This is a genomic window from Acinetobacter legionensis, from assembly GCF_048552295.1.
Taxonomy (GTDB): domain Bacteria; phylum Pseudomonadota; class Gammaproteobacteria; order Pseudomonadales; family Moraxellaceae; genus Acinetobacter.
The window spans coordinates 1-57671 of the sequence record NZ_JBIMCW010000003.1; the positions used below are offsets into that span (position 1 = coordinate 1).

The 57671-nt window shown below is 38.4% G+C and carries 52 protein-coding genes (1 of these 52 running past the window's edge); 34 read left to right on the forward strand and 18 right to left on the reverse strand.

All coding sequences use genetic code 11. From position 1 onward, the window contains the following. The first annotated feature begins 330 nt into the window (after window positions 1-330). Both ACG916_RS03130 and ACG916_RS03135 read left to right on the forward strand, forming a co-directional pair. Entirely contained in the window at window positions 331-744 is a 414-nt protein-coding gene (locus tag ACG916_RS03130) for an ADP-ribosylation/crystallin J1 (RefSeq protein WP_419328086.1), read from the forward strand. 8 nt (window positions 745-752) lie between these two features. Next, a complete protein-coding gene (locus ACG916_RS03135) occupies window positions 753-1379 on the forward strand; it encodes an FMN-binding negative transcriptional regulator (protein ID WP_419328085.1) in 627 nt (208 codons plus the stop codon). A 501-nt stretch (window positions 1380-1880) separates the two neighbouring features. Here ACG916_RS03135 and ACG916_RS03140 read toward each other — a convergent pair. The 5 genes from ACG916_RS03140 to ACG916_RS03160 form a co-directional block, all read right to left on the reverse strand. After that, complete coding sequence (locus tag ACG916_RS03140; RefSeq protein ID WP_336953389.1) at window positions 1881-3662, reverse strand: acyl-CoA dehydrogenase C-terminal domain-containing protein; 1782 nt, start codon at window positions 3660-3662, stop codon at window positions 1881-1883. Between the two features lie 192 nt (window positions 3663-3854). Then, entirely contained in the window at window positions 3855-5657 is a 1803-nt protein-coding gene (locus tag ACG916_RS03145) for an acyl-CoA dehydrogenase C-terminal domain-containing protein (RefSeq protein WP_336953453.1), read from the reverse strand. 337 nt (window positions 5658-5994) lie between these two features. Next, on the reverse strand, window positions 5995-6513 hold the full coding sequence (locus ACG916_RS03150; protein WP_419328084.1) for a hypothetical protein: 519 nt from the start codon (window positions 6511-6513) through the stop codon (window positions 5995-5997). A gap of 238 nt (window positions 6514-6751) precedes the next feature. Further along, window positions 6752-8398, reverse strand: coding sequence for an acyl-CoA synthetase (locus ACG916_RS03155; protein WP_419328083.1), 1647 nt, complete (start codon window positions 8396-8398; stop codon window positions 6752-6754). A 234-nt stretch (window positions 8399-8632) separates the two neighbouring features. Then, window positions 8633-9688, reverse strand: coding sequence for an AraC family transcriptional regulator (locus ACG916_RS03160; protein ID WP_336953386.1), 1056 nt, complete (start codon window positions 9686-9688; stop codon window positions 8633-8635). Between the two features lie 122 nt (window positions 9689-9810). Between ACG916_RS03160 and ACG916_RS03165 the strand changes: the two genes are divergently transcribed. The 10 genes from ACG916_RS03165 to ACG916_RS03210 all read left to right on the forward strand — a co-directional run bounded on the left by ACG916_RS03165 (window position 9811) and on the right by ACG916_RS03210 (window position 19289). Further along, on the forward strand, window positions 9811-11565 hold the full coding sequence (locus tag ACG916_RS03165) for a neutral/alkaline non-lysosomal ceramidase N-terminal domain-containing protein (RefSeq protein ID WP_419328082.1): 1755 nt from the start codon (window positions 9811-9813) through the stop codon (window positions 11563-11565). Window positions 11566-11577: 12 nt separating this feature from the next. Continuing rightward, window positions 11578-12891 carry a D-arabinono-1,4-lactone oxidase gene (locus ACG916_RS03170; RefSeq protein ID WP_419328081.1) on the forward strand — a complete coding sequence of 438 codons (1314 nt, stop codon included), beginning with the start codon at window positions 11578-11580 and terminating at the stop codon, window positions 12889-12891. Between the two features lie 52 nt (window positions 12892-12943). After that, on the forward strand, window positions 12944-14104 hold the full coding sequence (locus ACG916_RS03175) for an alanine racemase (RefSeq protein ID WP_419328080.1): 1161 nt from the start codon (window positions 12944-12946) through the stop codon (window positions 14102-14104). 219 nt (window positions 14105-14323) lie between these two features. Continuing rightward, window positions 14324-16246, forward strand: a complete 1923-nt coding sequence (gene thrS / locus ACG916_RS03180) for a threonine--tRNA ligase (protein WP_336953382.1) — start codon at window positions 14324-14326, stop codon at window positions 16244-16246. A 5-nt stretch (window positions 16247-16251) separates the two neighbouring features. Next, complete coding sequence (gene infC, locus ACG916_RS03185; RefSeq protein ID WP_336953452.1) at window positions 16252-16803, forward strand: translation initiation factor IF-3; 552 nt, start codon at window positions 16252-16254, stop codon at window positions 16801-16803. A gap of 88 nt (window positions 16804-16891) precedes the next feature. After that, on the forward strand, window positions 16892-17224 hold the full coding sequence (locus tag ACG916_RS03190; RefSeq protein ID WP_336953381.1) for a DUF7709 family protein: 333 nt from the start codon (window positions 16892-16894) through the stop codon (window positions 17222-17224). A gap of 180 nt (window positions 17225-17404) precedes the next feature. Further along, complete coding sequence (locus ACG916_RS03195) at window positions 17405-18022, forward strand: glutathione S-transferase N-terminal domain-containing protein (RefSeq protein WP_336953380.1); 618 nt, start codon at window positions 17405-17407, stop codon at window positions 18020-18022. Between the two features lie 89 nt (window positions 18023-18111). After that, on the forward strand, window positions 18112-18399 hold the full coding sequence (locus ACG916_RS03200; RefSeq protein ID WP_336953379.1) for a hypothetical protein: 288 nt from the start codon (window positions 18112-18114) through the stop codon (window positions 18397-18399). A gap of 37 nt (window positions 18400-18436) precedes the next feature. Beyond that, the gene (locus ACG916_RS03205; RefSeq protein WP_419328079.1) at window positions 18437-18859 is read left to right on the forward strand and encodes a hypothetical protein; all 423 of its coding nucleotides are present in this window, start codon (window positions 18437-18439) and stop codon (window positions 18857-18859) included. A 4-nt stretch (window positions 18860-18863) separates the two neighbouring features. After that, the gene (locus ACG916_RS03210; protein WP_419328078.1) at window positions 18864-19289 is read left to right on the forward strand and encodes a YqaA family protein; all 426 of its coding nucleotides are present in this window, start codon (window positions 18864-18866) and stop codon (window positions 19287-19289) included. A gap of 98 nt (window positions 19290-19387) precedes the next feature. Here the strand turns inward: ACG916_RS03210 and ACG916_RS03215 are convergent, their stop codons facing one another. Together ACG916_RS03215 and ACG916_RS03220 are read right to left on the reverse strand one after the other, a co-directional pair. Then, window positions 19388-20143 carry an energy transducer TonB family protein gene (locus tag ACG916_RS03215; protein ID WP_419328077.1) on the reverse strand — a complete coding sequence of 252 codons (756 nt, stop codon included), beginning with the start codon at window positions 20141-20143 and terminating at the stop codon, window positions 19388-19390. A gap of 137 nt (window positions 20144-20280) precedes the next feature. Then, window positions 20281-21531, reverse strand: coding sequence for an MFS transporter (locus ACG916_RS03220; RefSeq protein WP_419328076.1), 1251 nt, complete (start codon window positions 21529-21531; stop codon window positions 20281-20283). Window positions 21532-21755: 224 nt separating this feature from the next. On the opposite strand from ACG916_RS03220, the gene rpmI reads away from it, so the two are divergent. From rpmI to ybiA, 7 genes are all read left to right on the forward strand, one after another. Further along, window positions 21756-21950, forward strand: a complete 195-nt coding sequence (gene rpmI, locus ACG916_RS03225) for a 50S ribosomal protein L35 (protein ID WP_002054552.1) — start codon at window positions 21756-21758, stop codon at window positions 21948-21950. A gap of 11 nt (window positions 21951-21961) precedes the next feature. Continuing rightward, the gene (rplT, locus tag ACG916_RS03230; RefSeq protein WP_004723060.1) at window positions 21962-22321 is read left to right on the forward strand and encodes a 50S ribosomal protein L20; all 360 of its coding nucleotides are present in this window, start codon (window positions 21962-21964) and stop codon (window positions 22319-22321) included. A 226-nt stretch (window positions 22322-22547) separates the two neighbouring features. Next, window positions 22548-22925, forward strand: coding sequence for a hypothetical protein (locus tag ACG916_RS03235; protein WP_419328075.1), 378 nt, complete (start codon window positions 22548-22550; stop codon window positions 22923-22925). A gap of 135 nt (window positions 22926-23060) precedes the next feature. Beyond that, complete coding sequence (locus tag ACG916_RS03240; protein ID WP_336953373.1) at window positions 23061-23258, forward strand: hypothetical protein; 198 nt, start codon at window positions 23061-23063, stop codon at window positions 23256-23258. 97 nt (window positions 23259-23355) lie between these two features. Continuing rightward, window positions 23356-23886 carry a P-loop NTPase family protein gene (locus ACG916_RS03245; protein WP_419330041.1) on the forward strand — a complete coding sequence of 177 codons (531 nt, stop codon included), beginning with the start codon at window positions 23356-23358 and terminating at the stop codon, window positions 23884-23886. 308 nt (window positions 23887-24194) lie between these two features. After that, window positions 24195-24695, forward strand: coding sequence for a GNAT family N-acetyltransferase (locus ACG916_RS03250; RefSeq protein ID WP_419328074.1), 501 nt, complete (start codon window positions 24195-24197; stop codon window positions 24693-24695). After that, window positions 24692-25240 (forward strand): riboflavin biosynthesis intermediates N-glycosidase, encoded by a 549-nt coding sequence (ybiA, locus tag ACG916_RS03255; RefSeq protein ID WP_419328073.1) that lies wholly within the window; start codon window positions 24692-24694, stop codon window positions 25238-25240. Before ACG916_RS03250 ends, ybiA begins: the two co-directional genes overlap by 4 nt. Before the next feature lie 44 nt (window positions 25241-25284). Here ybiA and ACG916_RS03260 read toward each other — a convergent pair whose 3' ends face one another. After that, on the reverse strand, window positions 25285-26313 hold the full coding sequence (locus tag ACG916_RS03260; RefSeq protein ID WP_419328072.1) for a hypothetical protein: 1029 nt from the start codon (window positions 26311-26313) through the stop codon (window positions 25285-25287). A gap of 217 nt (window positions 26314-26530) precedes the next feature. Here ACG916_RS03260 and pheS point away from each other — a divergent pair, with 217 nt between their 5' ends. The 3 genes from pheS to ACG916_RS03275 all read left to right on the forward strand — a co-directional run bounded on the left by pheS (window position 26531) and on the right by ACG916_RS03275 (window position 30317). After that, window positions 26531-27511 (forward strand): phenylalanine--tRNA ligase subunit alpha, encoded by a 981-nt coding sequence (gene pheS / locus ACG916_RS03265; protein WP_419328071.1) that lies wholly within the window; start codon window positions 26531-26533, stop codon window positions 27509-27511. 131 nt (window positions 27512-27642) lie between these two features. After that, a complete protein-coding gene (gene pheT / locus ACG916_RS03270) occupies window positions 27643-30024 on the forward strand; it encodes a phenylalanine--tRNA ligase subunit beta (RefSeq protein WP_419328070.1) in 2382 nt (793 codons plus the stop codon). Beyond that, a complete protein-coding gene (locus tag ACG916_RS03275) occupies window positions 30021-30317 on the forward strand; it encodes an integration host factor subunit alpha (RefSeq protein WP_004723042.1) in 297 nt (98 codons plus the stop codon). Before pheT ends, ACG916_RS03275 begins: the two co-directional genes overlap by 4 nt. A 551-nt stretch (window positions 30318-30868) precedes the next feature. Here ACG916_RS03275 and ACG916_RS03280 read toward each other — a convergent pair. From ACG916_RS03280 to trxA, 3 genes are all read right to left on the reverse strand, one after another. Next, on the reverse strand, window positions 30869-31129 hold the full coding sequence (locus ACG916_RS03280) for a hypothetical protein (protein WP_419328069.1): 261 nt from the start codon (window positions 31127-31129) through the stop codon (window positions 30869-30871). Window positions 31130-31509: 380 nt separating this feature from the next. After that, window positions 31510-32778 (reverse strand): transcription termination factor Rho, encoded by a 1269-nt coding sequence (gene rho / locus ACG916_RS03285; RefSeq protein WP_336953367.1) that lies wholly within the window; start codon window positions 32776-32778, stop codon window positions 31510-31512. A 344-nt stretch (window positions 32779-33122) separates the two neighbouring features. After that, complete coding sequence (trxA, locus tag ACG916_RS03290) at window positions 33123-33449, reverse strand: thioredoxin (protein ID WP_004723035.1); 327 nt, start codon at window positions 33447-33449, stop codon at window positions 33123-33125. Between the two features lie 291 nt (window positions 33450-33740). Here trxA and ppx point away from each other — a divergent pair, with 291 nt between their 5' ends. The 5 genes from ppx to ACG916_RS03315 all read left to right on the forward strand — a co-directional run bounded on the left by ppx (window position 33741) and on the right by ACG916_RS03315 (window position 38928). Beyond that, on the forward strand, window positions 33741-35261 hold the full coding sequence (gene ppx, locus ACG916_RS03295) for an exopolyphosphatase (protein WP_419328068.1): 1521 nt from the start codon (window positions 33741-33743) through the stop codon (window positions 35259-35261). A gap of 102 nt (window positions 35262-35363) precedes the next feature. After that, window positions 35364-36188 (forward strand): acetyl-CoA carboxylase carboxyltransferase subunit alpha, encoded by an 825-nt coding sequence (locus ACG916_RS03300; RefSeq protein ID WP_336953365.1) that lies wholly within the window; start codon window positions 35364-35366, stop codon window positions 36186-36188. Next, complete coding sequence (gene tilS / locus ACG916_RS03305; protein ID WP_419328067.1) at window positions 36125-37486, forward strand: tRNA lysidine(34) synthetase TilS; 1362 nt, start codon at window positions 36125-36127, stop codon at window positions 37484-37486. The genes ACG916_RS03300 and tilS overlap by 64 nt, the downstream gene beginning before the upstream one ends. Window positions 37487-37501: 15 nt before the next feature. Then, a complete protein-coding gene (gene proC / locus ACG916_RS03310; RefSeq protein ID WP_419328066.1) occupies window positions 37502-38332 on the forward strand; it encodes a pyrroline-5-carboxylate reductase in 831 nt (276 codons plus the stop codon). A gap of 26 nt (window positions 38333-38358) precedes the next feature. Then, window positions 38359-38928 carry a YggT family protein gene (locus ACG916_RS03315; protein ID WP_004723028.1) on the forward strand — a complete coding sequence of 190 codons (570 nt, stop codon included), beginning with the start codon at window positions 38359-38361 and terminating at the stop codon, window positions 38926-38928. A 137-nt stretch (window positions 38929-39065) separates the two neighbouring features. Here the strand turns inward: ACG916_RS03315 and polA are convergent, their stop codons facing one another. Further along, window positions 39066-41828 (reverse strand): DNA polymerase I, encoded by a 2763-nt coding sequence (polA, locus tag ACG916_RS03320; protein ID WP_336953362.1) that lies wholly within the window; start codon window positions 41826-41828, stop codon window positions 39066-39068. A gap of 162 nt (window positions 41829-41990) precedes the next feature. Here polA and ACG916_RS03325 point away from each other — a divergent pair, with 162 nt between their 5' ends. After that, window positions 41991-44708 (forward strand): DUF2339 domain-containing protein, encoded by a 2718-nt coding sequence (locus ACG916_RS03325; protein ID WP_419328065.1) that lies wholly within the window; start codon window positions 41991-41993, stop codon window positions 44706-44708. Between the two features lie 102 nt (window positions 44709-44810). Here the strand turns inward: ACG916_RS03325 and ACG916_RS03330 are convergent, their stop codons facing one another. Both ACG916_RS03330 and ACG916_RS03335 read right to left on the reverse strand, forming a co-directional pair. Beyond that, complete coding sequence (locus ACG916_RS03330) at window positions 44811-45986, reverse strand: thiolase family protein (protein WP_419328064.1); 1176 nt, start codon at window positions 45984-45986, stop codon at window positions 44811-44813. A 116-nt stretch (window positions 45987-46102) separates the two neighbouring features. Continuing rightward, on the reverse strand, window positions 46103-46525 hold the full coding sequence (locus tag ACG916_RS03335; protein ID WP_419328063.1) for a GspH/FimT family protein: 423 nt from the start codon (window positions 46523-46525) through the stop codon (window positions 46103-46105). A 484-nt stretch (window positions 46526-47009) separates the two neighbouring features. On the opposite strand from ACG916_RS03335, the gene omp38 reads away from it, so the two are divergent. The 3 genes from omp38 to ACG916_RS03350 all read left to right on the forward strand — a co-directional run bounded on the left by omp38 (window position 47010) and on the right by ACG916_RS03350 (window position 49220). Then, complete coding sequence (omp38, locus tag ACG916_RS03340; protein ID WP_419279811.1) at window positions 47010-48041, forward strand: outer membrane protein Omp38; 1032 nt, start codon at window positions 47010-47012, stop codon at window positions 48039-48041. A gap of 117 nt (window positions 48042-48158) precedes the next feature. Then, complete coding sequence (locus ACG916_RS03345) at window positions 48159-48614, forward strand: OmpA family protein (RefSeq protein WP_336953358.1); 456 nt, start codon at window positions 48159-48161, stop codon at window positions 48612-48614. Between the two features lie 75 nt (window positions 48615-48689). After that, complete coding sequence (locus ACG916_RS03350; RefSeq protein ID WP_336953357.1) at window positions 48690-49220, forward strand: cysteine peptidase family C39 domain-containing protein; 531 nt, start codon at window positions 48690-48692, stop codon at window positions 49218-49220. 75 nt (window positions 49221-49295) lie between these two features. On the opposite strand, the gene ACG916_RS03355 is transcribed toward ACG916_RS03350, so the two are convergent. From ACG916_RS03355 to ACG916_RS03370, 4 genes are all read right to left on the reverse strand, one after another. Then, entirely contained in the window at window positions 49296-50501 is a 1206-nt protein-coding gene (locus ACG916_RS03355) for an RtcB family protein (RefSeq protein ID WP_336953356.1), read from the reverse strand. A 394-nt stretch (window positions 50502-50895) separates the two neighbouring features. After that, complete coding sequence (locus ACG916_RS03360) at window positions 50896-52362, reverse strand: amino acid permease (protein WP_419328062.1); 1467 nt, start codon at window positions 52360-52362, stop codon at window positions 50896-50898. A gap of 2 nt (window positions 52363-52364) precedes the next feature. Further along, window positions 52365-53396 carry a methyltransferase gene (locus ACG916_RS03365; protein WP_336953354.1) on the reverse strand — a complete coding sequence of 344 codons (1032 nt, stop codon included), beginning with the start codon at window positions 53394-53396 and terminating at the stop codon, window positions 52365-52367. Between the two features lie 69 nt (window positions 53397-53465). Next, window positions 53466-54839 (reverse strand): uracil-xanthine permease family protein, encoded by a 1374-nt coding sequence (locus tag ACG916_RS03370; protein ID WP_419328061.1) that lies wholly within the window; start codon window positions 54837-54839, stop codon window positions 53466-53468. A 174-nt stretch (window positions 54840-55013) separates the two neighbouring features. Between ACG916_RS03370 and typA the strand changes: the two genes are divergently transcribed. From typA to ACG916_RS03385, 3 genes are all read left to right on the forward strand, one after another. Beyond that, window positions 55014-56849, forward strand: coding sequence for a translational GTPase TypA (typA, locus tag ACG916_RS03375; RefSeq protein WP_336953352.1), 1836 nt, complete (start codon window positions 55014-55016; stop codon window positions 56847-56849). A 192-nt stretch (window positions 56850-57041) separates the two neighbouring features. After that, entirely contained in the window at window positions 57042-57473 is a 432-nt protein-coding gene (mscL, locus tag ACG916_RS03380; protein WP_004723003.1) for a large conductance mechanosensitive channel protein MscL, read from the forward strand. Between the two features lie 141 nt (window positions 57474-57614). After that, a protein-coding gene (locus ACG916_RS03385; protein ID WP_336953351.1) for a hypothetical protein crosses the window boundary here: on the forward strand, window positions 57615-57671 show its 5' portion. It continues 582 nt past the right edge of the window; the window shows 57 of its 639 coding nt (coding positions 1-57); it begins with the start codon at window positions 57615-57617; its stop codon lies beyond the right edge, outside the window.

The following is a 57671-nucleotide window of genomic DNA, read 5'->3' on the forward strand; positions in this document are numbered from 1 at the left end:
TGACCAGCTACCACAACAAAATAAGGTAGCTTAACTAGAGCAGAGTATCACTTATAAATAAGCTTTTAGTTGTTCAAACATGTGGGACCACCTCTATATTGCCCAATTTATCGAGGAGGTTTTCTATTTTTTCTATACGTGGATCTTTATTCATAACATCCTCCATTTGCGTGTGTTCTTTATCATTAAACACTATGCAAATTTCATGCACATGAAAAGTGAAGTAAAATGTTTATGGCGAATAAATAACAACTATTTAATTAAGAAATTGATCATTTCACCTGATTAGTCTATAGATAGATTATTTTCAATACAATTAAAGGAATAACAATGTATTTGTACCGACCAATTGGACTTTTTGAATATCAATTGATTGAAAAGAGTGGCTTTAAAAATTTCCCACCAAGATTGTATTGGCAACCTATTTTCTATCCTGTTTTAAATCAGAAGTATGCTGAAAAAATTGCTTTAGATTGGAATACCATAGATCAAGCAAGTGGTTATATTGGCTATGTCACACGGTTTGAATTGAATGATGAGTATCTGGCTCAGTTTGAAGTACATACGGTTGGTGATGATTTTTGTCAGGAGTTATGGATCCCAGCTGAGCGACTAGACGAGTTTAATCAGCAAATTATAGGGGAAATTGAAGTGGTTAATATTTTTAAAGGTGAAGCTTTTACTGAAAATGCTGAATTACCTGAAATATTTAAAACCAGCCCAGATGGCTCGAAAGAGTATTAGGAAAAAACATGTATCTTCCTACTCATTTTAAACAAGAGAATCTCACTGAACTTTTCGATTTAATTGAACAGAATCCATTGGGAAGTTTGATGGTTACTTATGACGGTGAAATTGAAGCGAATCATATTCCTTTTGAATTGGATCGTTCAGCTGGCAAGTCTGGATTGTTACGTGGACATATCGCCAAAGCCAATCCTTTATTTAACTTGTTAGAACAGGTTGAATCGGCTTATGTGATTTTCCATGCTGAGCAAAGTTATATTTCACCGAATTGGTATCCAGGAAAATTTGAGCATCATCGGGAAGTACCGACATGGAATTATCGTGTTGTGCATGTGAAGGGAACAATTCGAAAAATAGATGATGAAAAATATTTGCGGGGTATTTTGGCGCGATTGACACGTCAGCATGAAGCACCACAGGTTGTACCTTGGAAAATGGGGGATGCGCCGAATGATTATATCGAAGAGCAATTAGAAAAAATTGTGGCGATTGAGATTGAAATAGATTCAATCTTAGGGAAATTTAAAGTCAGTCAAAATCGCAGTGCTGTGGATGCCACAAGTGCAGCAAATGCTTTGCAAACCCAAAATCCAGAGATGGCTGAATCAATTCGGAAGTTTTATCCAAAGTAAGATTTTTTGATGCAACTTGATTTATATTGCGGTCAACTTTTATAGCCACACGATATAATTTTTCTTAATTAATATTTTTAATTAAATCAACTGTATGGAAAAATAAAATTGTTTGAGTATAAAAAGCTTGCAATGTCACATCTTACAACCAAAGTTTAAATTGCTTTGCGTAGGCGATGCCAAACCTTGCGCTGCAAACAAAGCAGTGCTTTGTTTTTGCTCATATCCCCCGCCCAATAGCGACATCCATGTCGCTCCACGGTAGGATAATCATCTAGGATTCAAAAGTACAAAATTGAATCGATAATCAACAGTTTCTAAAAGTTCATACAAAAACGTAAATTTCATTTCTGATCAATGACTTGATAGAAATTACTTGTATAAATAATTAGGTGGTTTGACTATAGAACAGTAAATGTTCTAAAAAAAAGCATTAGTTGTAAATAAAAAAACGCCCGAATGATCGGGCGTTTTAATGTCTTATTTCAGTTGATGATGAAATTAAGCCTGATTCGTAAAATAATCTTCGCTGAAATTCATAATAACTTCTGCACCTGCTTTGATTTTAGCAACACGTGCATTTAAATCAGGCAAGAGGCGTTGGATGAAGTAATGAGTCAATGCAAGTTTGTCTTGGTAGAATTGACCTTGCTTATTTTTTGCAGCATTGGCAATACGAGCAAACATATAAGAGAAGCTTAATAACCCAACGACATGTAAATACTCTACTGCCGCAGCATTTGCGAAATCAGCATTTTCTTTTGCCCTTTCTAAAATATGCTGCGTAATCATATCTACTTCAGTTGCAATATCTAAAGTCGCATCTTTAATGAAGTTTAAGTCTGTATCTAGACCATTGGCAAAATCACGGATTTCTTCAATATATTCAGCAATGAATTCACCATTACATTTAATTGTTTTACGACCAATTAAATCTTGTGACTGAACGCCATTGGTGCCTTCATAGATTTGTGCAATACGTAAGTCACGAACACATTGTTCCATGCCCCATTCACGAATATAGCCATGGCCACCAAACACCATTTGCGCGTCAATCGTGGCATTAAAAGCTGTATCCGTTAAATAGGCTTTAGCAATTGGTGTTAATAACGCAACACGATTATTTGCCTTCGCTACAGCTTCAGGATCGGTTGAAAATTTGGTAATGTCGAGTTGTTGACCAACGTAAACAGCAAATGCACGAGAAGCTTCATTGTTGGCACGCGCATTGAGCAACATACGACGCACATCACCATGTACAAGGATGCTGTCAGCAGGTTTGTTTGGTGATTTAACACCTGTTGCACTACGACCTTGTACACGATCAGTCGCATATTGTGCTGCATTTTGGTATGCATATTCAGAAGCACCTAGGCCCTGAATACCCATCGACAAACGTTCGTAATTCATCATCACGAACATCGCTGCTAGTCCTTCATTTTCTTTACCAACAAGGAAGCCTTTGGCTGCATCAAAGTTCATGACACATGTTGCAGACGCTTTGATTCCCATTTTGTGTTCAATTGAACCAGGACCCGCTGTATTACGTTCGCCCAATGAACCATCAGCATTAACAAGGAATTTAGGCACGATAAAGAGTGAGATCCCGCGTGAACCCGCAGGTGCATCAGGTGTTTTTGCTAAAACAAGGTGAATGATGTTGTCAGCAAGATCATGGTCACCACCAGTGATGAAGATTTTAGTACCAGTAATGTTGTACGTACCATCTTGGTTGCGTTCAGCTTTAGTTTTGATAATACCTAAATCTGTACCTGCATGAGGTTCAGTTAAACACATCGTTCCAGACCATTCACCTGAATAGATTTTAGGTAAATAGGTTTCTTTCTGCTCTTGAGATGCATAGCTGTTTAACGCCATACCAGCACCGACAGAGAGAAGCGGGTAGAGCATGAATGATGGATTGGTAGCAAATAACATTTCATCTGCAAGTACAGTCAGCATTTTTGGCATTGCCTGGCCGCCCCATTCCTCTTCAGCACCTAGGCCAATCCAACCGCCTTCAGCATATTGTTGGAATGCTTCTTTAAAACCAGCAGGTGTCGTGACTTTGCCATTTTCATAATGAGCGCCTTCTTCATCACCTGTACGGTTTAAAGGAAGCGTAACATTTTGTGCAAATTTAGCCATTTCTTCTAAAATTGCTTCAGCCGTTGCCGCATCAACATGTGCAAGCTTTTCGTTGGCTTGCCAGAATTGCTCTGCATTGAAAACGTCATTCAGAATGAATTTCATATCTGCAAGTGGCGCATTATAAATTGGCATGTTCGTTCACCTGTTTATTGTTTGAATCTGTAGACTTAGATCAGTTTAACCAACAAACATGTATGTTGTTAGATGGTCTAAGTAAATAACGCTCTATTTATAAAGAAAAAGGACTGCCAAAGCTATGACCGTCCTTTCTCTATTTCTGCACTCTTGAGTACAGTTTTTTAAATGCCTAACTCGACATTCTAATTAGAATGCAAAGTCTTCTGCGTCTAATGACATCAATGGATCTAAGCCACCCGCGATCACGTCAACATGTGAGCGAACACGTGGTAAGATTTTCTTGAAGTAGAAACGCGCAGTCTTAATTTTTGCATTATAGAAGCCAGTTTCAGTAGAACCTTCAGCAAGCTTTTGTTGTGCAACAAGCGCCATGCGAGCCCATAAGAATGCAAGTGTTACATAACCAGAGAAGTATAGGTAGTCAACCGCAGCTGCGCCAACTTCATCCGGGTTTTGCATTGCTTTCATACCGATTTGCATGGTTAAATCACCCCACTCTTTGTTTAGAGCAGCAAGTGGTTCAACAAATTCTTTCAGTTCAGCATTGTCTTTGTTTGCTTCAGCAAATTTATGGATGATCTTGGTGAAGTCTTTCAACATTGCACCTTGCGTACCCAATACTTTACGGCCTAACAAATCAAGTGCTTGGATTTCAGTTGTACCTTCGTATAAGCAAGAGATACGTGTATCACGTACAATTTGCTCCATACCATGTTCAGAAATAAAGCCGTGACCACCAAATACTTGTACACCGTGTTTCGCTGATTCAGAACCTGTTTCAGTTAAGAACGCTTTTGCAATTGGTGTTAATAATGACAAGATGTTGTCAGCAAATTTACGATCTTCTTCAGTGACACCTTGCTCTACGATATCTGCATATTGAGATAAGAAGTAAACCAATGCACGACCACCTTCAGCAAATGCCTTTTGCGTCATCAACATGTTACGTACAGCTGGGTGAACAATGATTGGATCAGCTTCTTTCTCTGGTGCTTTAGGACCAGAAAGTGAACGCATTGCTAAACGATCTTTCGCATATGCAAGTGCGCCTTGGAAAGATGATTCAGATGCTGTTAAACCTTGAACAGCAGTACCAATACGTGCAGTGTTCATAAAGGTAAACATTGCATGTAAACCACGGTTTTCAGGTCCAATCAAGAAACCTTTTGCGTTATCAAAATTGATTACACACGTTGCGTTACCGTGGATACCCATTTTGTGTTCAATTGAACCACAACGAACTGCATTACGGTCTGCAATAGAACCATCTGCATTTACATTGAACTTAGGTACGATGAATAACGAGATACCTTTAGTACCTTTAGGAGCACCTGGTAAACGCGCCAAGACGATGTGAACGATGTTCTCCGCCATATCGTGTTCACCAGCAGAGATAAAGATTTTCTCGCCAGAGATTGCATAGCTACCATCTGCTTGTGGCTCAGCTTTAGAGCGGATAATTCCTAAGTCAGAACCTGCATGAGATTCTGTTAAGCACATAGTACCAGTCCACTCACCTGAAACAAGTTTAGGTAAATATGTTGCTTTTTGCTCAGCAGAACCATGATGCTCAATCGTACGAACCGCACCATGTGAAAGACCTGGGTACATACCCCACGCCCAGTTTGCCGCACCCACCATTTCAGAAATAGCTGTTGCTAAAGAACCCGGTAAACCTTGACCGCCATGCTCTTCTGGAACTGAAAGAGAAGGGAAGCCTAATTCTACATATTTGTCATAGGCTGCTTTAAAGCCTGTAGGTGTGGTGACTACACCATCATTCCATTTACAGCCTTCACTGTCACCGATTTGGTTAAGTGGAGATAATTCATTTTCACAGAAATCCGCGCCAGCTTCTAAATATTGATCAATCAATTCACGGCTTACGGTTTCTTGGAATGCAGGGAGTTTCGCGTAATGTTCTTCAGCATTTAATAACTCATGCAAAACGAAGTGCATATCACGTAAGGGTGCTTTGTATTGTGGCATATCGGTTTCCTCAATACTGGTTAAACCAGATTTATAATCTTCATAAATACGACGTGTGTCTTCTATGACACATATTTGTTCCGCTACATCGTGCAACATCTTATAGTGACGTACAAGTATTTCATGGTTAATTCTCTGTGACTGTAAAGTCAAAGAAAAAAGGCTTGAAAGCTGTAAGTATATTGAGTGTAAACACTTTTCATTGAAAAATAAGGATACAAATAGTCAAAATCGTAAAAACTTGTGTCCAATAAAATGCCAGTCAAAATATGCCTCTCAATGATTTAAACCAATAGACGAATTGCATGTTTTGTTGATGGTGATATTTTTATGGCAATCATTGACTCCAAAGCCGATCCACAATGTCTTCTACCGAATATTCAAAGTATCGTCCTGCTTGATCTTTATTACGTTGAAACAATTGATGTTTAAATGCTTTAAAATTGAGTTTTAAAAAGTTATAAAAATACCCGCCTGAGAAAATGGTACGGAGGTAAAAAGCATTGATGAAATCATTTGCGTGTTGAGTATTAAAATCTGAGCTTTTAATCCGCTGGACAATTTCAGTAAGTTCTTGTTTTGAAATATTGTGGATGATTTTAGGCTCAGGTAGGCAAATATCAAAGCTTAAATTTTCAATACCTTCGGCTTCCCACCACTCCCAAAGTTCATATTGAGAAATGTCTTTACTGGTAATTTCTGTAAGTGTTTCACTGAGTTTTTGATATTCAAGCGAGTCTTCATCACCAAACTCATCGCAATAGTCTATGTAATTGGTAATCAATTCGAGCACAGTTAGATAAAGTTGTTGTGCTGTTTCAAAATCGGGTTCTATTTCTGTACGAAGTTTATTCATCGTTTATTATGTTTAAATGATCAAAAAGTTTTAATGATGCTATCAATAAGCGACAAGAAAAGCATAATTTCTAAAATGAAGTCGAGAAATGAGAAATTAAAGTTTTAAGCCCATTTTTACCAATTTATTTTATTCTTTCAGCAATTTACCTCTCTCTCCAGGATGACCTTCTAAATAAAAACAGTCGTTTATTTTTACTGGGAAGAGGAGGGTAAATTGGATGATTCAAACGGGTAGGCTAATTAAACTCGCCCACTGAGCGCTCTTTTGCCCAGTCACGTAAGATAAATTTTTGCAATTTACCTGTCGATGTTTTTGGAATCTCACAAATCACTACACTTTTAGGGACTTTAAAGCGTGCCAAATGCTGTTTACAGAATTCAATCACCTCTTCAGGGGTGGTCTCTGCACCTTGTTTAAGTTCTATAAAGGCACAAGGAACTTCTTGCCAACGCGGATCGGGTTGCGCAACCACTGCCGCTGTCATAATTGCAGGATGAGTATAAAGAACCTCTTCAACCTCTAAAGATGAGATATTTTCACCACCTGAAATAATGATGTCTTTTGAACGGTCCATAATTTTTGCATAACCATCAGGTTGGCAAACCGCTAAATCACCGGTATGAAACCAGCCACCTTTAAAGACTTCTTCTGTGGCTTTAGTATTTTTTAAATAGCCTTTCATGACGATGTTGCCACGGAACATAATTTCTCCCATGGTCTTGCCGTCATTAGGCACAGGTTGCATCGTTTCAGCATCCAACACACGCATACCATCTTGTAATGGATAAGGTACACCTTGGCGCGAGTGTAGTTGAGCTTGTTCTTGAATAGACAGTTCACTCCAACCTGCTTGAGAGGCACATAATGCAGAAGGGCCATAAGTTTCAGTGAGACCATAGACATGATTGACTTGAATGCCGATATGATGCATTCCTTCAATAATTGCCGCAGGCGGTGCAGCCCCAGCCACCATTACTTCTACATGATGTTTAAATTTAATTTGTTGCTCTTTTGGAGTGTTGATCAACATTGAAAGGACAATCGGTGCACCACAGAAATAGTCAACTTTGTATTGATCAATGAGTTGATAAACCAACTTAGGATCAATTTTACGTAAACAGATATTGGTACCGCCATTGGCGGCAACAGTCCAAGCAAAACACCACCCATTGCAATGGAATAGCGGAAGTGTCCATAAATATTTACAACGTGGCGTCATACCGCAGGCAATGATATTACTGGCAGCATTGATATAAGCACCACGATGGTGATAAACCACTCCTTTTGGATTGCCTGTGGTCCCTGAGGTATAATTTAGACTAATCGCATCCCATTCATCCTGAGGTAAATGCCACTCAAAATCTGCATTGCCACCTTTTAGCCATTCCTCATATTCAATTTGACCAATACGCGCTGTAGCCTCATTATTTTCGTATTCCTCATCTGCAACATCAATGATATAGATTTGTTGATCAATAAGCGCTACAGCTTCTTTAGCTAAAGCCGCAAACTCTGGATCAACCAATAGGACTTTGGTTTCAGCATGTTCTAACATAAATGCAATGGTTTTGGCATCTAAACGAGTATTGAGGGTATTTAAAACAGCGCCAGCCATGGGTACTGCAAAATGTGCTTCGACCATCGCAGGAATATTGGGTAAAAGAACAGAAACAGTATCGTTTTTTTGAATCCCAAGATTTTGTAATTGATGGGCAAATTGACTACAACGGGTATAGGTATCACGCCAAGAGATATGACGAGCGCCATGTACAATCGCATCTTGATTTGGATAAATGTAGGCTGCACGTTCTAGATAACGTAAAGGTGATAATGCTACAAAGTTTGCAGGGGTACGTGGTAATTGATCATAGGCACTAACCATGTTTAGCTCCATCTATATTTGTTCTAATTTCCGTGTTTAAAAGATATGCATAAGCCTGTAAGAATTCATTTAGGCTTTAGTCGAGTATTTCAGCTAAATATGCATCGTTAGACATCTTTACCATTGTTTAAATATTTTGTAATATTTAATTTATTGAATTAAATTAATATTTTGGACATTTGATGTAAATATTAATCCTGATTTTATTCAGAATCTTATTTAAAATCTCATCATTTAAATACGAATAACTGAACCCATCAGTTTCGCTTTTTTGTATTCCGTTGGCGAAGATCCAGTCCATTTTTTAAATGCACGACGAAATTCCCTTAACTCACTAAAACCAAGATTGAAACTGATTTCACTAATCGATTGATTTTCTTCAATCCACTGTTTGGCTTTTTTTTCTAACACCAGTTGCTTTAATAACTGAAAATTTAGCCCCTCATTGAGTAGTAAACGCCGTAAATGACGTTCGCTAAAATGAAAATATTGCGCTGCTAGTTGCATATCAAAGCGTTCAGGTAGATGGCTTTCAATCAAATGTGCTAATACCTTTGCCAAACTGTGCTGATTCATTTGATCAAATTGTTTTAAAGCTTGATCACAAATCAGAATTGCGCTTTGATAATTGACAGGGCTATAGTTTTTGAGTCTTCTCGACAAGAGTGTTTTGTTAAATCTGATAATATTTTTAGTCGATTTAAAATAAATCGGGCAATTGAAAATTCTTTTATAATCATTGAGGTATGCTGAATGATCGTAGCTAAGTTCCAGACTCACCAACTCATAGCTATCGTCTAGCATCATATTGACACAGGTAATAATACTGGCAAATACTTCATCACAGAAAAATGCTTTTAGCTCACCACAGTTACTTCGCTCAGAAAGTTCAATTTCACAATAATCATCAACAAGATTGACGGTTAAATCTAAGACACTACCTGAAATGGGATGATAGTGCAGTGCGGTCTCCAATGCTTCAGCTACTGTTTTGCAGGCTTGCATGGCAAAGCCTAAAATACCAATTGAAATCTGACCTTCACTACTGCCCAGCAATAAACCTAAATTTTGTTGCTGAGTATCTTTAACTGCGAGATGAATAACCTCACATAGTTCTGAAAAACCAACAAAACCATGCCCTTGGCGAATTTTTTCCAAATCTAAATTTTGTGCTGTAAACCAAATGTCATATTGCCAGTGTCGTTGTTCGGCATAATGAATCAAACTCGTCAATATCATTGGTGGAATATAAAATTGAGAATTGGCAATTTCCTTTTGCTGCAAGCTCATAAAGTCCGCTTCGCCCCCCATATTATTGTTGCTTTTACCCTAGTTGGTATCGCATATTTTTGATTAAGATTCAATCTACTTCTCGTGTTCGCTGATATAAAAAAGATAAAGGATGATCGCATATGTTTTTGGTGGGGTGGGATAAGCAAGAAATAAACATTCAGCCGCAAGGTTATGCCATGTTTGGTTATGGTATGTGGTCGCATCGTGCTTATGAAAAGCGTACAGCTTTGTTTGCTCGATCATTTAGTATCCGTAGTTTAGCTTTAGAACAGCCGATTATTTTTTGTTGTCTGGATTTTGGTTGTATTACATATGCGATAAGAAGCGGCGTTGTTGAGCGCTTAAAGCAAAAATTTACAGACCAATTTAATGAACAGCATTTGGTATTGATGGCAACGCATACTCATTCTGGGCCAGGCGGTTGTGCGTATGAAGCGTTATATAATATGCCGACTCCGGGTTTTGTAGCAGAGCATCTCGAAACTGTGGTTAATGCGGTCATGCTCAGTATTTCCAATGCTATAGGCACAGAGAAAGAAACTGAAATTCGTTATCAATGTTGTCAATTTCCTCCCGATATTCCTGTGGCATGGAATAGATCCTTGCAGGCTTATAATCGTAACCCAGATGTGATTCAAAGAACCGAAGCAGAAACTCATCTCGCCTTAAACCGTGAAATGCAATTAATAGGTTTTTATCGGGACGATCAATTATGTTCTTTTATTTCATTATTTGGGGTGCATGCAACATGTTTGAGTAGCCAACTCAAAGCACATGATGGTGATAATAAAGGCTATGCTTCGGCATTAAGTGAGCAATACTTATTAACACAAGGCATTCAACAACCTGTTGCAATTTTTGCACAAGCAACAGCAGGTGATGTATCGCCACATTTTCATGGTCCTAAACAAGATGCGATTCGCAAGAAAGTTAAGGGTGAAAAAGAATATCAATATGCTGAGCAAAATGGGCGTTTTCAAAGTGAAATTGCGCTTAAAGCACTGACTACACCGATTGAAAAAAATACCAACATAGTAATGGAAGCATGTTTACTCCAAGGTGGTATCGATGCTGTTTTATCCTATGTAGACCTGAGTCAAGTTGATGTGCCAAGTGAATTTAGTCAGGGGATCCAAGGGGCTAAAACCAGTGCAGCTTGTCATGGTGTCGGCTTCTTTGGGGGAACGCCTATAGATGGTAAGGGGACACCTAAAGCGATTCTTAAAGTGATGTCTTTACTGGCTAAGCGGGTACGTAAGCAACGTTTAGTAAACTCGAATTCTCCACATTACAGCAAATATAAAGCACTCTATGACTCACAATTCCCGAAAGAGATTGTTTTAGAAAGTCCTGACAATCAGTTGTTGGGTCAACATTTAGATTTTCCCCCAAGTATTTTTGATCCTTTAATTGCAGAAATGAATCGCCAAGTCAAAGCTGGTGCCATTCAAGATAGCCCACTGGTTCCGAGTGTTATTCCGCTACAGATAATCCAAATTGGTCAATTGGCCTTGATTTGTTGCCCCGGAGAAATAACTACAACAGCAGGGCAACGAGTGATTCAGACTGTGACAAAACAGTTTGCAATCTATCGGGGTATTTCAAAGGTTGGTTTGGTGTCTTACTGCAATGATTATATGGGCTATATCACCACCAATGAAGAATATCAGCAACAAGCTTATGAAGGTGCACATACCTTATATGGCCAATGGACACATGCTGCAATTCAGTACAAATTTTGGCAATTAGCAGCGCAGTTAAATCTAGATAAATCTCAACGCGAATATGATCAAGTCACACGCCCATCAACGATTCCACTACACGAAATAGAAAAAAGAACAAATCACGGCAATTTAAAAACTGCTGTACGCTAAAGGATGAGCATTATGAATCAGTTGATTAATCAAGCACCAAACAAGCACAAATCAAATCAGCAAAAATGGAACAATTGGTCGGGCTATCAACAGTCTCACCCTGAGCTGATTTTAAAGCCTGATAGTCTTGACGAGTTAAAACACATTGTCGAAACCCAAGCAAAGATTCGGGTGGTGGGAGCAGGTCATTCATTTACACCTTTGGTGTGTACTGATGCAACATTGCTGTCTTTGGATGGTCTTTCTGGTGTGGATCAAGTCAATACTGAATTTGCTCAAGCCAGTATTTGGGCGGGAACACGATTATTTAATTTAGGGCAATATTTAGAACCGATGCAACAGTCATTAATGCAACAGGGTGATATTGACCAGCAAAGTTTAGCTGGTGCTGTTTCAACAGGAACACATGGTACTGGCATAGGCTTATATTGCATTTCCGGTTATGTACAAGCATTTGAATTACTCACAGCATCAGGAGAAACACTTCATTGTAATCACCATGAAAATCCAGATATTTTTGCTGCAGGACGAGTGTCTTTAGGGAGTTTAGGGATTTTGACTAAAATCACCATGCAAAATAAACCACGTTATAAACTCAAAGAGCAAGTTAGACTGTGCGCGGTCCAAGACTTTATTCAAAATATTGACCAATGGAAAGCACAATATCGGCATATTGAGTGTTTTGCATTTTCTCATGCAGATAAGTTGATTTTAAAAACCTTAGATATTACTGAAGATGAGATTCAACCAAGAACTGAATCATGGCCATCTGAAGATACGTTATTAACCTTATGTTGCGAGTTAACCAAATCTTTTCCGGCATTGAATCCAAAACTACAAAAGCTCTTAGGCGTTTTTATTAAGCCAAGCACATTTGTTGATTGGTCAGGCAAGATTTTCCCGACACCGCGTGAAACGAAATTTAATGAAATGGAATATCAGGTTCCAGTTGAATTGGGTGTGGAATGTTTGCAAGCTGTTCTAGCAGCGCTAAAAAACTCAAAAATACAAACCTTTTTCCCTGTGGAGTTTCGATTTGTCAAAGGTGATGATATTTGGTTGAGTCCGTTTTATCAGCGGGACTCTATTTCCATCTCAGTACACCAATATCATAAGCAAGCACCTAGACAATTATTTGATGAAGTTGAGTCGATTTTGCAACATTATCAGGGACGACCACATTGGGGGAAAATGCATAGTATGACAGCAACACAACTTCAGACCTTATACCCTAAGTGGGATGCCTTTATGCAGTTGCGAGAACGACTTGATCCAAGCGGAAAGTTTTTAAATCCTTATTTAGAAAAGCTATTCTTATCTGAATAATGGATAAAATTAAGTGAATGGGTAAAACTAAAATAGACCATAAAGGTAGACTATGAACAACTTTTTTGAGCAATTAAATCGTGATTTAAAACAGTCAAATGGTGCATTACCTCGATTAATTGTTGATGATCAGGCGCTTGAACAAAATCTACAGTACGTTGCCAAAAAGCTTAAATACGCTAGCCATTTGCAACCACGCCTCGTGGTAAAGTCTTTGGCATGCTTAGCATTATTAAAAAACATTAGTCTAAAGCTTTCGACTCAACGATTTATGCTATTTCACATGCCACAGCTTTCCCCCATCCTTGAGAACTTTTCGGATGCAGATGTATTGTTTGGGAAACCGATGCCTGTGAGTATAGTTCAGCATTTTTATGCGATGAATCAAAATTGCAGACAAGCCGATATACAATGGTTAATTGATTCTAAAGCACGTTTATTACAATATCTTGATGTTGCAAAACAGTTTAGTTTAAAGCTTAAAATCAATATTGAAATTGATGTGGGTTTACATCGCGGTGGTGTTCGTTCTGATTTTGCACTGATCGAAATATTAAGATTGATTGAGCAACATCCTGAGTATTTAGCACTTGCTGGCTTGATGGGGTATGATGCTCATGTGACGAAGCTGCCTTCAGTGATTAAAAAGATTGATGTTGCCTATCGAGAGTCACAAGACATTTATCAAAATTATAAAAATATTATTCAACAGCAATTTCCACATTTATGGCGAGCTAATCTTTGTTTTAACGGTGGCGGTAGCCCTACATTTTACCTCCACGTGGAGCAAAGTGTCTGTAATGATCTTTCTTTTGGCTCTATGTTACTCAAACCAAGTGACTTTGACAGTGATGGTTTAAGTGTTTTACAAGCTGCACTATGGATTTCAACCCCTGTTTTAAAAGTGCTGCCATTTACCCAGTTACCTGGATTAGCCGTTTTAGATAAATTACCACATAGCTCTAAAGCCTTATTTGTGTATGGTGGATATTGGATGGCCCATTATGTTTATCCGCGGGGGATTCATCCGCATGCACTTTATGGGCGAAGTACCAATCAAGAAATGGTTAATGTGCCTAAAAATACTGAAATAGCTGTTGATGATTTTGTATTTTTAAGACCCACGCAAAGCGAAGCGATTATTCCTCAATTTCATAAATTATATTGTTATAAAAATCGAGATTTTGAAGCGTGGGAAACCTTTAGAGAGTAATTTGCTAAAAAGGGAGAGTCGATGGATAATCAAAAGTACAATTTAAATCAGAATAAAGAATAATTTTAAGACAAAGGTTTATAAATATGCTGTAAAGGTGTAAAATTTGACACACTTTTATTTTGTTCCACCGATTTTATCTTGAGGATTTTCCTCGATCATAATCTCGCGGTGACATGCTCCATTGTACGGGGCATCACTCCTTAAGGATTTTTAAATATGCCTATTATCACATTGCCAAATGGCGATCAAAAAAGTTTTGATCAAGCTGTTTCCGTTATGGAAGTTGCTCAAAGTATTGGACCTGGACTGGCTAAAAATACAGTTGCTGGGAAAGTAAATGGTCGCTTAGTCGATGCAAGTGATTTAATTACCGAAGACTCAACCTTACAAATCATTACTCCAAAAGATCAAGACGGTGTAGAAATTATTCGTCACTCTTGTGCACATTTGGTGGGTCATGCGGTAAAACAACTCTTCCCTGAAGCAAAAATGGTGATTGGCCCTGTCATTGAAGAAGGTTTCTACTATGACATCTGGATGCCCCGTCCATTTACTTTAGATGATATGGCTGCAATCGAAGCGCGCATGAAAAAGCTCATCGATCAGGATTATGATGTCATTAAAAAAATGACACCTCGTGATGATGTGATTGCTGAATTCACTGCACGTGGTGAAGATTATAAGTTACGTTTGATTGCTGACATGCCTGAAGAAACTCAAATGGGCTTGTACTATCATCAAGATTATTTAGATATGTGTCGTGGTCCACACGTACCGAATACCAAATTTTTAAAATCATTCAAATTGACTAAAATCTCTGGCGCATATTGGCGCGGTGATGCGAAGAATGAACAATTACAGCGTATTTATGGTACTGCTTGGGCAGACAAAAAAGAATTAGCAGCTTATATCAAGCGCATTGAAGAAGCTGAAAAGCGTGATCATCGTAAAATTGGTAAAGCTTTAGATTTATTCCATATGCAAGAAGAAGCGCCAGGTATGGTGTTTTGGCATGCCAATGGTTGGACGATCTACCAAGTGCTTGAACAATACATGCGTAAAGTTCAACAAGACAATGGCTACCAAGAGATTAAAACACCACAAATTGTAGACTTCACTTTGTGGGAAAAATCGGGTCATGCTGCCAACTATGCAGAAAATATGTTTACGACACATTCAGAAAGTCGTAACTATGCGGTAAAACCAATGAACTGCCCATGTCACGTTCAAGTGTTTAACCAAGGTTTAAAATCTTACCGTGATCTTCCAATTCGTTTGGCAGAGTTTGGTTCATGTCACCGAAATGAGCCATCAGGTTCGTTACACGGGATTATGCGTGTACGCGGCTTTACTCAAGATGATGCACATATTTTCTGTACAACTGAACAAATTGGTAAAGAAGTTGCAGACTTTATTAAACTGACTTTAGATGTTTATAAAGATTTTGGCTTTGAAGAAGTACAAATGAAATTGTCTACACGTCCTGAAAAACGTGTGGGTGCTGATGAACTTTGGGATGTTGCAGAAAAATCTTTAGCAGATGCTTTAGATGCTGCAAATCTTAAATGGGAAGAACAACCTGGTGAAGGTGCTTTCTACGGTCCAAAGATTGAATTTTCATTAAAAGACTGTTTAGGACGTATCTGGCAGTGCGGTACAATCCAGTGTGATTTTAACTTACCGTTACGTTTAGACGCTTCATATGTAACAGAAGATAACGATCGTGACCATCCTGTGATGTTACATCGTGCAATTCTTGGCAGTTTTGAACGTTTTATTGGTATACTAATTGAACACTACGCAGGCTTTATGCCACCATGGTTGGCTCCAATCCAAACATGTGTCATGAATATTACGGATTCTCAAGCGCAAGCTTGTGAGCAAGTCGTCGCAAAACTCAAAGAAAATGGAATTCGAGCAATTTCAGACTTGAGAAATGAGAAAATCGGCTTTAAGATTCGTGAGCGTACACTAGAGCGTATTCCATACTTATTGGTACTTGGAGATCGAGAAGTAGAGGAAGGGACTGTGAATGTTCGTACTCGCTCTGGAAAAAATTTAGGTACTATGTCAATAGACGCATTTATTGACCTAGTGAAAGCAGCCGTAGCCGAACGCGGCCGGTATATTGTGGAGTAAGAAAGATTAAACAGCCTGACCGTAACCAACAACAAGGTGCTAAAAGTAATCGTCCTGCATTAAATGATGAGATCAAAGCGAAAGATGTGCGTCTCGTTGCTGCAGATGGAGAGCAAAAAGGCATCGTTTCACTTGCTGAAGCTTTGCGTGCTGCTGAAGAGGTTGATCTTGATCTTGTTGAGATCGTGGCGAATGCAGAGCCACCTGTTTGTAAAATCATGGATTTCAACAAACATTTATTTGATCTGAAGCAAAAGCAAAAAGATGCGAAAAAGAAACAGCATCAAGTTCAAGTGAAAGAAATCAAGTTGCGCCCTGGTACAGACATTGGTGATTACAATGTTAAGTTGCGTGCTATTCTGAAGTTTCTTGAAGAAGGCAACAAAGTCAAAATTACTCTACGTTTCCGTGGTCGTGAAATGGCTCACCAACAGTTGGGTCTTGCACAATTGCAAAAAATTGAAGCAGACGTAGCAGAGTTTGGTATTGTTGAACAAGCACCAAAAATGGAAGGCCGTCAAATGGGTATGTTACTTGGACCTAAAAAGAAAAAGTAATTATTCATCTGTTAAAAAAGCACTGCATTAAGCAGTGCTTTTTTACGTTAAAATGGTAGTAAATCAATCTGAATCGAGTGGAATTGATATGTCATCTATCCAAAATTCAAATGAATTATCGAGTATTAACCAAAAAATTATTCAAGCAGGTGAGGTCTTGCCTGTGGTTAAATTAAAGGATGGTAGTGCTGTACAAACTGGTACAGTGGCAACCATGTTGCATAATATCAATCTGTATAACTCAGGTTTACGTGGAGAGATTGAGCAAGAACTGATACTCGCTATCCCTACCTTAGTGAAAGTCGGTTTATTTGACTTATTTAATCCCGATGAGTGGATATTGGGAAACAATGCTGGGCGTAAATTTGTGGGTGAAAAGGCCAAAACATATATAGATGCAATTGCTGAAGTAGATATTTGAAATTAGTATCATAATATGAGAACGTGCTGTATTTTATAAAATGCAATAACATAATTTTAGAATAGATTATTAGAATAATCTCTTTTTATAGCATACTGAATTAAGCAAATTCATGTTATAAAAGTAACCGATTAACGCAATAAAATTCAGAAAATACGTGAAAACGCAGAAGGATGAAATATGATTGATCTCTATTATTGGGGTACGCCCAATGGCCATAAAATTACCATTGCACTTGAAGAAATGGGTTTGGATTATCAGATTTTCCCCATCAACATCTTAGAGAATGACCAATTCCAGCCCGATTTTCTTCGTATCTCACCGAACAATAAAATTCCCGCTATTGTCGATCAAGATGGCCCAAATGGTGAGCCGATTTCAGTATTTGAGTCAGGCGCAATCTTGCAATATCTTGGTCGTAAAACAGGCCTGTATTATCCAAGCGATGAGCAAGATCGTGTTGAAGTTGAACAATGGTTAATGTGGCAAATGGGCGGGCTGGGGCCGATGTTAGGGCAAAACCATCATTTTGGTAAATTTGCTAAAGAAAAAATTCCTTATGCAATTGATCGTTATGTTACGGAAACTCAACGTTTGTATGGTGTTTTAAATAAGCAGCTCATTGGACAAAAATATGTGGCTGGTGAATATTCGATTGCAGATATGGCCATTTTACCGTGGGTATTACGCTATGAGTGGCAGCAAATAGAGCTAGAGGATTATCCTTATGTTAAAGAATATATTGAGCGTTTAACTGCGCGCCCAGCGATACAAAGAGCGCTATCAATAAAAGTGTGAAATGTATTTTATGTTAAGATGAGAAACCACGTAACGTGGTTTTTTATTTTTTAAATGATCGATTTTTGGATGGTTGGTAGGCTTTAGTCATGAAAGATTTCTTTTTGAACTTTACGAAAATATTAGAAACGAATCCAAAAATTTACTGGAGTATCATTGTTGGTATTGCCGGTTGTTTAATGCTCTATATTGCGGAAATTGTGCATATTCAAAATATTTTAGAGGAATTAAATGGTCAAGCGTCAGCCCTGATTAGAAGTGTGATAGACCCGATTGCGCAACGTTATCAATGGTCTCGGATTATCTTTATGTTATTGGCGATTATTTGGGCACATTTTCAGTATCGTAAAACAAAAAAAATGCTAGATTTAGGATGATTGAATTGTAAGTAGTAAATCCAACAAGGAGGTGAGTATGAAGCAAAACTTTGTTTGGCATTTCCTCATCTCTTTTGCCGTGATGCTAATCACAGCAATGCTTTGTAGCATCTTGCAGTATCACTCCGCATATGATTACTTCTGGTTTATTATTTTGAGCATCGTGAGTGTTTTAGGCTTGGTTTTTGCTATGGTCTTTGGCATTTTTCAAAATAAATTACAGCAAAGCATTTTGAATACCATTATCTTAGTCATTTTGCTTTCACTTTATTTTATTGTTTTATTCTACGGCTTTATTCATATCAAAATCGATTGGCAAGCGATTTCAGAGGGTAAAGCTCAACTCACATTGTTGCAGAAGTTTTTTAAATCAGACCTTTCATTTTGGTTGGCTTTTCTTGCTCCCTTTATCCTGTCATTCTTGACTTATACCTTAAAACCTAAACCCAACTTTAGCTAATTTTATGGCTTATTTTTTACTCTTCCTTTCAGCATTTGGTGCGGCTACTTTACTCCCGTTGCAGTCTGAAGCGGTATTGCTTGGATTATTGATACAAACCCAGCATTCTGCATATTTATTACTTGTTGTTGCAACGATTGGCAATGTTTTAGGCTCATGCGTGAATTGGTATTTGGGACTTAAAATCGAGCAGTTTAAAGATAAGAAATGGTTTCCTGTTTCTGAAAAGAATATGCTCAAAGCGGAAAAAATATATCAAAAGTATGGCTTTGGGTCTCTGTTATTAAGCTGGATACCTATTATCGGAGATCCAATCACACTGATGGCAGGGCTAATGAAAGAGAACTTTTGGCGTTTTCTTTTGATCGTAACCATTGCAAAAGCTGGTAGATATGTTTTTATCTATTTGGTGTATATCGGATTATTTTAATAAAAAGTTAGGGTCTGCTGGTAAGCCATTTATGAAATGTCAACAGACCCTAAAGACACAAAACTATCTTTAACCTTAAAAGACGCATCTTTATGAATTTATTTACATTCATTGATTTTAAATTGAATCGCATCATTGAAGCTGGATTGTTTATAGATCCATAAAGTCCGGTAAGAACGTTTTACATTGATTGATGCATGCTCTACGGCTGCAAGTACTTGTTGATCAAGTGCATTAATACCAGAACGTTGAGTTAGCTTAACTTGGGTAATTTCGCCTTGGTTATTGGCTTTAAATTTAAACTTTACTGTACGATCTTTATTCTTTAATAGTGATTGATTCAATGTAAGTTGTGGTTGTTTTAAATAAACAAAGGGAACCGACTTATCGAGTTGTTGTTTGTTCCAATTCTTTGAATTAAAAATATAGGTACATTGCTTAGCGCGCTGAACATGATCCGTTGCATTCTCTAGTGTTAAAGTAAATGTTTGATAACCGACTAAAGCAATGGCTTTTCCATTTTTTGAATAGGGTTTAACTTTTGCATTTTCCACAGCATCTACAAGTTTCTGATCCAATGCACGGATGCCTGTACTCTCTTGGATATCAGCATCTGTGACTTCACCAACATTATTGGCTTTTACACGAATGATCGCTGAACGATCTTGATCTTTTAATTCAGCGATTTGATAGTGAATTTGGGGAAATTTGACCCATTGTATACGTGTAGTTAAATGCTGAGGATCATTTTGTTCAGATTGCTCCCCTTTGACCTTTATTGTAGGAAGTTTATCCGCACTATAGCTATAGGTTGAAAGGCACAATAAACAAGTGGTAAAAAGAGCTTTATTCATAGGTTTGGCAATCCATGCAGTTTAATACGCATGAGAGTAGTTTAATTGCGCAAAGTATTTATCGAATTTTGTATTCTCGCAATAGAAAATGCACCCGAAGGTGCATTTTTTTACTGTTTTTTATTCAGCCAAACACATTACTCTTGGCCTTTGGTAATGTCTACTTTAAATAAATCAGAGGTTTTTACCCAACTTATTGCGACGACGGCCAAGGTCATACATCCACCAAATACTGTGGCAGTGATTGTTCCTAAATATTTTGCAGCCAGCCCAGATTCAAATGCACCCAATTCATTACTCGATGAAACAAACATCCCATTCACTGCGGCGACACGGCCACGCATATTTTCAGGAGGGTAAACTTGTAAAATGGTTTGGCGTACAACCACTGAGATACTGTCACAAGCACCTGTCATAGCCAAAGCAAATAAAGAAAGCCATACGTTGCTTGAGAATGCAAAAATAATGGTAAACACCCCAAAACCTGCAACGGCAATCAGCATATTTCGCCAAGCATGATGTGTGGGTGGAAATTTGGTTAAAGCGATCATGGTTATTAACGCGCCAATAGAAGGGGCTGCACGTAAATAACCTAAACCTTCAGGTCCTACTTTAAGAATATCTTCTGCAAAAATAGGAAGTAGGGCAATCACACCACCAAACAAGACTGAAACCAAATCTAAAGATATGGCCCACAGTACAATTTTAGTTTTCCAGATAAAGCGAAAGCCTTCACTTAAACTGCCCCAAAGATTGTCTTGTTCCATGGTGGGAAAAGTACGCTTCTTTAACAAGTTAATCAGACAGAAGCAAATAAATAAAAGTACCGCTACCGATAGTAAGCTGTTTTCACGACCGATTCCTGCCAGCATAAAACCACCCAGCATTGGGCCAATAATGACGCCACTTTGCCATCCAATCGTGGTCCATGTTGCACCATTGGCATACAGTTCACGAGGAATTAAAAATGGTTTTAACGAGGTTGCTGATGGATTGTAGAACCCCCGGATGGTACCCAAACCAAAAATAACCGCATAAATCCCCCAAGACAGTGTAGTCACACCAATTTGCCCATGATCATAACTGTGAAATAACCACCAAAGCACCAATGGCAAAGGGAAGGAGAAAAATAAGCAAACTTTCATAATAGTTTGTTTATTCAGCTTGTCTGCAAAATAACCACCCCAAAGCGACAGTGCAATAAACGGGATTGCTTCTGCTAGTCCAATCAGACCCAAGGTGAGTGGGTCTTTGGTAATTTGATAGAGTGAATAGGCAACAATAATTTCTTGAATTAGAATTGCGAGTGTTAAACAAAATTGATTGATGGTAACAATTGAGAAATCTCGATAGCGAAGCGCAGCAAAAGCATCCTGTGCAGGGGTCATAACTGTCCAGTTTTATCATGATGTGATGATTATAAAGATTTAATCCTGATTTTTCTTATAAAACTAGGTGAAATTTATATCGAAAATTACATTGGAGAAATGTGAAATTGTTGGATGTTTTGCTTTTGTTTTGTACAGAGATGATTTAGAATACTGCCTCCCTTACCTGCAGGTCGTTGTCGCAATGGTGCGAACGTACCGAACAGGTGTTTAAAGAGGTTGTTATGGCTAAGTTAAAAACTCGCCGTGGTGCAGCTAAGCGTTTCAAAGCGACTGCTAACGGTTTCAAGCGTAAACAAGCGTTCAAACGCCACATTTTGACCAAAAAATCTGCTAAACGTATTCGTCAATTGCGCGGTTGTGTCATGGTTCACGTAAGTGACATGAATTCAGTTCGTCGTATGTGCCCATACATCTAAGGAGATTATAAATGGCTCGTGTAAAACGTGGTGTACAGGCTCATCGCCGTCATAAAAAAATTCTTGCTCGTGCTAAAGGTTACTATGGCGCGCGTTCACGTGTTTATCGTGTAGCGTTCCAAGCAGTAATTAAAGCAGGTCAATACGCTTACCGTGACCGTCGTCAAAAGAAACGTCAATTCCGTGCTTTATGGATTGCGCGTATCAATGCTGGTGCTCGTCAAAATGGTTTGTCGTACAGCCGTATGATCGATGGCTTGAAAAAAGCTCAAGTGATCATCGACCGTCGCGTACTTGCTGACATCGCTATGCATGACTCAGTTGCATTTGCTGCTTTAGCTGAAAAAGCTAAAGGCGCATTAGCTGCTTAATCATCTTTGATGATTAAAAAAAGACCGCTTTTATAGCGGTCTTTTTTATACCTAAAAGTTTGTTTTCAGACTATTGCAGGAACTTTTAGAGCTGAGTTTCCTTTGAGTTTGATTGTTGAAATACAGCACTAATCATTGAAATTTCTGTTGAAGTAAAATCTGTCATTATGAATGCTCTAACTATTTTGTTATGGCATTGAATTGACCAAATTGTGAATCTAGTCTTATGCGTAAACAATATCATTTTCGCCAAGTTGGTGAAGACACTTATATTTGGGATGTACATCAGCTAGTTGAACTGAGCCAAGACTTCCCAATCGATGAAGTTCTATTGTCTAATATACAAGAACTCAATGAAGCGTATTGGTTTCCAGATACACATCCAACAACACAGCAAATGATTGAACATTTTCAATTGATACAGCAGGCAGATTTAAGTTATCCAATTATTCTATCTGCTGATGGCAAGGTGATGGATGGTATGCATCGTGTGGCAAAAGCAAAATTACTCAATCATCTTACGATTAAAGCCATCAGGTTTGAAATTACACCACCAGCAAATTTTATCAATATTGATGAGGATAATTTGGATTATGATGATTGAGCAGGCCTTGTGAATGATTTAAACAATCAAATAACTTTGCATACACATTACACAATATCAACGTGAAAGCATTATTGTTTTAGAAATAGCTCGCATAGAGTAGAACAATGAACAATAGAAAATGATGGAGCAGATATGCGTGTTGAGATTGAAGGTTTACAACAAGGTGCAATTGAAGTTGAGTTGCAATTATTACCCAGAGTTGGGGAAGTTTTAAAAGTGATGTATGGTGCAGATGCTGAAGTTAAAGGTGAAGTCACAGCAGTGGAGCATTATATCAATCAACATGCAAATGAACATAAAGTGATACTCACCATACGCCCCTTATTTTGATATACATCATCTAAAATGATTGAATCATGAGTGGGTTGTTGCGTGATTTAAAGTAGCTTGTTTGGCTACTTTTTATTTCTAGAGAGTTCTTAAATCTATGAAACGCATCAATGTCGTGGGGACTTCTGCGTCAGGAAAAACAACATTTTCAATAAAATTGGCTCAAAAATTAAAACTCATCTACATTGAAATGGATGATTTATTTTGGTTGGATGATTGGCAAGAGTCTACCGATACTATATTTTTTCAGAAAATTCAGACCAAATTAGATCAAGCTAAATCTGGCTTTGTCATCGATGGTAATTATACGCGAACCACGCATATCAAATGGCAAGATATCGATACCGTAATTTGGTTAGATATTCCTTTTTACATCAATCTTTACCAATCCATACAACGAGCTGTTCGCCGTGCTATTTTTAGAAACAGACTTTGGGAGAGTTCAAATAATCGTGAAAATTTTGGTAAAATGTTTAGTCGTGATTCGATTATTTGGTGGATGATTAAAACGCATCAAAAAAATCGTCAGCAATATATAACGATGATGAATGATCCTCAATATTCACATATTCGATTTATCCATTTAAAATCGCGAAAAGATATTGATCAATTTTTAGCGTCTATTTGACGCGTCATAACTCACTAGTGCCTCTAAAAGTTAACTTATCTTGCTATACCATGTATTGATTGAATATATTTGTGTAGCTGATATCTTAAGTTGCTCTACAGAAAGCTGTGTTTTTACTTAGCATACAAAGTGATAAACATCTTGGATTGGGTGGGGTATGTGCAGTAATTTCCCCGTTGCTGATATCCATGACATCGCGCGACAGATACAAACATGTAAGATTAAACAATATAAAAAAGTTTTTTACCTAATTTTTTGAAGGGTATAAAGTTTGGTTTCGAGATAAGTCCCAATTAAATGAGGATGATATGATTCGATTAGCTGTTATAGGTGATGCTCAGCAGATTGCTGAAGTACATTTGCAAAGCTGGAATGAAACCTATACTGGTATGATTAAGCAAGAAATTATAGATCGCGCAGATATCGAAAAGCGAGTACAGCTTTGGCAACAGATTTTTTCGCATCAAGATCACCATGTACTGGTATATGAGCAAGATGGCCAAATTGTTGGTTTTCTAAGTGGTTATTTTAATACAACGCATAATATCGCAGAAATTAATGCTTTTTATTTATTAAAGAAAATTCAAAAACAAGGTGTTGGTCGTGAGATGTTTGAGCGCTTTTATCAATATGCTCAAGCTAAGCATTATCAATTTATTCGCTTGGGCGTGATCAATAAAAATCCAAGCCGTCATTTCTATGAGAAATTAGGGGGAAATGTACTTGGAGAGGAGATTCTTTCTGATTATGGTGATGGCATAACAGAAGTATCGTATCAGTGGGATATTAATCATAGGACAATAAAATGAGTGATTCTCAATTTTTAACAACTTTACAAGAACAAGTAAAGAACGGGCAAAAGTATAGTTATTTGTGTTTTTGGGGGCATAGTCAAAAGACTTCTGGAAAAATAGACAAGAGCTGTTTAAGTCAATGGTTTCCTGCAAAATTTGAAATTGAAGGTGTCAATTATCAAAGTACAGAACAGTATATGATGGCGCAGAAAGCCAAACTATTTAATGACGAGAATATTTTTCAGAAAATTTTACAAACAGACGATCCTAAGAAAATAAAAGCATTAGGTCGTTTGGTCAAAAATTATCAAGATGAGATTTGGATTGCTCATCGTTATGAAATTGTGGTTCAAGGTAATTTGGCTAAGTTTTCTCAAGACAATGATCTTAAAGCGTTTCTACTGAGTACCTCAGATCAGATCATTGTTGAAGCCTCGCCTGTAGATCAAATTTGGGGGATTGGACTTGCAGCAGATCATGTTAATGCGACAAATCCAAACGCATGGCAAGGTTTAAATCTTTTGGGTTTCGCCTTAATGGAAGTGAGAAAGCAACTTTAATGTTGCTTTCTTTTTAAGATTCATTTTATCAAATAGATAAGACATTATAGTCCAAAATAATAAGCTGCAAGGCAGATTAAAATGGTCACAATAATTAATGCAAAAACACCTGTTTTACCTGGTTTATGCTCAGGATTTGTCTTGTTGCTAAAAGCCTGACGCTGCTCGATTTTGATATTGTCATGCATGTCAAAAGGCGAAGCAATTTGTTTTGGCGTTAAGCGTGCAGATTTATAATGATTTGCAACTTTAACAATAAATTTTGATTTTAAATCTTCAACTTTTTGGAGGAAATGGCGCAAATTCATTTGCTCTTCAGGACTAATGATTTGCTCATTTTCATCATAGGGATGCTTTAATTTTGCAGAAATAAAACATTCTAATGCATCGATACGACAGAAGGTTTCGTGTGCGTAATCAGCTTGATAGTCAGTGGGTAACAGCGCAAGTTTAAGACTTGTATCCTCGGTGGTATATAGCGTTTCATCTAATCCATAATAAGGTAAATCTTTATTTACAGGTTCTGGAAAACCTTTGGCATATTGGGTATCGAACAATTCACTGTCTGTATAAACTTGAATATCATCCCAATTGGGTTGAACTAAATCTTGTTCAATTCGTTTAATTAATTTTGCATTCAGATTATATCGCCAAAAAATCTCGGTACGTAAATTGGGACGTTGCGTTTCAGGTGCTTCGTAATCATTGTCTGCGCTATACCATTCAGCCAATTCTTTACCAAAAATCCATGCGGTTTTCTTTTGTTGATCATGGCTAACAATAAAGTGGGGGATGGCTAACAGTTCAACATTGGCATTTGGATTTTGTTCATCATTTAAAATACTAGAGCTATGTAGACTGAGTCGATACACGCCTTGTTTCTTCAGCCCTTCAAGCCAAATCTGAAAATGCTGTGCCAATAGGTGCTGGTTGGTTAAATCACGGAAGCCAAAAGCATGCTGATTAAAAATGGCATGATTGACCCAACGAGAAAAACTAATCCCTTGAGTGAGATACTCATTGCCATAAGTGACGAGTGTAAGTTGACGTTTCCAGATTTGATCGAGTGCCATTTTTTATAGATCTCAGCGACATTAAATCCATTTTATACTTTTTATAAATCAAAGTTCTAGCATTTCAACAGGAATCAAACAGGGAAATATACAAATTATTTAGAATAAGTTGTGACTAATCGTATTTTTTGTAAAGCGGAAACTTCATTCGACTGCATAAAAACTGTTAGAATATAGAGTTATATTATTTTTCTAAAATATTGCTTTGAGAGTTACTATGTCACTGGAAGCCCTGACCACTGAAGCGCTCGCTGCGATTGCAGCAGCTCAAGACCTGACTACACTCGACCAAGTACGAGTGCAATTTACAGGGAAAAAAAGCCAGCTTGCGGAACAATCTAAGGCACTTGGTAAAATGGACCCTGAAGAGCGTAAAGTTCAGGGTGCTGCAATTCATGCAGTACGTGAAGCGATCAGTACAGCGTTGATTGAACGCCAAACTGAATTACAGAAAGCTGAATTAGAATTAAAGCTAGCAAGTGAAACAATCGATATTACTTTGCCTGGACGTGGGCAAGCTGTAGGAAGTATTCATCCTGTTACTCAGGTTCAAGAACGTATTTGTCAATTCTTTACCAAAGCGGGTTTTACTGTTGCGACAGGGCCAGAAGTTGAAGATGATTATCACAATTTTGAAGCATTGAATATTCCAGGACATCATCCTGCACGTGCGATGCATGATACGTTTTACTTTGATGCAAACCATTTGCTACGTACCCATACCTCAGGTGTACAAGTACGCACAATGGAAAACTCGCAACCACCGATTCGTATCGTTTGTCCAGGGCGTGTCTATCGCTGTGACTCAGATCAAACCCATTCTCCAATGTTTCATCAAATCGAAGGTTTATACGTTGCTGAAAATACCAGCTTCGCAGAATTAAAAGGTTTGTTGATTAATCTGCTAAATGAATTTTTTGAGAAAGATTTAAAAGTACGCTTCCGTCCGTCTTATTTCCCATTCACAGAGCCAAGTGCTGAGGTGGATATTATGGATGAGCGTGGCCGTTGGTTAGAGGTTTTGGGTTGCGGTATGGTGCATCCAAATGTTCTACAAGCTGCGGGTATTGATCCTGAAAAATACAAAGGCTTTGCATTTGGTCTTGGTGTAGAGCGTTTCGCAATGTTGCGTTATGGCATCAATGATTTGCGTATGTTTTACCAAAACGATGTGCGTTTTTTACGCCAATTTGCTTAACAAATTTATACCTCTCCCTGACCTCTCCTAATGAGGAGAGGGGATGTCCAAGATAACGAGACGAAGGGTTCTGATTCTTTTTAAAAAAGAGTCAGAGAGGAATTCATAGATATTGAATATAGGTTTTAGAAATGAAAATTAGCGAAAATTGGCTTCGCACATGGGTCAACCCTGCAATTGATAGCGATACTTTGTCTGATCAACTGACCATGTTGGGACTCGAGGTTGATGAACTAGTTCCCGCAGCTAAACCATTTACAGGTGTGGTGATTGGTGAGGTTTTAACTGTTGTACAGCATCCTGATGCAGATCGTTTACGTGTCACCACGGTGAATATTGGCTCGGGCGAACCTTTGCAAATCGTATGCGGTGCACCAAATGTACGTGTTGGTATGAAAGCACCAGTTGCAACCATTGGTGCAGTACTCCCAGGTGATTTTAAAATTAAAAAAGGCAAACTTCGTGGTGTTGAATCACAAGGAATGCTCTGTGGCGCTTCAGAAATTGACCTTGAAGATAAAATTGATGGACTGTTAGAACTTCCTACTGATGCACCTGTAGGCACAAATATTCGAGAATATTTAAATCTTGATGATCATGTTATCGATATCAGCATCACGCCAAACCGTGGTGATTGCTTTAGTATTCGTGGGGTGGCGCGTGAAATTGGTGTAATTAACCAATTACCTGTAACCGCACCTGAGATCCAAGACGTTGCTGCTACGCTTGCTGACCAGAAGCAAGTTGTTGTGACAACGGATGGTTGTCCTCGTTACTTAGGCCGTGTAATTAAAAATGTAAATACCAAAGCACCTACGCCCGAGTGGATGGAGCAAGCTTTAGCACGTTCAGGTATTCGTCAACACAGTATTCTTGTTGATATTACCAACTATGTACTTATGGAACTTGGTCAACCGTTGCATGCGTTTGATGGTGATGAGGTTCAAGGTTCAGTGCATGTGCGTCAGGCAAGTGCAAATGAAAAGCTTGTTTTGTTAAATGAACAAGAAATTGAATTGACCGAAGATGTTATGGTGATTGCAGATGATGTAAAAGCATTGGCGATCGCAGGCATCATGGGTGGTTTGTCTTCATCTGTTACAGATGAAACCACTGAGATTTTCCTTGAGTCTGCATTCTTTGCACCATTACATATCGCAGGTCGTGCACGCCGTTATGGTTTGCATACAGATGCGTCACAACGCTATGAACGTGGTGTGGATTTTGAATTGCCTATGATTGCAATGCAACGCGCTTCACAATTGATTCAAGCCCTTGCAGGTGGTGATTTCGGTCCAATTACCGTATCTGAAAAAACTGAATTATTGCCTAAACGTGAAGCAATTGAATTGAATCAAGCGCAAGTCGATCAATTGCTAGGTTATCAAGTTCCTACTGTATTTATTACAGATGCACTGCAACGTTTAGGTTGTAATGTGACTGTAAAAGCTGAAGGTGAATGGATTGTTGTTCCCCCATCACACCGTTACGATATGGCAATTTATCAAGATTTAATTGAAGAAGTTGCGCGTATACATGGTTATGACAATATTCAAATTAGTCTGCCAGTGATTGATGTAAAACTTGCTCAACATCAGGATCAATTTGAACTGACTCAATTACGTCAAACGTTAGTAACACTCGGTTATCAAGAGGCAATTAGTTTTAGTTTTGCAGATTTAAAACTTGAAAAACAATTGAATTCACAAGTAAATCCATTGGCGCTTGCAAATCCCATTTCAAGTGACTTGGCGGTAATGCGTTCAACTCTTCTTTCAAGCTTAATTCCGTGTGTTCAGTACAATATCAATCGTCAACAAAGTCGTGTACGTTTCTTTGAGCTAGGGCTACGTTTTGATTATCAAAACGCGAAAAGTATAGAAGATTTGAAACAGATTCCAACTTTGGCTATGATTGCCGTAGGATCAAAACAAATTGAATCTTGGCATGGAAAAGCTCAAGTTATGGATTTCTTTGATCTCAAAGGCGAGGTCGAAGAAATTTTAGCAGCTGGACGTGTTCAAGTTGAATATGTTCGTTCTGATCGTGAATGGTTACATCCAGGTCAGTCTGCGGAAATTCTCGTGGATGGTAAATCAGTAGGTTATTTAGGTCGTCTACATCCATCTTTGGAAAATGCACTGGATTTGAGCACAACTTGGATCGCAGAGCTCGACCAATCGGCTGTTTTGCAAACTTATGTATCTAATTTTACAGAATTATCACGATTTCCATCGGTTAGACGTGATATTGCGCTTGTAATTAGTGATAAGATTAATGTTAGTGAAATTCAGCAACTTATCGAAAAAACGGGTGGAGAGCTTTTAGACTCTACTTGGTTATTTGATGTGTATACAGGGCAAGGTGTTGAACAAGGTAAACGCTCATTGGCATTTGCATTGTTATGGCAACATCCATCACGTACACTCGAAGATGCTGAGATTAAATCCGGTATGGATCATATTATTCAAGTGTTAGAAGACACTTATCAAGCGACATTGAGGGCCTCATGACAGCATTAACAAAAGCAGAAATGGCTGATCATTTAAGTGAGCTTACGAGTTTAAACCGTCGTGAAGCAAAACAAATGGTCGAGTTGTTCTTTGACGAGATTAGCCAAGCATTAATTGCAGGTGAACAAGTTAAACTTTCAGGTTTCGGAAATTTTGAGCTACGTGACAAACGTCAACGTCCAGGTCGAAATCCTAAAACTGGAGAAGAAATTCCAATCTCAGCACGCCGTGTTGTAACATTCCGTGCAGGTCAAAAATTTAGACAACGTGTGGGAACAGAACAAGAAGATTAATTGGTGCTCTTTATGTCGTAAGATGAAAGCTCTGTAATCTAAAAAGTTTTGTAAGATAAAAACCCTGAGCAATATGCTTGGGGTTTTTTTATTGCAAAAATAAATGCCGCTAGAGTTGTATAAACTAGCTTTGTTGGAATGATTGTGACAAGGATTGATATCGTTTTATCATAATATTAAATGATCAACTGGATTTTTACGTAGACGAAGTTTTAGTTAAAACAAGGCGGGGGAATGTGTTGCAATTGTTGATAAGCAAAGCTCTTATGGCTAATAACTTTAATCTGAGAAAACTCTAAGCGTCTTTGTAAAAACACAAATAAGTAAAAATATTATAGTGTTGGCTAAGATTATCCGATTAGATCGGTTATTTTAAAGGATGATAATAAAAGTAAAATATAGTTCTAAGGGATTCGTGTTAGTACGGTCTAAAGAGGTTTAACTTGAAGGTGATATGGCTTGTTTATGATTAATCCAATTTTAACAAAAAATATAGCAAAAAAAAGAGAACCTAAAAGGTTCTCTTTTCTTGATAACAATCTAAGCGATTATTATTGAGCAGCTGAAGCAGCAGCAGTAGCATCAGATGCAGCAGCAGTAGCATCAGATGCAGCAGCAGTAGCGTCAGCAGCAGCATCAGTAGCAGATGCAGCAGCAGCGTCAACAGCAGCAGTAGCTTCAGAAGCAGCTTCTACAGCTTGAGAAGCAGCAGCATTTGCGTCAGCAGCAGCTTCTTCAGTTTTTTTAGCACAACCAACGAAAGCTAAAGTAGTAGCAACTGCAGCAGCAATAGCGATTTTTTTGAATAACATGGCATCACTCTCATAAATTTAATTGAGACAAAAAACCCAAGTTAGCCTGTTTTTTGCTTTTTGCATGAGCAGTCTAACTGGTATGCGAATATGCTATCACTGCGCATTTTGAATTGCTACTGTTAATCTTAAAAAAACTGACCAAATTGATGAAAAAGTGATGTTTTTTTAACAGTATTTTACAATCAAGTTGCACTTTTAGATTGGTTTGTTGATAAATAAGCTATTAATAAATATAAAAAATATTGGTCCGTAATTTATATATTTAAATATTTGCAATGTTTTGTAACGTTGAGACTCGGTGATTGTATATTTATGTAAATAATGTCAACCAAATAAAAAGGCTACTATTAAAGTAGCCTTTTTAAATACTTATCGAATTAGTTTGCAGCTTTACGTTTCATTTGATCAAAGAAATCATCATTTGTTTTGGTTTCTTTCATTCGATCTAATAAGAATTCCATCGCCACTAATTCATCCATAGGATGAAGAAGTTTACGAAGAATCCATACTTTACGCAGATTTTCTTCGTTCATGAGACGCTCTTCACGACGCGTACCCGATTTTTTGATATTCATTGCTGGGAAGACGCGTTTTTCAGCAATACGGCGATCAAGAATGATTTCTTGGTTACCTGTACCTTTGAATTCTTCGTAGATCACTTCATCCATTTTACTGCCTGTTTCAATCAAGGCGGTAGAAATAATGGTGAGAGAACCGCCTTCTTCGATATTACGTGCAGCACCAAAGAAACGTTTAGGGCGTTCTAAGGCATGTGCATCAACACCGCCCGTAAGTACCTTGCCAGATGAAGGAACAACCGTGTTATAAGCACGTGCTAAACGTGTAATTGAGTCAAGTAAGATTACAACATCTTTTTTGTGCTCTACCAGACGTTTGGCTTTTTCAATCACCATTTCAGCAACTTGGACATGGCGAGCTGGAGATTCATCAAATGTTGATGCAACAACTTCACCACGCACAGTACGTTCCATTTCGGTTACTTCTTCAGGACGTTCGTCGATCAAAAGTACAATCAAGAAGCATTCAGGATTATTACGCACAATAGATTGAGCAATGTTCTGTAATAACATTGTTTTACCCGCTTTTGGCGGTGCTACGATAATTGAACGTTGACCTTTACCAATGGGTGCAACTAAGTCCACTACACGCGCTGTCAAATCTTCAGAAGAACCATTACCCAATTCCATAACCAATTGCTCAGTTGGGAAAAGTGGTGTGAGGTTTTCAAATAAAATTTTATTGCGTGAGTTTTCAGGAGTGTCATAGTTAATTTGATTAACTTTTAATAATGCAAAGTAGCGTTCACCTTCTTTAGGTGGGCGAATCGTACCTGTAATCGTATCACCCGTTCGTAGATTGAAACGACGAATTTGTGAAGGACTAACATAGATATCATCCGGACCTGCAAGATAAGAACCTGCAGCGGAACGTAAAAAGCCGAAACCATCAGACAAAATTTCAAGAACACCATCACCAAAAATTTCTTCGCCATTCATTGCATGGCGTTTGAGGATGGCAAAAATGATGTCTTGCTTACGATTACGAGCCATTCCTTCAAGGCCCATAAACTCAGCAATTTTAATGAGTTCGCCGATCGGTTTTTTCTTGAGTTCAGTTAAATTCATAAATGGTCAGATTGAATAAGGATGTGTGGAACACAGATAAAGAGAAAAGAAGCAAAAGTCGCCAGCAGTGTAATAGGTGAGTTGAAGTTGTATAGACACAAAAACAAACTCAGAATCTATGTAGTTCTTTCGAGGAGAAATATGTAAAACAATTTCTGTTGCCGAACGGCGATCTTATGTGTTGTCCTTTAAGAAACAGGAAGAGAATCCTAATGTTCCTTGAGCATGGAATATAAGTTAGATCAACAAGTTTGTCAAATTATAGTCGAAAAAAAATACGCTAGAAAATCAAGCGTATTTCTCATTTTCCTAGATTTATACAAATAATGTATAAATTCAGCAAATTAAATATTTTCTTCAATGAATGCAGTTAATTTAGATTTTGGCACTGCACCAATCTGTTGAGCAACAACTTCACCATTTTTGAACATCAATAACGCTGGAATGTTACGAATGTTATAGTTGACCGCAGTTGCTTCACATGCAGTCACATCAACTTTAACGATTTTAACTTTACCTTCAAATTCAGTTGAAAGTACTTCAAGAACGGGTGCAATCGCTTTACACGGTGCACACCAGCCAGCCCAGAAATCTACGATTACAGGGATATCAGATTGAAGTACATCTGCATCAAAGTTGTCATCAGTGGTATTTACGATATTGCCAGACATGGATTTTGCTCCAAAATATTTTAAAGATGAATCTATCTATGGATATAAGTATTACATAGTCATCTTTAACAATGTAGGGGGATGCTTAAATTTTCATTCTAATTTGTGAGTTTGTCCAATTGATGCTCACGATATTTACAATCGGATCTTTAGAAAATCAGTGAAACTGTCACATAATTGTCATATATGCTGAAAAAATAATGACTCATCAAATTGTCTAAATAAATGGCTTTTAAAAAGCGTGTATGTGAATTAATCTAAGCAACAATTCAGTATGAGTTTGTATAAATAATGTCTGATTTTTTGATTGATGAAGAATTACTTGCCGCGATTGATATGGGGTCAAATAGTTTCCATTTGGCAATTGCTCGTGTGGATCATGGTGAAGTTAAGAAAGTTGCTTCTATGTCAGAAAAGGTTCAGCTTGCGGCTGGATTAGATGAAAATAAAAACTTAACTGAAGCTGCACAGCAACGAGGCTTGGCTTGCTTAGCGCGTTTTGTTGGACGTTTAAGTTCAGTACAGCCCACTCGCCTCAGAATTGTAGCGACAAATGCGCTACGTCAAGCTAAAAATGGGCATGAATTTATTCAAAAAGCAGCTGAGATCCTGCCAAAACCCATCGAAATTATTGCGGGACGAGAAGAAGCTCGACTTATTTACTTGGGTGTATCGCATACTATGGCCAATAGTGGTCGTCGTCTGGTGATCGATATTGGTGGTGGATCTACTGAATTGATTATTGGTGAAGAGTTTGAGCCGATTCATACCGAATCTTTACAAATGGGCTGTGTTGCTTTTACTAAAGCCTATTTTGCCGAGGGCGATATTAATAACAAGGCTTTTGATAAAGCTGTGGTTGCTGCACGAAAAGAATTGTCTTCGATTGCAAATACCTATAAAGCTGCGGGTTGGGATACTGTGGTCGGTTCTAGTGGAACTATCAAAGCGTGTCGTCAAATTGCTGTCAATATGGGCTGGAGTGATGAGCAAGAAAATCTTACTCGAGAAGGTTTAGAAAAGTTAAAAGATAAATTGCTGAAATTTAAAAATATTTCAGATATGGAGTTTGAAGGCTTAAAAGAAGACCGTCGAGCTGTATTACCTGCGGGTTTAGCGATCCTTTATGCTGTTTTTGAAGTCTTGAATATTGATAAGCTGGTATATTCTGATGGGGCATTACGTGAAGGTGTAATGTATGACTTATTAGGCCGTTTCCAACATGAAGATATTCGGGATCGTAGTGTACAGGCAATGATGGGACGCTATGGTGCAGATGCAAAACAAGCTGAGCGTGTCGTAGAAACAGCACAACATTTGTTTAATGCCGTGGCCAGTACATTAAATTTAAACAGTGATGATAGTGATCTTTTGCGTCGAGCTGCTTATTTGCATGAGATGGGCTTAGCCATTAGCCATAGTGGTTATCAAAAACACAGTGCTTACTTATTACAACATTCAGACATTCCAGGTTTTTCACAAATTGATCAAAACCATTTGTCACATTTGGTCGCTCATCATCGTCGTAAATTGCGAGTAGATGCCAAAGTAGAAGTGCTAAAAGTGGGCGGCAACAAGCTTGTGTACTTGTGTTTGTTACTCCGTCTTGCTGTTTTACTGAATCATAGTCGTAGCGATGAGATGCTTCCTGCCATTGAATTGGCGGTAGAGAATGAGCAACAATGGCAACTCAGCGTTTCTGGTGATGCCAAACAATGGCCATTGCTGGTTGCAGATTTGCATGATGAGCAAGTGCAATTTAAGCATTGGGACATTGAATTGAATATTCAGTCGGAACAGTTTATCGATTAACTTAAAGGTTTTGTGATGATGGAATGATCAATCATTTCATATCACTTAAACCTAAACTTCCGATGCGTAATCCATCGGTGAATTAGGGATAATACTCGACTTATGAAAAATAAAGCTGCTCAATCTCAAGCTTGGAAAACGGTTCAAATTGCACGTCACCCTGAGCGTCCGCAATTTTTGGATTACGTAGGCGAAATCTTTACTGAATTTGATACCTTGCATGGTGATCGTCTATATGGTGATGATGGTGCAATGGTGGGTGGTTTGGCCCGTTTTAACGGTCTACCAGTGATGGTTGTGGGTCAACACCGTGGTCGTAGTACGCGTGAAAAATTACAGCATAACTTTGGGATGTGTAATCCTGAAGGGTACAGAAAGTCTCAACGCTTACTTGATATGGCGGAACGCTTTAACCTTCCTGTATTTACTTTTATCGATACGATGGGGGCATACCCTGGTATTGGTGCTGAAGAGCGTGGTCAAGCGGAAGCAATTGCAACAAGTTTGGCGCAACTTTCAAGCCTTAAAGTGCCAGTGATTGCGACAGTTTTGGGTGAAGGCGGTTCTGGTGGTGCTTTGGGGATTGGTGTTGCTGATCGCGTCATTATGCTTTCGCACAGTATCTATTCTGTGATTTCTCCTGAGGGTTGTGCATCGATTCTATGGAAAACTGCGGATAAAGCTGAACAAGCCAGTGAAGCACTTGCATTAACTGCCAATAAACTGAAAGAAATTGGCATTGTTGAATATGTGGTTGATGAGGGTGATGGCGCTCATTTGCATCCTTTTGAGGTTATGGAAAAACTTAAGGATGTGTTAAAACAAGCGCTTGATGAATTACAGCCAATGACTGCGGAAGAACGATGCGAAGCACGTTATCAACGTTTAATGAAGTTTGGCAGCAACAATTTAGGTCTTGCTTCTTAAAACAGTATTCTCAATTTCCTGAAGATACCCGTTTCTTAATCGGATGTAGCGGCGGTATGGATTCCATGCTATTGCTACATCTGCTGGCACAGCTTTTTCCTGAGCGAATTCGTGCAATTTATGTCAACCATCAACTGCAAAAAGTCAGTGATGAGTGGGCTGATTTTGTTGCTCAACAATGTACAACGCTTAATATTCCTTATATTCTTCAGCCAGTTCAAGTCGCTCAAGGCAATCTTGAGAATCAAGCACGTGAAGTGCGTTATCAGGCTTATTTTCAGCATATAGATAAAAATGAGGTATTGGTTCTTGCTCACCATCAGCAAGATCAGGCCGAAACGTTAATGTTACGCTTGTTGTCAGGTGCGGGGGTTACAGGTCTATCAGCAATGCAATCCATCGATCAGCGCGATCAATTGCTGATCTGGCGGCCTTTACTTGATACTTCCCGTGAGCAGATTTGCCAATGGGTTGAGCAACTGAAAATCGATTATGTGGATGATCCTTCTAATTTAGATATACATTATGACCGTGCATGGTGTAGACATGAACTTTGGCATATTTTGCAAAGTCGTTATCCTAAAATGCAGCAAGCATTGGCACGTACTAGCTTTTTAATGCAAGATGCTGATGAAATTCTCAATGAGGTAGTACAGCAGGATTTAAAGTTCTGTGGTCATCCTACACAATTGGATTTAGCCAAATTGGCATCACTTTCCCCTGCTAGACAGCGGCAACTTCTCTCAATGTGGATGAAAGGTGAAGGGACATATCGCCCAGCTTTGGACATGGTGCAAAGGCTACAAGATGAGGTAATTGAATCTAAGACAGATGCGCAAGCCGCTTTACATTGGAATCATTTTTATTATTTACGCTATCAAAATCAGCTTTACCGAATTGAGCAAAACCAATATTTAGCGTCAAAATCTAAACAATTGCCTCAAGAACAGGAAGTTCAATTTCAGCTTCATCAACAACTACAATTCACATCTGGTGTGTTTCAGATCGAAAGCTCTAAAATGGGCCTGGCTTTTGCACTGTTCAATCATAAGCTAACATTAAAGCCGCGTTTAGGTGGTGAAAAAATTCATCTTTATGGCAGAGTAGGTGCTTGGCCTTTGAAAAAAGCTATTCAAGAAGCACATATTTTTCCGTGGATGCGTCATACAATTCAAATATTAAGTGTAGATAATGTTATGCTTGGTGTGTTTACACCAAATGGTTTTTGGTTGGCGCAATCTGAATATTGTGAAGTGGGTGGATGGCAACCAAATTTAATCTCTGAGTTAAAAAACTAAGGTCGAGCGTGATTCATGAGTGCAGCGTTAAATTGTAATATTACTTTTATTGGTGGTGGGAATATGGCACAAGCCCTAATCGGTGGCTTGTTGAGTCGTGGATTACCTGCAACACGTATTACAGTTTCTGACCCCTTTGAAAATATTCGACAATTGCTACAAGAAAAAGATGTGCATGTGACTGATGATAATATCGCAGCAATTAAAAACGCCGATATCGTTGTTTTTGCTGTAAAACCTCAAGTTTTGGGTGGAGTGCTTAAACCATTAAAAGGTTTACTCGAAGATAAATTATTGATCTCAATTGTTGCAGGTGCTGAAATTCAAACAATTTCAGACTTAACGGGTAGTGAGCGTATTGTTCGTGTTATGCCGAATACACCTGCTTTGGTTCAAACTGGTGCACATGGTATTTTTGCTCAAGAAGAGGTCAGTGCTAAAGACCGCGAATTGGCAACACAAGTACTTGCTTCGACAGGTTTAACGATCTGGGTGACTTCTGAAGCGCAAATTGATGCTGTGACTGCTGTTTCTGGTTCAGGTCCTGCATATTTCTTCTATATGATGGAAAGCATGATTCGCGCTGGAAAAAATATGGGTTTAGATGAAAAGGTTGCGACCGCTTTAACTTTACAGACAGCACTTGGTGCAGCACAAATGGCAATTACCAGCTCAAATGCGCCATCGGAATTGCGTAAAAATGTGACTTCTCCAAACGGTACTACACAAGCTGCTTTAGAAGTATTTGATCGTGCTCAAATTTCTCAAAATATTCAGACAGCTTTAGCTGCTGCGCAGAAGCGTAGTCAGGAACTGGCTCAAGAATTAAGTGACAGCATTAAATAATTATTGATTTTTAGGAACGTTCCAGTATGGGTGCAAATTCTGCGCAAATTTTTGGCATTATTATTAACGTAGCGATTTTGCTCGTATTCTTTCGTTTTTTAATGCAATTGGCCATGGTGAGTCCATACAATCCAGTGGTGATGTCGACAGTCAAAGCGACAAAAATTGTGGATATGTTTGGTCGAATTTTTCCGCCTTTAGCCAAAGGGCGAGTAAATACAGCTGCATTAGTTTTGCTGGTGGTGTTATATCTGCTTAAGATTTTTGGAATGATGTACTTGCAAGGTGCAATACCTAATAGTCCTGTACATTTGATCATTCTAACTTTTGTAACCATGATCCAAGACCTGATTCGTTTTTGTCGCTATTTAATTTTTGCGACCATTATTCTTAGTTGGGTGGTGATGTTTACCCAGTCGAGATCACCTTATATTGAAGTGATTCAAGAGCTTGCTGAGCCATTATTGGCGCCGTTCCGCCGTATCATGCCAAATATGGGAATGATTGATCTTTCTCCAATTCTAGCGATTTTGGCATTGATCATTGCTGAAAAAGTTATGGATTATGCTGCGATTGCGTTGTTAACAGGCCTTTAACTTACCAGTTTAAATAGCAAAAGGACTCAATAGAGTCCTTTTTTTGTGAGTATTAAAAATATAATATTGAGTATGTTTTCAACAAAAGATGATCTCTCCCTAACTTTTTCTAGAAAGTTAGGGAATAGTCTAAAGGCTTAATGTGCTTCACCCCAATTCTTGCCTTGACCGACTTCAACAACTAAAGGTACCGATAAGGTAACGACCTTTTGCATCACATCTTTAATCTGTGCAGCCAATTTATCTGCAATAGCCTCATCAACTTCAAACACCAATTCATCGTGTACTTGAAGTAAAAGTTTCGCCTGATTTTGAGGTAAGATTTTATTGACTTCAATCATCGCCATTTTAATAATTTCAGCAGCAGAGCCTTGGAGTGGGGCATTAATCGCAGCACGTTCCGCACCTTTACGCACCATCATATTTCGAGCATCAATATCTGGTGTATATAAGCGACGACCTGTAATGGTTTCTACAAAACCTTGTTCCAGTGCGACTTGGCGGGTACGTTGCATATACTCATAGATACCCGGATAACGGTGGAAGTATTGCTTAATATAGTTTTGCGATTCTTCACGAGTAAAGCCCAGTTGACGAATCAAACCAAACTCAGACATACCGTACAATAAACCAAAGTTAACAGCTTTCGCTTGGCGGCGTTGATCAGAGGTCACATTTTCTAGCGCGACACCCAAGACCTCAGATGCTGTACGACGGTGTACATCTTGCCCATTTTGAAAAGCATCAACTAAAGCATCATCTTGTGAGAAATGCGCCATTAAACGTAATTCAATTTGTGAATAATCGGCTGCCAAAAGTACACGACCTTGAGGTGCGATAAAGGCTTTACGAATCTGACGACCAATTTCCTCACGTATCGGAATGTTCTGTAGGTTTGGATCGGTTGATGACAAGCGTCCTGTTGCTGTTAATGCTTGATGGTAACTGGTATGGACGCGGTGGGTATCGGGATTGGCTTGTTTCACTAAGGCTTCGGTATAGGTACTTCTAAGCTTAGTTAAACCACGATACTCAATGATTAGTTCAGTAATTGGATGATCGATTTTTTCTAAAACTGCTTCAGAGGTACTGTATTGTCCCGTTGCGGTTTTTTTGCCACCTTTTAAGCCTAATTTTTCAAATAAAACTTCACCGACTTGTTTGGGTGAACCGACATTAAAAGATTCGCCTGCAATTTCGATAATTTGATTTTCAAGATTTTGAATGGTATTGGCAAAGTCTACACTGAGCTGATCCAAGAAGCTTAGATCAAGTTCTATCCCATTTTCTTCCATGGTTGCCAAAACACTGGCTACAGGCATTTCAATGTGATGTAAAATATTGATCAGTTCAGGAATTTCTTTCAGCTTACGTTCCAGAACTTCATATAGGCGGTATGTGACATGTGCATCTTCTGCTGCATAATGTCCAGCGGTTTCAATCTCGATTTGATTAAAGGTCTTTTGTTTTGCACCTTTACCTGCAACTTGTTCAAAAGTTGTGGTCAAATGGCTCAGATAAACGCGCGCAACATCATCCATACCATGGCGTGTTGTCACTGCATTCAATACATAAGAGGCCAGCATGGTGTCAAAATACCAACCTTGTAAATGAATACCGTGATTTTCAAAAATATGCGCATCATATTTTAAATGATGTCCAATTTTTTCAATACTTGGATCTTCAAGAATCGGTTTGATTTGCTGAATAATCGCATCGCGATTGAGTTGCTCAGGAGCACCTTCATAATCATGTGCTAAGGGGATGTAATAAGCATCATTGGCATCAAAAGCTACTGAAAAACCAACCATTTCAGCAATACGATAATCTAAGCTTGTGGTTTCAGTGTCAATTGCAAAACGTTTTTCTGTGCTTAAGCGTTGGAAGAGCTTATCCCATGCTTCTTGACTTAAAATAGTATGATAAGTGGCTTCACCAAGACGGTCATCAACACTTGAACTTGTGGCTTGATCTGTAATTTCACTTTCAACAGGTTGTTCGGTTTTACTAATACTTTGAGTTGTTTGTTTATAGGCGGGGCTATTTGGATTATTGGGATGATCAAGCGATTGTAATTGATTACGGAATTCAAGTTCAGTATACAAACTACGCAATGCTTCAACATCAGGTTCACACAGCTTTAAATCATCATAGGTCAAACTTAAATCGAGATCGATAACAATACTTGCTAATTGATGATCAAGCGTAATTCCTTCAACATTGTCTTTTAAACTTTGTCCAACTTTACCTTTGATATTATCAACATTTTCCAAAATACCAGCAATCGTACCATACTCATTTAACAGTTTAGCGGCAGTTTTTGCACCTACACCCGGTACGCCACGAATACCATCAGAGGCATCACCCATTAAGGTTAAATAATCAATAATTTGATCTGGGCGGACGCCAAATTTTTCGATTACACCATCGACATCCATCGGTTTGTCTTTAAAACTGTCTTCAAGGGTAACCTTATCAGTGACCAACTGGGCCATGTCTTTATCACCCGTAGAAATCAAAACTTGATGACCAGCTTTTTCAGCACGTTTTGCCAAGGTTCCAATAATGTCATCAGCTTCAGCACCAGGAAGCGTATGTAATGGAATACCTAAAGCACGGATCAAGGCATGCAAATAAGGAATTTGTTGTGACAATTCTTCTGGCATGCTTGGACGGTCACCTTTATATATCGGTGACAGCACATGACGAAAGGTGGGTTCAGGTGTGTCAAAAATAACCGCCATATGTGTTGGTTGCACACGACGCATCAGTTTTTGAATTGCAGAAATTGCCCCACGAATCGCATTGGTCTGTAATCCAGTTGATGTGGTTAAAGGTGGGAGTGCATGAAAAGCACGAAATAAAAAGTATGACCCATCGACCAATACAAATGGTGGCATTGATATTTTCCTAATTCAAATAACCGCTTTATTGTACGTGATTTTTTACGCTTGCGAAGATGCAACAGTCATCCTTGTGTTACTGAATATCTGATGAATTCACATAATCATCAAGCAAGGCTGTTGTATTATCGAGTTACTCAGGATCGAGAAAGATGAAATATGCTCAAAGGGCAGAGTGAAATTCGTATCATTTGGTTAATGATGTTGATCATTATTGCAGTCAGTGCATGGTTTTTGGATGCACGAATATTGACATACATCAGTGGTTTAGCATTTGTCATGAGTGTGATGCAGTATGTTGATGCGATTCAAGATCCATTGCAAGAGATTGCACAGCAGACATTATTTCCATTACAAAGCACTTCAAAAGTGCCTTTGTATATTTCTTCGATTGTTGCTGTTGTAGGGCTAACACTGCATTTGAGCTGGATGGTTGGTTTAGGTCTCACAGCTTGGATTTTCTTTTTCTTACGCTGGTTACGCCGTTTAGAGCGTTATTTAACTCAAGTACAATTACAAATTCAACATTTGAACTTTTCAGAACATACATCCCTAGATTTAAACCATCCGCTATCGATTAAACAAAGTATAGCGATGAATAAAGACTCTTCCCTGAACTTAATGGGACAAATTCGCCAATGGATTTTTCAAGGAAATCCTGTTTTAAAAGTTGCGATCTTGGTTTTGGTGATTGGCATTGTGTTATTGCTACGTTTTGCGACAGAGCATTGGCAATTAAGTTTAGCAGTCAAACTTTCAATCGTTGCTTTGTCCAGTGGAGCAATCACCACATTGGGAGTGTTGCTACAAAATAAAAATCGTAGTTTTGCCTTAGCAATAGAGGGGTTGGGGCTTGCTGGATTATTTTTAACCTTATTCTTTGCCTATTACAATCAGTTGCTTCCGAGTCTTTATCTGGCAAGTTTATGTTTTGCTGTAATTATGGCATTGACACTGAGTTTAAGCTTAAAGCAGCAAAGCGTGGAATTGGCATTGATGGCAGTCCTTATCGCATATATTGCGCCATTTACGTTGCCTGTGCGAAATGCAACGGTAGCAGAACTGATAGCTTATTATTTAGTGATTAACATTGCAATTGCTGTACTTAGTACCTTAAGACCTTGGAAATATTTAAATCAGATCGGATTTTTAGTGACAGTCATCATTGGTGGTGGTTATGCTTTCTATTATGGATATATTCAAGAAAAACAGTTACTCACAATACTCATTTTTGCACATCTCTCCGTATTCATTTGGCTTGGTTTTCGATTCAGTCAATTGATCGCCAAACAGGACCTGGAGCAATTTAAACTTAAACCCAGTTTAGATGTTGCGTTGATTTTTGGGGCACCGATAATTGGCTATTTATTTATATATTTAATGTATTTTCACCAAGAGCTTATCCTTGCTGGATTTAGCCTTGGTTTTGCTGTGGTGTTTGCAGGAATTTACCAACTTTCTAAACGTAATCAATCTATTCAACTGATTTCTCAAAGTTATTTTAGTTTGGCATTGATCTTTATTGCTTTAATTCCACCGATTCTTCTGCATGGTCAGTGGAGCGTGGTGGGTTGGGCTGTTGAAGGCTTATGTATTTTTGGCTTTGCTTTATATCGACAATCAGTGATCAGTCGTTATATGGCGATAGCCTTGTTGATTGTTGCAGGTTGTTCAAGCCTTTATTACTTATTTGAATTGCCTGATTTTCCAACCACGATGTATTGGTGCTTAAGTTTAAGCTATATCGCTGTGGTGTTATTGGCAAATAGTCGTGATGATTTTCGCAAACAGATCAGTTCAGTAACGACCTTGTTTTTAAGCCTGCTGATGATTTCTGCAACCACGATGATTCTTGCATTATTGCTTGATCACCTAGAGGGAGAAAATCGATATATATACACTGTATTGATTGTGGTTGTCGCTTATCTGTTGATGAATGAATTGATGTTATGGCTAAAGGCCAGATCAACATGGTTGATTCCAAAATGGATTGGGGTAATTCCTGTCTATGTATTTACACTCATTTTATTATTGGATATTAGTAAAGATGGCATGTTGCTATGGACTAGTGATATTGAACGATGGGGGATCGCAGTTTCAGGTTTAGTGCTAGCGGCAGTATGGTTAAGACCTGCAAAAGGGATACAGTTTGAAAGTGAATGGCTAAGTTTAGGTGTTTTAGTTAGTTTAAGTCTAAGCAGTCTTAGCTTGATTGCAACGATGCCTTATATCAGCGTAGTCATTTTACCTTTAGTGTTTTGTGGATGGTGTTTCTTTCAGAAAAAATCAGAATGGACGATGTTCTGGCAGACGCGAAGTAGTTTATTACTGATGCTGATTTGGATGATTTGTTCTCAGCTATTTTCACAGCAAGCATTTCAAGGATATTTATTACCAATCTTAAATCCATTTGATTTGGTTAGTATCGCCATGTTAATTGGTTTTTTCTGGATGCTGTATCTTCAATTTAAGCAAGGTATAAAGCAGGGAATAGACCATGGGATACTTGCTGTTCTGTGTGTTTTAAGTTTGTTGTGGCTGAGTAGCTATATCATTTTAAGAGCTTTACATGTGTATTTTGCTACACCTTATAATCAACTTAGTCTATGGCAAGATGCCACTACACAACTGAGCTTAACCTTGCTTTGGGTGAGCTTAGCTTTTATCGCAATGAGCTTTGCCAGTCGTAAGTTTTTACGTCCTTTATGGATTTTAGGGGGGAGTATTTTGGTGATTGTCACCTTAAAATTGGTGCTTTTTGATTTATCACATATTGGAACATTAACTCGAGTGGTTTCTTTCTTGGGGGCGGGTTTTGTGATGCTGATTCTTGCTTATATTGCCCCGATTCCTGATCAGAAAAATTTAAATCATTAATTATGGATTGGGTGATAATTTAGGTTGTTCAGTTGAAAGCAAAATAAAAGAGGCATTTACTATATAGTAAATGCCTCTTTTTAAGTTTAAGTATTGAGATACTTAAAGAATTTCAATTGCTAGAGCAGTCGCTTCACCACCACCAATACAAAGGGCCGCAATCCCTTTTTTACCGCCAGTACGTTTTAAAGCATGAATTAAGGTCAAAATAATGCGCGAACCTGTAGAACCAACAGGATGACCTAGGGCACATGCACCACCGTGAATGTTGACTTTTTCAGCGTCCAGTTTAAATTCATCGATTGGGCACATAGTGACCATCGCAAATGCTTCATTGATTTCCCATAAATCAACATCTTGAACATCCCAACCGGTTTTATTCAGGACCTTTTGGATTGCACCTACAGGAGCAATGGTAAACTCAGATGGATGCTGTGAGTTTGAAGTATATGCAACAATTTTTGCTAATGGTTGGAGCCCTTTTGCAGCAGCATGATCCGCAGAAGTTAATACAAGTGCAGATGCGCCATCTGAAATTGAGCTGGCATTCGCAGCCGTGATAGTTCCATCTTTGGCAAATGCAGGACGTAAGGTAGGAATTTTTTCGATATTGGCATTAAATGGTTGTTCATCTTGATCAATAACAACATCGCCTTTACGGCTTGAAACCGTCACAGAAACGATTTCATCTTTAAACCAACCTTCAGTAATAGCTTTTTGTGCACGCTGTAAAGAACGAATCGCAAAATCATCCATTTGTTGACGTGTATAGCCTTTTGTATTTGCCATATCTTGTGCAAATGAACCCATTAGTCGACCCGTTTCAGCATCTTCTAAACCATCAAAGAACATATGGTCTTTTACTTCACCATGTCCCATGCGATATCCGCTGCGGGCTTTAGGAAGAAGATACGGTGCATTGGTCATAGATTCCATTCCGCCAGCAACAATGACGTCTGCCGAACCTGCTTTGATCGAATCCGCAGCTTGCATGACTGCTTTCATCCCTGAACCACACAGTTTGTTAATGGTTACAGCACCCGTTGTATCAGGTAAGCCAGCTTTGCGCATCGCTTGACGTGCAGGACCTTGTTTTAAACCAGCAGGTAATACACACCCCATAATGACTTCTTGTACATCGTTTGGTTGTAATCCAGCACGGGCAATGGCTTCTTTAATTGTCGCAGCACCTAAGTCAGGTGCAGTCAAACTGGTCAGACTTCCTTGAAAACCACCCATAGCTGTACGGGCACCATTAACAATTACGATGTCAGTCATTGTTCTATCTCCAAATGATTATTCTGTGAATATATCCAAAACCTAAGCAGTATATAAAAAATAGTGTAAGAATAAAGTCTAGGTATTGAATATATGCTGACCGTAGAGAACAGTTTTTAACATTCGGGTCGTGGTCCTAAATTTATAGCTCCCATTCGTCCGATTTTGTATCGTTTATTATTTTCGACATCATATTGACTGCAATAATAGAAACTTCCAGGTGAACCTCTGGGTAGGCCAGTATCACCTTGTAAAGTTAACGCATCTCTACTGCTTGCACTTCCAATCCAGCTCAGTGTGCCATATTTAATTTTATTTTCAGTTTTTAGGAGTATGTGGTCTCCAGCATCAATCTGTTTATTTTTATTTTTATCTGTAAAAATAAGTAATCCTTTATTCCATTTGTCTTTTTCACATTGAATTAAATCTTCAGATGAACAAATGACCACAGTTGTATGTCGGACCAAAGCTTGACTTCTTGCATAAGAAACATGTTGCTGTATTTGTGCTGAAACAGCCCTAATCTCTTGTTTCTGCATCCAATTATGATAATGCGGTAAGCAGATTAAGCTGATAATTGCAATAATACAGATTATGGTAATTAGTTCGAATAAGGTAAGACCTTGCTCTTTACAATAAAAATACATCATTAGGTCTTCTGTTAAGTCTTGTTTTTTATTTGAAAAATAATGATTTTTCTATTAAATTTAATTGAAATGTTAACGTAGTAAAATATTTATTACTATCGGTTTCTTTTACTGCTAAAATGCATGTAGCAAAAAGATAAGCGATCCACGCAAAAAAATTGAGTAAAATGTTACCGAATTACAACGGAAATTGTAAGTAATTTTGTCAATAATTTACTTGATTAAAATTATCAAGCACTTGGAAAAAGCCTCAAGTGTTTGTATGATTCAACGTGAGTAGCTTAAAAATAATACTGGGGTATTAAAATTTATCTCAGGATAGCCAATAAATTTTAGGCTAAGCTTGAACAACAATTGTTATCTCTGGAGGATATCCATGAAATTGAGTCGTATCGCACTTGCTATGCTTGTTGCTGCTCCATTCGCTGCTGCTAATGCTGGTGTAACTGTTACACCTTTACTACTTGGTTACACTTTCCAAGACTCTCAACACAACAATGGTGGTGATAAAGGCGAGTTAACTAACGGCCCTGAATTACAAGACGATTTATTCGTTGGTGCTGCACTTGGTGTAGAACTTACTCCATGGTTAGGTTTTGAAGCTGAATATAACCAAGTTAAAGGTGACCTTGACGGTACTGACGTAGCTGGTTCTGAATACAAGCAAACTCAAATCAACGGTAACTTTTATGCTACTTCTGATTTGATCACTAAAAACTATGACAGCAAAATCAAACCGTATGTATTGTTAGGTGCTGGTCATTACAAGTATAAACTTGATGACATGTCTTACCATAACAACGAAGAAGGTACTTTAGGTAATGCTGGTGTTGGTGCTTTCTGGCGCTTAAACGATGCTTTATCTCTTCGTACTGAAGCTCGTGGTACTTATAACTTTGACGAAAAATTCTGGAACTATACTGCTCTTGCAGGTCTTAACGTAGTTCTTGGTGGTCACTTGAAGCCTGCTGCTCCTGTAGTAGAAGTTGCTCCAGTGGTTCCAGTTGCTCCAACTCCAGTTGAACCAGCTCCACAAGTTCTTACTGAAGATTTGAACATGGAACTTCGTGTGTTCTTTGATACAAACAAATCAAACATCAAAGATCAATACAAGCCAGAAGTTGCTAAAGTTGCTGATGCGTTAACTACATTCCCGAATGCGACTGCTCGTATTGAAGGTCATACAGATAACACTGGTCCACGTAAGTTAAACGAACGTTTATCTTTAGCTCGTGCTAACTCTGTTAAATCAGCGCTTGTAAGCGAGTACAACATTGATGCATCTCGTTTGTCTACTCAAGGTTTCGCTTGGGATCAACCGATTGCTGACAACAAAACTAAAGAAGGTCGTGCTATGAACCGTCGTGTATTCGCGACAATCACTGGTAGCCGTACTGTAACTAAATAATCCTTTATTTAGTGAATAAAAAAGCGACTCAATTGAGTCGCTTTTTTATTTAAAGTCCTTATAATTATAGAATATTTAAATAAAACTGAATCAGAAATTAATAATTACAGGTTAACGATGAAATATATCATTTTAGGACTGGTACTCATGGCATTAAATGCCTGTACGTCGACATCAATAAATCCAAATCGTGTCTCAATCCAAAAACAATATCCAAATGAAGTGAAGTCATTGAAAAATGGGCTGTCTATATATTTTCAACCGAAATCGATAGATATTGAAGCTGAGTATAAACCCGCTTTGTCTGTTGCTTCAAAATTATTGAAAGACAATAAAAATTTTGTTCTCTACATTGAAGGTCATACAGACAGTACAGGCTCTTTGGCTACAAATAATAAAGTATCGTTAACACGCGCAAATATTGTGAAAGATTTTCTATTAAATGAATATCAAGTGAATCCAGAGCAATTGATTACACTTGGTTTAGGACCAATAAAGCCAATTGCTGATAATAAAACGGCAGAAGGTCGAGTAAAAAATAGACGGGTAACAGTGACTTTAAAAATTAAGTAATTTTGATAAAGCATCATAATTCAATCTTATAACGTTATAATTGTTGATTGTGATTTCTACAAGTTTGAAAATTGAATGAGTGTACAACTGCCTAAAGCCTTATTAGACCTAGAATCAAATTGCGGTATTTTTGCTGTTTGGATGTTATTGCAAAATTACTCAATTCAGTTAGATACTCAACAGCTGGTTAAACTTTGTCATCACGATGCAGAAGATGGTACTTTTACGATTGGCTTAGCTGTTGGGTTGAAAAAATTAGGTTTTGATCTCGCTTTTTATACAGATGAAGACTCAAATATTCATGAAAAAGAAATAGTCCGTTATCAAGACGCGAAAAGGTTAGAGTTGCAGATCAGTCCAGCGCTAAGCTATGAAGAAATTCAAGACTATACTGAACAAGGGTGCAATATCATTGTTTTTTATGACACTTTAGAAGGCATTGGAAATCATTCGTTGGTTTATTCGATAAATGATCAGGAAATTTGTTTCTATGATAATTTTGAAGCCATGCCGAAAGCGGTCTTTGAGCAACAACGGCTAGCTGAGGGAATCTGTCAGCAAGTGATTGTGATTTATCCCGATATTCCACCTGTACGTTATTGTTAATCCAATTAAAAATGTGAATCTCAGTAAATCGAAATTTACTGAGATTTGTGATAAAAATTGAGGGCTATTTCGGCTTTAGCCTTTAATACACAATACTTGTTTTAGTGTATGGACCACATCAATCAAATCATTTTGATTGGCCATAACTTGATGAATATCCTTGTAGGCACTTGGAATCTCATCAACCACACCTTTATCTTTACGGCACTCAATGCCTGCTGTTTGTGCAATTAAATCTTGCTGATTAAACAAATGCTTGGCTTTAGAGCGACTCATTTTACGTCCTGCGCCATGTGAGCATGAACAAAACGAATCTGGATTACCTTTGCCTTTAACAATAAAAGATTGCGCGCCCATTGAACCGGGGATAATCCCATATTCATCGAGCCCTGCACGAATTGCACCTTTACGTGTAACAAAGACATCTTCACCAAAGTGAAGTTCTTTCTGTACATAATTATGATGACAATTAATCGCTTCTTTGGTCATTTGAAAACTTGGTAATAAAGGGCGGATCGCTTCTAAAATTAAACGCATCATCTCACGTCGGTTTTCAAAAGCATATTCTTGTGCCCATTCTACAGCTTCCACATAATCATCGAAATTCGTTGATCCTTCTGCAAAGTAGCTCAAGTCTTTATCAGGCACGTGACCAAAACGATGCTGCGCTTCTTTCTTGGCACGTTCGATAAAGTAAGTACCAATCACATTCCCTAAGCCACGACTACCTGAATGTAGCATGATCCAGATATCTTCATTTTCATCAAAACACAATTCAATAAAGTGATTACCACCACCTAGGGTACCGAGTTGCTTTTGCCATGTAACATCAAAACTGCGCAACATACGTTTTAAAGCAGGGTGTTTATCTGTAATTCGCTGGAGCTTTTTATCTAAGGGTGAAAGTGTAGAAGCCTTGGCTTTGATTTGTTTGTGCATTTCAAAGCCGACAGGTACTTTTCTTTCAATAGCATTGCGTAAAGTACTTAAATTATCGGGCAGCTGGGATGCTTTTAGACTAAGTCTTAATGCATTCATACCGCAACCGATATCCACGCCAACCGCAGCAGGAATGATGGCATTCTTGGTTGGAATAACACTTCCCACTGTTGCACCTTTACCTAAATGTACATCTGGCATGACTGCGATATGCGAATGAATAAATTGTAATTGTGCCATTTTTCGCAGTTGCGTTAAGCTTTCTTCATCCACATCTTTTGTATAAATTTTTACAGGAACGCCATATTCTGCTTTGGCGTTTAAAATCATTTGTATGCTCATTTTTTTTCTCGAAGCAAATTTTTTATTGTCCGAAGGTGGTTAAAATTCTATTGTCAAAGCAATGATCTATTCAGATTTTAAAGACAATAAAAAAACCTAGCGAATGCTAGGTTTGACTGACATTCGGACACTTTGATTAATTCAGTGCCCGTGAGTAGACGACTGCTTAATCTTACTTTAAAGTTTTCTCAAATTGATGCATGTCGTACTCCTATATTTTTTGATTTAAAATCAAGGGTGAAAATTCTGATTGAACACTATCCAATGGGCATCATTCTATAAATAAAAAAAACTTTGTCAATAAAACATAGTAAATTAATTTTTAGTTCAGGTGGAATTACTTATGTAAAAATAATAAAGCAGCTAGAAAGCTGCTTTATTCATATCAAATGATTTACTCTTTTTCGACTTGAATCGGTTGTACATCCATTTGATCATAAGCAATCAATTTGGATTTGTGTTTCCATTTATAACCAAGCCAAATAACAAGGAACAAGGGAATACTAATATAAGTAGACAATACACTCATCCATTTTCCATCAAGTACAGCTTCTGCATTTTGACCAAGAATAATAATGGCGCAAAGAACAAATGCAAACCACGGACCAAAAGGAAAGAATTTTGCACGATAAGCTAAATCTTCAAGTTTATAACCTTGTGCTAAATAGCCTTTACGGAAGCGATAATGTGAGATTGCGATACCTAACCAGACAATAAATCCGCACATACCTGACATGTTTAACAACCATGTAAACACGACACTTTCACCAATAAAGGTGGTTAAGAAGCACAGTGCTGCAATTGCAGTGGTTGCATACAGTGCATTCATGGGTACACCGCGAAGATCGAGTTTAGAGAAAACTCGTGGTGCTTTACCTTCACGTGCCATATCGAACAACATACGTGTTGATGAATACATACCTGAGTTACCAGCAGACATAATTGCAGTCAAAATCACGGCATTCATTAAGCCCGCTGCAAATGCTAAACCTGCTTTTTCATATAACAGGGTAAATGGTGACAGGGTAATGTTTCCATCACCTTCCGCAGCAAGTGCAAGGTTTGGATCTGTATAGGCAACCAATGTACCAATAATAAAGATACACAATATATAAAATAAAAGAATACGCCAAAAGATTTGTTTAATGGCGATAGGGATGGTTTTTTTCGGATCTTTAGATTCACCCGCTGCAACGCCTACCATCTCTGTTCCTTGGAAAGAGAATCCAGCGATCATTGCCACACCGACTAAGGCTTGAAAACCACCGACAAATGGCGCTTCACCAACAGTCCAATTTTTGCTAATTGAATCTGTTGGATCTAACATGATTTTACCAATCATGAATAAGCCAATGACAATAAAGAAGATGATGGCAATCACTTTAACCAGTGAAAATAAAAATTCACTTTCACCAAAACCTTTTACAGTTAATGCATTGATAAAGAAGATAATCGCAAGGAATAGCGCACTCCACCAAAATCCAGGGATATCGGGAAACCAAAATTTCATGATGAATTGAACGGCAACCAATTCAAATGCAACAGTAATGGCCCAGTTATACCAGTAGTTCCAGCCCAGTGCGAAACCAAAACCTTCTTCTACATATTTATTACCATAGGTAAAGAATGCACCTGATGTTGGATTATGGGTTGCAAGTTCACCTAAACTGGTCATCAAGAAATAAATCATGATACCAATCAGAACATAAGCAAGTAATGCACCACCAGGACCAGCTGTGGCAATCGTTTGACCAGAAGCAAGGAATAACCCTGTACCAATAGAACCGCCAATGGCGATCATGTTTAAATGTCGTGCTCCTAGCTTCCGCTGGAGTTGTTGGGGATGATCTGTTTCGCTCATCGTTATTCCTTACTACTTTTTTGAGTGTTGGCGAACAGCACTTTAAAGCCTTGTTGATCTGCTTTAGTCGTACATTGACTAAAACTCTGCTCAATGAGTAATGGGTAATTTAGGAAGCGGTTTGCCACAATCCATAATTCACCACCTGATTTTAAATGTCGTCTAGCAGTTTTACATAACGTTTCACTGGCATTGTAATCTGTTTGAATACCTTGGTGAAATGGAGGATTACTCACAATCGCATGTAAGAACAATGGTGCATCCTCAATCCCTGTGACTGCTTTTATTTCAAGTTGTTCTAAAGGTAAATTATTTTTTTCAAAGGTCATTCGTGTTGATGCTAAAGCAAAAGCATCAACATCTAAAGCAAAAATGCGATTTTTCGGATTAAGTTTACTGAGATAAGCACTGATGACGCCAGCACCACAGCCAAAGTCTGCAATTTTTCCAGAAGTGACCTGCTTGAGATAAGGTAAAAGAACCCCAGTTCCAATATCGAGACGATTTTGGCTAAACACACCCGGAAGTGCACAAATGCTAAGTTCTCCAGCAGGTGTTGGAACATTATAGACATGCGCCCATTCTGCTAATGGTTTTGCAGTTACAGTTTTATCTGTAGTGAGTTGCCACATTTGACAATGACGTGCACTATCAAGCTTGATGGCTTGACCATAAGGTTGGAGTTGCTTTGCTGCGCGTTCTACACCACCTTTTTTCTCTCCAACTAAGAAAATCGAAGCACCAACGGCTAAACGACTGACTAAATTGTGCAATATATAGTTGAGTAGTTCTTTTGACTTTGGAACAAAAACAACAGCTTGATCAAATTCAGCTTCTGGCAGGTCAGTACCAAAATGTACCTTTGCCTGCTGATTCTGAAAATATTGAAACTCATTGTAATTCCAAGTCCAAATGCTTGCTTCGATGTTATGAGCTAAATTTGAAAGTAGATCATCCTTTGCTGCATTTACAAATAGCACGCGTCCAGAAAGGTAGTCATGCTGTCGAATGACAACTTCGCTTTTTGGCTCCATATTCACCATCCATCAATAAAAATTAGCGCAATGCCCAGTCTAAGCTGGGCATTATAAAGAATAGATTTATTATTTTTTAGTTTCGGGTAAAACTAAATTCAAAATTAATGCAGCGAGTCCGCCAGTTGCGACACCAGAACTAAAAATATTACGCGGTAATTCTGGCAAATGTTCCAAAATTTGAGGAACTTGCGCAACCCCTAGGCCGAGACCCAAAGAGATAGCAATAATTAGTAGTGCACGACGGTCTAGTTGAATTCCCGATAAAATGTTAATGCCTGAAGCAGCAACTGCACCAAACATTACCATAACCGCACCGCCCAGTACCGCTTGCGGTACCGCCTGAATGATACCAGCCACAGCAGGGAATAACCCCAGAATGATAAGCAGGATTGCAATCCAAATCCCAACAAAACGACTTGCAACACCCGTCAACTGAATTACACCATTATTTTGTGCAAAGACAGAACTTGGGAATGTGTTGAAGATCCCTGCAAGGAAAGAGTTGGCACCATTGACCAATACACCACCTTTAATTCGTTCCATCCACACTGGGCCATCTACAGGCTGATTTGAAATTTTAGAGGTTGCGGTGACATCGCCAATTGCTTCTAATGACGTGACAAGATAAATAAACGCCATAGGAATAAATAAGCTCCATGAGAAGCTAATTCCAAAATGCATTGGTGTCGGAATTTGAATCAATGGGGCATCTTTTAAACCAGAAAAATCCAAATAGCCCATAAAGCCCGCAAGAATATAGCCGATCACTAAAGCAATGAGAATTGCAGAACTTTTCACCCAAACTACTTTGAAGCGATTGAGAAGAACGATAATTGCCAACACTGTACATGACATAATGAGATTGTCGGCACTGGCAAACGTATGACTTTCCATGGCTTGGTAGCCACCGCCCATGCTGATTAAGCCTTCTTTAATTAAGGTTAAACCAATTAACAGCACCACAATTCCTGTAACCAATGGTGTGATCAACTTTTTTACCCAAGGTAAAATACGAGAAACACCCATTTCAATAAATGAGCCTGCAATGACCACACCAAAAATAGATGCCATAACTGCCTCTACTGGTGTGCCGGCAGCAACCATGGCAGAACCAATCCCAATCATTGGACCAATAAAGTTAAAACTTGTACCTTGAACAATCAGTAGCCCTGCACCAAATGGTCCAATTTTTTTACATTGTAAGAATGTTGCCACTCCAGAAATCACCAATGACATGGAAAGAATCATATTGGTATCTTGAGGAGAAACACCTAAAGCTAAACAAATCAGTAAACCGGGTGTTACAATTGGAACAATAATCGCAAGTAAATGTTGCAAAGCCGCAAAAAAAGCGATGAGTGGTTTTGGACGATCATCTAGACCATAAACAAGATCGATTTGAGTCTGTTTCTGATTGGGAGAGGGGTTAGAATTGGACATGGCACAGCAATTGGAAGTGGCAAGATGGCGCTATTCTAATCGCTTTACACACTATTACAAAATAAAAAGCCTGCTGTTGTGAAAAAAACTTGTAACTGTCAATAAACTGTCACTACTAAAAGTTAAGATTTTTCTGTATAATTTGCCCTCAAATTTAAAGCGTATCGAATTTACATGTCTGATATTAAAACTCTCCGTAATATTGCCATCATCGCGCACGTCGACCATGGTAAAACGACTCTTGTCGACAAACTTTTACAACAATCAGGTGCACTCGGTGACCGCGCGGGTGAGATTGAGCGTGTTATGGATTCGAATGCGCTTGAGTCTGAACGCGGTATTACCATTCTTGCAAAAAACACTGCGATCAAATGGTTAGATAAGCGTACAAATACTGAATACCGCATCAACATCGTCGACACCCCAGGACATGCTGACTTTGGTGGTGAAGTAGAACGTGTAATGTCTATGGTTGACTGCGTACTTCTTCTTGTCGATTCACAAGAAGGCCCAATGCCACAAACTCGCTTTGTAACACAAAAAGCGTTTGCTCGTGGTTTGAAGCCAATTGTTATCATCAACAAAGTAGATAAGCCAAGCGCTCGTCCAGACTGGGTTATCGATCAAGTATTTGATTTGTTCGATAACTTAGGCGGTAGTGATGAACAGTTAGACTTCCCAATCGTATATGCTTCTGGCTTACGTGGTGTTGCTGGTCCTTCTCCTGAAGAATTAGCTGAAGATATGACACCGTTGTTTGAAACAATCGTAGATATCGTTGAACCACCAGCAGTTGATATTGATGGTCCATTCCAAATGCAAATTTCATCACTTGACTATAATAGTTTCGTGGGTGTAATTGGTGTTGGCCGTATTCAACGTGGTTCAGTAAAAACCAATACACCAGTGACTGTGATCGATAAAGATGGCAAGACACGTAATGGTCGTATCTTGAAAATTATGGGTTATCATGGTTTAGAGCGTGTAGATGTAGATTCTGCTCAAGCGGGTGATATCGTATGTATCACTGGTTTAGATGCATTGAACATTTCTGACACAATCTGTGATCCTAAAAATGTTGAAGCATTACCTGCATTGTCTGTAGATGAACCTACAGTTTCGATGACGTTCCAAGTAAACAATTCACCGTTTGCTGGTAAAGAAGGTAAATTTGTAACTTCACGTAATATCCGTGAGCGTTTAGATCGCGAATTGATCCATAACGTTGCTTTACGTGTTGAAGATACTGACAGTCCAGACCGTTTCAAAGTTTCTGGTCGTGGTGAACTTCACCTTTCAGTATTGATTGAAACAATGCGTCGTGAAGGCTTCGAGATGGGTGTTTCTCGTCCGCAAGTGATCATGAAAGAAGTGGATGGCGAAACTCAAGAACCATACGAAAACGTTACTTTTGATGTTGAAGAACAACATCAAGGTTCTGTTATGGAACAAATGGGTAACCGTAAAGGTGAGTTGACCAATATGGAAGTTGACGGTAAAGGCCGTATCCGTATTGAAGCAACTGTTCCATCACGTGGTTTGATTGGTTTCCGTTCTGAATTCTTAACCATTACCTCTGGTACTGGTATCATGACTTCTAGCTTCTCGCATTATGGGCCTGCTAAACAAGGTGCAGTTGCGAAACGTCAAAACGGTGTGTTGATCTCAATGGTTAACGGTACTTGCTTAGCGTTTGCATTGTTCACTTTACAAGACCGTGGTCGTCTATTTGCTGAACCACAGTTAGAAGTTTATGAAGGTATGATCGTGGGTATGAACTCTCGTTCAGACGACATGACTGTGAACCCAACGAAAGCGAAACAGTTAACTAATATGCGTGCATCTGGTACAGATGAAGCGTTAACGTTAACACCTGCAATTAAATTCACGCTTGAACAAGCATTAGAATTTATTGAAGATGACGAATTAGTTGAAGTAACACCTAAATCAGTTCGTATTCGTAAAAAATTCTTAACTGAAAATGAACGTAAACGTGCTTCACGTGGCTAAGTGTTCAAACTGGAAATAATTTAATTTCTAGAAAAAAACCGCAATTTTTTAATAAATTGCGGTTTTTTTATATAAATGTAAAAGGATATTGGTTTTTAATAAAAAGCGAGTAAATTAGGCGGAAATATATGTTGAAACATAATGTATACTTCGTCACATAAAAAATACGCAAAATCGGCGTGGAGTTAAAGTATGAGTATTCTTTCAGAGTTCAGAGAATTTGCCATTAAAGGCAATATGATGGATTTGGCAATTGGTGTCATCATTGGTGGTGCTTTCAATAAAATTATCGACTCATTAGTGAAAGACGTGATTATGCCTTTAATCACAGTGATTACGGGTGGTGGTGTTGATTTTACTCAAAAATTTGTCGTACTGGGCGATAACCCAAATAACCTTTCATCATTGGATGAATTGACCAAAGCTGGGATTAACGTACTAACCTATGGTAATTTCATCACAATTGTATTGAACTTCCTGATCTTAATGTGGGTGGTTTTCTTGTTGGTTAAATTCCTCAATAAAATTCGTAAACCTGCTGAAGAAGCGCCTGCTGCTACACCAGAAGATATTGCATTACTGCGTGAAATTCGTGATGAATTAAAGAAACGCCCTGAAGCTTAATCTTCATCAAATTGATTCAAATTACAGTATTTTAATATGTCTAAAGCCTGATAAAGCTATTAAATCATTGTAAAAGAGTTGAATGAAACGGTACGATCAAGTACCGTTTTTTATGCAAGCAAGAAAATAGAGATGGGGCTGATGAAAAAAAACATAGGGATTATGGCAATACTTATCAGTTTGTATGCATGTTCAGAG

What these genes read in the sequence shown, in the direction of transcription:
- ACG916_RS03190 (WP_336953381.1), top strand. Translation starts at nt 16,892, where the DNA reads ATGTCATCTATCCAAAATTCAAATGAATTATCGAGTATTAACCAAAAA.
- polA (WP_336953362.1), bottom strand. Translation starts at nt 41,828, where the DNA reads ATGCCACCATTTGTATTGGTCGATGGGTCATACTTTTTATTTCGTGCT.
- rplT (WP_004723060.1), top strand. Translation starts at nt 21,962, where the DNA reads ATGGCTCGTGTAAAACGTGGTGTACAGGCTCATCGCCGTCATAAAAAA.
- ACG916_RS03365 (WP_336953354.1), bottom strand. Translation starts at nt 53,396, where the DNA reads ATGGAGCCAAAAAGCGAAGTTGTCATTCGACAGCATGACTACCTTTCT.
- ACG916_RS03165 (WP_419328082.1), top strand. Translation starts at nt 9,811, where the DNA reads ATGTTTTTGGTGGGGTGGGATAAGCAAGAAATAAACATTCAGCCGCAA.
- ACG916_RS03170 (WP_419328081.1), top strand. Translation starts at nt 11,578, where the DNA reads ATGAATCAGTTGATTAATCAAGCACCAAACAAGCACAAATCAAATCAG.
- ACG916_RS03355 (WP_336953356.1), bottom strand. Translation starts at nt 50,501, where the DNA reads ATGAGCATACAAATGATTTTAAACGCCAAAGCAGAATATGGCGTTCCT.
- ACG916_RS03235 (WP_419328075.1), top strand. Translation starts at nt 22,548, where the DNA reads ATGCGTAAACAATATCATTTTCGCCAAGTTGGTGAAGACACTTATATT.
- ACG916_RS03330 (WP_419328064.1), bottom strand. Translation starts at nt 45,986, where the DNA reads ATGACTGACATCGTAATTGTTAATGGTGCCCGTACAGCTATGGGTGGT.
- rho (WP_336953367.1), bottom strand. Translation starts at nt 32,778, where the DNA reads ATGAATTTAACTGAACTCAAGAAAAAACCGATCGGCGAACTCATTAAA.
- omp38 (WP_419279811.1), top strand. Translation starts at nt 47,010, where the DNA reads ATGAAATTGAGTCGTATCGCACTTGCTATGCTTGTTGCTGCTCCATTC.
- ACG916_RS03240 (WP_336953373.1), top strand. Translation starts at nt 23,061, where the DNA reads ATGCGTGTTGAGATTGAAGGTTTACAACAAGGTGCAATTGAAGTTGAG.
- thrS (WP_336953382.1), top strand. Translation starts at nt 14,324, where the DNA reads ATGCCTATTATCACATTGCCAAATGGCGATCAAAAAAGTTTTGATCAA.
- ACG916_RS03140 (WP_336953389.1), bottom strand. Translation starts at nt 3,662, where the DNA reads ATGCCAATTTATAATGCGCCACTTGCAGATATGAAATTCATTCTGAAT.
- ACG916_RS03245 (WP_419330041.1), top strand. Translation starts at nt 23,356, where the DNA reads ATGAAACGCATCAATGTCGTGGGGACTTCTGCGTCAGGAAAAACAACA.
- ACG916_RS03135 (WP_419328085.1), top strand. Translation starts at nt 753, where the DNA reads ATGTATCTTCCTACTCATTTTAAACAAGAGAATCTCACTGAACTTTTC.
- ACG916_RS03370 (WP_419328061.1), bottom strand. Translation starts at nt 54,839, where the DNA reads ATGTCCAATTCTAACCCCTCTCCCAATCAGAAACAGACTCAAATCGAT.
- ACG916_RS03280 (WP_419328069.1), bottom strand. Translation starts at nt 31,129, where the DNA reads ATGTTATTCAAAAAAATCGCTATTGCTGCTGCAGTTGCTACTACTTTA.
- trxA (WP_004723035.1), bottom strand. Translation starts at nt 33,449, where the DNA reads ATGTCTGGCAATATCGTAAATACCACTGATGACAACTTTGATGCAGAT.
- rpmI (WP_002054552.1), top strand. Translation starts at nt 21,756, where the DNA reads ATGGCTAAGTTAAAAACTCGCCGTGGTGCAGCTAAGCGTTTCAAAGCG.
- ACG916_RS03350 (WP_336953357.1), top strand. Translation starts at nt 48,690, where the DNA reads ATGAGTGTACAACTGCCTAAAGCCTTATTAGACCTAGAATCAAATTGC.
- ACG916_RS03195 (WP_336953380.1), top strand. Translation starts at nt 17,405, where the DNA reads ATGATTGATCTCTATTATTGGGGTACGCCCAATGGCCATAAAATTACC.
- ACG916_RS03205 (WP_419328079.1), top strand. Translation starts at nt 18,437, where the DNA reads ATGAAGCAAAACTTTGTTTGGCATTTCCTCATCTCTTTTGCCGTGATG.
- pheS (WP_419328071.1), top strand. Translation starts at nt 26,531, where the DNA reads ATGTCACTGGAAGCCCTGACCACTGAAGCGCTCGCTGCGATTGCAGCA.
- ppx (WP_419328068.1), top strand. Translation starts at nt 33,741, where the DNA reads ATGTCTGATTTTTTGATTGATGAAGAATTACTTGCCGCGATTGATATG.
- ACG916_RS03360 (WP_419328062.1), bottom strand. Translation starts at nt 52,362, where the DNA reads ATGAGCGAAACAGATCATCCCCAACAACTCCAGCGGAAGCTAGGAGCA.
- ACG916_RS03130 (WP_419328086.1), top strand. Translation starts at nt 331, where the DNA reads ATGTATTTGTACCGACCAATTGGACTTTTTGAATATCAATTGATTGAA.
- ACG916_RS03210 (WP_419328078.1), top strand. Translation starts at nt 18,864, where the DNA reads ATGGCTTATTTTTTACTCTTCCTTTCAGCATTTGGTGCGGCTACTTTA.
- proC (WP_419328066.1), top strand. Translation starts at nt 37,502, where the DNA reads ATGAGTGCAGCGTTAAATTGTAATATTACTTTTATTGGTGGTGGGAAT.
- ACG916_RS03325 (WP_419328065.1), top strand. Translation starts at nt 41,991, where the DNA reads ATGCTCAAAGGGCAGAGTGAAATTCGTATCATTTGGTTAATGATGTTG.
- ACG916_RS03300 (WP_336953365.1), top strand. Translation starts at nt 35,364, where the DNA reads ATGAAAAATAAAGCTGCTCAATCTCAAGCTTGGAAAACGGTTCAAATT.
- ACG916_RS03260 (WP_419328072.1), bottom strand. Translation starts at nt 26,313, where the DNA reads ATGGCACTCGATCAAATCTGGAAACGTCAACTTACACTCGTCACTTAT.
- ACG916_RS03145 (WP_336953453.1), bottom strand. Translation starts at nt 5,657, where the DNA reads ATGCCACAATACAAAGCACCCTTACGTGATATGCACTTCGTTTTGCAT.
- ACG916_RS03215 (WP_419328077.1), bottom strand. Translation starts at nt 20,143, where the DNA reads ATGAATAAAGCTCTTTTTACCACTTGTTTATTGTGCCTTTCAACCTAT.
- tilS (WP_419328067.1), top strand. Translation starts at nt 36,125, where the DNA reads ATGCGAAGCACGTTATCAACGTTTAATGAAGTTTGGCAGCAACAATTT.
- ACG916_RS03160 (WP_336953386.1), bottom strand. Translation starts at nt 9,688, where the DNA reads ATGAGCTTGCAGCAAAAGGAAATTGCCAATTCTCAATTTTATATTCCA.
- ACG916_RS03150 (WP_419328084.1), bottom strand. Translation starts at nt 6,513, where the DNA reads ATGAATAAACTTCGTACAGAAATAGAACCCGATTTTGAAACAGCACAA.
- ACG916_RS03345 (WP_336953358.1), top strand. Translation starts at nt 48,159, where the DNA reads ATGAAATATATCATTTTAGGACTGGTACTCATGGCATTAAATGCCTGT.
- ACG916_RS03155 (WP_419328083.1), bottom strand. Translation starts at nt 8,398, where the DNA reads ATGGTTAGTGCCTATGATCAATTACCACGTACCCCTGCAAACTTTGTA.
- ybiA (WP_419328073.1), top strand. Translation starts at nt 24,692, where the DNA reads ATGAGTGATTCTCAATTTTTAACAACTTTACAAGAACAAGTAAAGAAC.
- mscL (WP_004723003.1), top strand. Translation starts at nt 57,042, where the DNA reads ATGAGTATTCTTTCAGAGTTCAGAGAATTTGCCATTAAAGGCAATATG.
- typA (WP_336953352.1), top strand. Translation starts at nt 55,014, where the DNA reads ATGTCTGATATTAAAACTCTCCGTAATATTGCCATCATCGCGCACGTC.
- ACG916_RS03335 (WP_419328063.1), bottom strand. Translation starts at nt 46,525, where the DNA reads ATGCAGAAACAAGAGATTAGGGCTGTTTCAGCACAAATACAGCAACAT.
- ACG916_RS03175 (WP_419328080.1), top strand. Translation starts at nt 12,944, where the DNA reads ATGAACAACTTTTTTGAGCAATTAAATCGTGATTTAAAACAGTCAAAT.
- ACG916_RS03275 (WP_004723042.1), top strand. Translation starts at nt 30,021, where the DNA reads ATGACAGCATTAACAAAAGCAGAAATGGCTGATCATTTAAGTGAGCTT.
- pheT (WP_419328070.1), top strand. Translation starts at nt 27,643, where the DNA reads ATGAAAATTAGCGAAAATTGGCTTCGCACATGGGTCAACCCTGCAATT.
- ACG916_RS03220 (WP_419328076.1), bottom strand. Translation starts at nt 21,531, where the DNA reads ATGACCCCTGCACAGGATGCTTTTGCTGCGCTTCGCTATCGAGATTTC.
- ACG916_RS03250 (WP_419328074.1), top strand. Translation starts at nt 24,195, where the DNA reads ATGATTCGATTAGCTGTTATAGGTGATGCTCAGCAGATTGCTGAAGTA.
- ACG916_RS03315 (WP_004723028.1), top strand. Translation starts at nt 38,359, where the DNA reads ATGGGTGCAAATTCTGCGCAAATTTTTGGCATTATTATTAACGTAGCG.
- ACG916_RS03200 (WP_336953379.1), top strand. Translation starts at nt 18,112, where the DNA reads ATGAAAGATTTCTTTTTGAACTTTACGAAAATATTAGAAACGAATCCA.